General features: G+C 73.4%; 45 protein-coding genes and 1 pseudogene (2 of these 46 cut by a window edge). 27 read left to right on the top strand and 19 right to left on the bottom strand.

The window, feature by feature from the left end:
• The 7 genes in view from ACIBF7_RS33905 to ACIBF7_RS33875 are tightly spaced (at most 13 nt apart) and all read left to right on the top strand, a layout consistent with a single transcriptional unit that may run on beyond the window.
• On the top strand, window positions 1-822 hold the 3' end of the coding sequence (locus ACIBF7_RS33905) for an amino acid adenylation domain-containing protein (protein WP_397198968.1). It extends 5,079 nt beyond the left edge of the window; only the last 822 of its 5,901 coding nucleotides appear in the window; the start codon falls outside the window, past its left edge; the stop codon is at window positions 820-822.
• Window positions 819-6,302 carry an SDR family NAD(P)-dependent oxidoreductase gene (locus ACIBF7_RS33900; RefSeq protein ID WP_397198967.1) on the top strand — a complete coding sequence of 1,828 codons (5,484 nt, stop codon included), beginning with the start codon at window positions 819-821 and terminating at the stop codon, window positions 6,300-6,302. The genes ACIBF7_RS33905 and ACIBF7_RS33900 overlap by 4 nt, the downstream gene beginning before the upstream one ends.
• 1 nt (window position 6,303) lies before the next feature.
• Complete coding sequence (locus ACIBF7_RS33895) at window positions 6,304-6,498, top strand: MbtH family NRPS accessory protein (protein WP_271280471.1); 195 nt, start codon at window positions 6,304-6,306, stop codon at window positions 6,496-6,498.
• 13 nt (window positions 6,499-6,511) lie between these two features.
• Window positions 6,512-9,604, top strand: a complete 3,093-nt coding sequence (locus tag ACIBF7_RS33890) for an amino acid adenylation domain-containing protein (RefSeq protein WP_397198965.1) — start codon at window positions 6,512-6,514, stop codon at window positions 9,602-9,604.
• A complete protein-coding gene (locus tag ACIBF7_RS33885; RefSeq protein ID WP_397198964.1) occupies window positions 9,601-15,942 on the top strand; it encodes an amino acid adenylation domain-containing protein in 6,342 nt (2,113 codons plus the stop codon). Before ACIBF7_RS33890 ends, ACIBF7_RS33885 begins: the two co-directional genes overlap by 4 nt.
• A complete protein-coding gene (locus ACIBF7_RS33880) occupies window positions 15,939-19,844 on the top strand; it encodes an amino acid adenylation domain-containing protein (protein ID WP_397198963.1) in 3,906 nt (1,301 codons plus the stop codon). Before ACIBF7_RS33885 ends, ACIBF7_RS33880 begins: the two co-directional genes overlap by 4 nt.
• Window positions 19,825-21,093 (top strand): MFS transporter, encoded by a 1,269-nt coding sequence (locus tag ACIBF7_RS33875; protein ID WP_397198962.1) that lies wholly within the window; start codon window positions 19,825-19,827, stop codon window positions 21,091-21,093. Before ACIBF7_RS33880 ends, ACIBF7_RS33875 begins: the two co-directional genes overlap by 20 nt.
• Window positions 21,094-21,096: 3 nt before the next feature.
• Here the strand turns inward: ACIBF7_RS33875 and ACIBF7_RS33870 are convergent, their stop codons facing one another.
• On the bottom strand, window positions 21,097-22,134 hold the full coding sequence (locus ACIBF7_RS33870; protein WP_148031539.1) for an LLM class flavin-dependent oxidoreductase: 1,038 nt from the start codon (window positions 22,132-22,134) through the stop codon (window positions 21,097-21,099).
• Between the two features lie 228 nt (window positions 22,135-22,362).
• Between ACIBF7_RS33870 and ACIBF7_RS33865 the strand changes: the two genes are divergently transcribed.
• Genes ACIBF7_RS33865 through ACIBF7_RS33855 form a run of 3 tightly spaced genes read left to right on the top strand, consistent with a single transcriptional unit; the run spans window position 22,363 to window position 25,527 of the window.
• The gene (locus ACIBF7_RS33865) at window positions 22,363-23,760 is read left to right on the top strand and encodes an FAD-dependent oxidoreductase (protein WP_397198961.1); all 1,398 of its coding nucleotides are present in this window, start codon (window positions 22,363-22,365) and stop codon (window positions 23,758-23,760) included.
• Between the two features lie 34 nt (window positions 23,761-23,794).
• Window positions 23,795-25,111, top strand: coding sequence for an MFS transporter (locus tag ACIBF7_RS33860; RefSeq protein WP_397198959.1), 1,317 nt, complete (start codon window positions 23,795-23,797; stop codon window positions 25,109-25,111).
• Window positions 25,108-25,527 (top strand): metalloregulator ArsR/SmtB family transcription factor, encoded by a 420-nt coding sequence (locus ACIBF7_RS33855; protein ID WP_397198958.1) that lies wholly within the window; start codon window positions 25,108-25,110, stop codon window positions 25,525-25,527. Before ACIBF7_RS33860 ends, ACIBF7_RS33855 begins: the two co-directional genes overlap by 4 nt.
• Window positions 25,528-25,584: 57 nt before the next feature.
• Here the strand turns inward: ACIBF7_RS33855 and ACIBF7_RS33850 are convergent, their stop codons facing one another.
• The 4 genes from ACIBF7_RS33850 to ACIBF7_RS33835 all read right to left on the bottom strand — a co-directional run bounded on the left by ACIBF7_RS33850 (window position 25,585) and on the right by ACIBF7_RS33835 (window position 27,873).
• Complete coding sequence (locus ACIBF7_RS33850) at window positions 25,585-26,331, bottom strand: MBL fold metallo-hydrolase (protein WP_397198957.1); 747 nt, start codon at window positions 26,329-26,331, stop codon at window positions 25,585-25,587.
• Between the two features lie 253 nt (window positions 26,332-26,584).
• Window positions 26,585-26,740, bottom strand: a complete 156-nt coding sequence (locus tag ACIBF7_RS33845; RefSeq protein ID WP_397198956.1) for a hypothetical protein — start codon at window positions 26,738-26,740, stop codon at window positions 26,585-26,587.
• Window positions 26,737-27,063 carry a dihydrofolate reductase family protein gene (locus tag ACIBF7_RS33840; RefSeq protein ID WP_397199127.1) on the bottom strand — a complete coding sequence of 109 codons (327 nt, stop codon included), beginning with the start codon at window positions 27,061-27,063 and terminating at the stop codon, window positions 26,737-26,739. The genes ACIBF7_RS33845 and ACIBF7_RS33840 overlap by 4 nt, the downstream gene beginning before the upstream one ends.
• Before the next feature lie 48 nt (window positions 27,064-27,111).
• The gene (locus ACIBF7_RS33835) at window positions 27,112-27,873 is read right to left on the bottom strand and encodes an SDR family NAD(P)-dependent oxidoreductase (RefSeq protein ID WP_148031543.1); all 762 of its coding nucleotides are present in this window, start codon (window positions 27,871-27,873) and stop codon (window positions 27,112-27,114) included.
• Window positions 27,874-28,009: 136 nt separating this feature from the next.
• Here ACIBF7_RS33835 and ACIBF7_RS33830 point away from each other — a divergent pair, with 136 nt between their 5' ends.
• Window positions 28,010-30,280: a HelD family protein gene (locus tag ACIBF7_RS33830; protein ID WP_397198955.1), complete on the top strand. Its 2,271-nt coding sequence runs from the start codon at window positions 28,010-28,012 to the stop codon at window positions 30,278-30,280.
• A gap of 58 nt (window positions 30,281-30,338) precedes the next feature.
• On the opposite strand, the gene ACIBF7_RS33825 is transcribed toward ACIBF7_RS33830, so the two are convergent.
• The gene (locus ACIBF7_RS33825; protein ID WP_261808544.1) at window positions 30,339-30,788 is read right to left on the bottom strand and encodes a MarR family winged helix-turn-helix transcriptional regulator; all 450 of its coding nucleotides are present in this window, start codon (window positions 30,786-30,788) and stop codon (window positions 30,339-30,341) included.
• Between the two features lie 110 nt (window positions 30,789-30,898).
• Between ACIBF7_RS33825 and ACIBF7_RS33820 the strand changes: the two genes are divergently transcribed.
• Entirely contained in the window at window positions 30,899-34,117 is a 3,219-nt protein-coding gene (locus tag ACIBF7_RS33820) for an efflux RND transporter permease subunit (RefSeq protein ID WP_397198954.1), read from the top strand.
• A 49-nt stretch (window positions 34,118-34,166) separates the two neighbouring features.
• On the opposite strand, the gene ACIBF7_RS33815 is transcribed toward ACIBF7_RS33820, so the two are convergent.
• Both ACIBF7_RS33815 and ACIBF7_RS33810 read right to left on the bottom strand, forming a co-directional pair.
• A complete protein-coding gene (locus tag ACIBF7_RS33815) occupies window positions 34,167-34,856 on the bottom strand; it encodes a TetR/AcrR family transcriptional regulator (protein WP_397198953.1) in 690 nt (229 codons plus the stop codon).
• 46 nt (window positions 34,857-34,902) lie between these two features.
• Complete coding sequence (locus ACIBF7_RS33810) at window positions 34,903-35,898, bottom strand: aldo/keto reductase (RefSeq protein WP_397198952.1); 996 nt, start codon at window positions 35,896-35,898, stop codon at window positions 34,903-34,905.
• Between the two features lie 140 nt (window positions 35,899-36,038).
• Between ACIBF7_RS33810 and purB the strand changes: the two genes are divergently transcribed.
• Complete coding sequence (gene purB, locus ACIBF7_RS33805) at window positions 36,039-37,469, top strand: adenylosuccinate lyase (protein ID WP_271279817.1); 1,431 nt, start codon at window positions 36,039-36,041, stop codon at window positions 37,467-37,469.
• A complete protein-coding gene (locus ACIBF7_RS33800; RefSeq protein WP_397198951.1) occupies window positions 37,466-38,230 on the top strand; it encodes a GNAT family N-acetyltransferase in 765 nt (254 codons plus the stop codon). Before purB ends, ACIBF7_RS33800 begins: the two co-directional genes overlap by 4 nt.
• Window positions 38,231-38,285: 55 nt before the next feature.
• Here the strand turns inward: ACIBF7_RS33800 and ACIBF7_RS33795 are convergent, their stop codons facing one another.
• On the bottom strand, window positions 38,286-39,761 hold the full coding sequence (locus ACIBF7_RS33795) for an aldehyde dehydrogenase family protein (RefSeq protein ID WP_271279815.1): 1,476 nt from the start codon (window positions 39,759-39,761) through the stop codon (window positions 38,286-38,288).
• 113 nt (window positions 39,762-39,874) lie between these two features.
• Between ACIBF7_RS33795 and ACIBF7_RS33790 the strand changes: the two genes are divergently transcribed.
• From ACIBF7_RS33790 to ACIBF7_RS33745, 10 genes are all read left to right on the top strand, one after another.
• Complete coding sequence (locus ACIBF7_RS33790) at window positions 39,875-40,702, top strand: IclR family transcriptional regulator (RefSeq protein ID WP_261808545.1); 828 nt, start codon at window positions 39,875-39,877, stop codon at window positions 40,700-40,702.
• Between the two features lie 173 nt (window positions 40,703-40,875).
• Window positions 40,876-42,213 (top strand): ABC transporter substrate-binding protein, encoded by a 1,338-nt coding sequence (locus ACIBF7_RS33785; protein ID WP_364230892.1) that lies wholly within the window; start codon window positions 40,876-40,878, stop codon window positions 42,211-42,213.
• Window positions 42,213-42,962 (top strand): ABC transporter ATP-binding protein, encoded by a 750-nt coding sequence (locus ACIBF7_RS33780; protein ID WP_148031553.1) that lies wholly within the window; start codon window positions 42,213-42,215, stop codon window positions 42,960-42,962. The genes ACIBF7_RS33785 and ACIBF7_RS33780 overlap by 1 nt, the downstream gene beginning before the upstream one ends.
• Entirely contained in the window at window positions 42,959-43,690 is a 732-nt protein-coding gene (locus ACIBF7_RS33775; protein WP_397198950.1) for an ABC transporter ATP-binding protein, read from the top strand. Before ACIBF7_RS33780 ends, ACIBF7_RS33775 begins: the two co-directional genes overlap by 4 nt.
• On the top strand, window positions 43,690-44,556 hold the full coding sequence (locus tag ACIBF7_RS33770; RefSeq protein ID WP_148031555.1) for a branched-chain amino acid ABC transporter permease: 867 nt from the start codon (window positions 43,690-43,692) through the stop codon (window positions 44,554-44,556). The genes ACIBF7_RS33775 and ACIBF7_RS33770 overlap by 1 nt, the downstream gene beginning before the upstream one ends.
• Window positions 44,553-45,575 carry a branched-chain amino acid ABC transporter permease gene (locus ACIBF7_RS33765; RefSeq protein WP_397198949.1) on the top strand — a complete coding sequence of 341 codons (1,023 nt, stop codon included), beginning with the start codon at window positions 44,553-44,555 and terminating at the stop codon, window positions 45,573-45,575. The genes ACIBF7_RS33770 and ACIBF7_RS33765 overlap by 4 nt, the downstream gene beginning before the upstream one ends.
• On the top strand, window positions 45,562-46,893 hold the full coding sequence (locus ACIBF7_RS33760) for an amidase (protein WP_397198948.1): 1,332 nt from the start codon (window positions 45,562-45,564) through the stop codon (window positions 46,891-46,893). The genes ACIBF7_RS33765 and ACIBF7_RS33760 overlap by 14 nt, the downstream gene beginning before the upstream one ends.
• Window positions 46,890-48,011, top strand: coding sequence for an NAD(P)-dependent alcohol dehydrogenase (locus ACIBF7_RS33755; protein ID WP_364230903.1), 1,122 nt, complete (start codon window positions 46,890-46,892; stop codon window positions 48,009-48,011). The genes ACIBF7_RS33760 and ACIBF7_RS33755 overlap by 4 nt, the downstream gene beginning before the upstream one ends.
• A 41-nt stretch (window positions 48,012-48,052) precedes the next feature.
• Entirely contained in the window at window positions 48,053-49,516 is a 1,464-nt protein-coding gene (locus ACIBF7_RS33750) for an aldehyde dehydrogenase family protein (protein WP_397199126.1), read from the top strand.
• A gap of 111 nt (window positions 49,517-49,627) precedes the next feature.
• The gene (locus ACIBF7_RS33745) at window positions 49,628-50,731 is read left to right on the top strand and encodes a DUF4037 domain-containing protein (RefSeq protein WP_364230950.1); all 1,104 of its coding nucleotides are present in this window, start codon (window positions 49,628-49,630) and stop codon (window positions 50,729-50,731) included.
• A 9-nt stretch (window positions 50,732-50,740) separates the two neighbouring features.
• Here ACIBF7_RS33745 and ACIBF7_RS33740 read toward each other — a convergent pair whose 3' ends face one another.
• Window positions 50,741-51,187 (bottom strand): MarR family winged helix-turn-helix transcriptional regulator, encoded by a 447-nt coding sequence (locus tag ACIBF7_RS33740; protein WP_271277570.1) that lies wholly within the window; start codon window positions 51,185-51,187, stop codon window positions 50,741-50,743.
• Between the two features lie 100 nt (window positions 51,188-51,287).
• Here ACIBF7_RS33740 and ACIBF7_RS33735 point away from each other — a divergent pair, with 100 nt between their 5' ends.
• Entirely contained in the window at window positions 51,288-51,464 is a 177-nt protein-coding gene (locus tag ACIBF7_RS33735) for a hypothetical protein (protein WP_187281158.1), read from the top strand.
• Window positions 51,465-51,472: 8 nt separating this feature from the next.
• On the opposite strand, the gene ACIBF7_RS33730 is transcribed toward ACIBF7_RS33735, so the two are convergent.
• The 3 genes from ACIBF7_RS33730 to ACIBF7_RS33720 form a co-directional block, all read right to left on the bottom strand.
• On the bottom strand, window positions 51,473-52,258 hold the full coding sequence (locus ACIBF7_RS33730; protein WP_397198947.1) for an SRPBCC family protein: 786 nt from the start codon (window positions 52,256-52,258) through the stop codon (window positions 51,473-51,475).
• Entirely contained in the window at window positions 52,255-52,599 is a 345-nt protein-coding gene (locus tag ACIBF7_RS33725; protein WP_271277541.1) for a helix-turn-helix transcriptional regulator, read from the bottom strand. The genes ACIBF7_RS33730 and ACIBF7_RS33725 overlap by 4 nt, the downstream gene beginning before the upstream one ends.
• 95 nt (window positions 52,600-52,694) lie before the next feature.
• Window positions 52,695-53,456 carry a MerR family transcriptional regulator gene (locus ACIBF7_RS33720; protein ID WP_271277542.1) on the bottom strand — a complete coding sequence of 254 codons (762 nt, stop codon included), beginning with the start codon at window positions 53,454-53,456 and terminating at the stop codon, window positions 52,695-52,697.
• An 80-nt stretch (window positions 53,457-53,536) separates the two neighbouring features.
• On the opposite strand from ACIBF7_RS33720, the gene ACIBF7_RS33715 reads away from it, so the two are divergent.
• Window positions 53,537-54,328 carry a MerR family transcriptional regulator gene (locus ACIBF7_RS33715; RefSeq protein WP_397198946.1) on the top strand — a complete coding sequence of 264 codons (792 nt, stop codon included), beginning with the start codon at window positions 53,537-53,539 and terminating at the stop codon, window positions 54,326-54,328.
• Between the two features lie 284 nt (window positions 54,329-54,612).
• On the opposite strand, the gene map is transcribed toward ACIBF7_RS33715, so the two are convergent.
• Complete coding sequence (map, locus tag ACIBF7_RS33710) at window positions 54,613-55,377, bottom strand: type I methionyl aminopeptidase (protein WP_397198945.1); 765 nt, start codon at window positions 55,375-55,377, stop codon at window positions 54,613-54,615.
• Window positions 55,378-55,423: 46 nt separating this feature from the next.
• Here map and ACIBF7_RS33705 point away from each other — a divergent pair, with 46 nt between their 5' ends.
• Window positions 55,424-55,678 carry a helix-turn-helix domain-containing protein gene (locus ACIBF7_RS33705; protein WP_148031563.1) on the top strand — a complete coding sequence of 85 codons (255 nt, stop codon included), beginning with the start codon at window positions 55,424-55,426 and terminating at the stop codon, window positions 55,676-55,678.
• A gap of 164 nt (window positions 55,679-55,842) precedes the next feature.
• Here ACIBF7_RS33705 and ACIBF7_RS33700 read toward each other — a convergent pair whose 3' ends face one another.
• The 5 genes and pseudogenes from ACIBF7_RS33700 to ACIBF7_RS33680 form a co-directional block, all read right to left on the bottom strand.
• Window positions 55,843-56,070 carry a hypothetical protein gene (locus ACIBF7_RS33700; RefSeq protein WP_397198944.1) on the bottom strand — a complete coding sequence of 76 codons (228 nt, stop codon included), beginning with the start codon at window positions 56,068-56,070 and terminating at the stop codon, window positions 55,843-55,845.
• 4 nt (window positions 56,071-56,074) lie between these two features.
• Window positions 56,075-56,251 (bottom strand): annotated as a pseudogene (locus ACIBF7_RS33695) (ABC transporter ATP-binding protein); the annotation flags it as partial.
• A gap of 153 nt (window positions 56,252-56,404) precedes the next feature.
• Window positions 56,405-56,887 carry a hypothetical protein gene (locus ACIBF7_RS33690; protein WP_148031564.1) on the bottom strand — a complete coding sequence of 161 codons (483 nt, stop codon included), beginning with the start codon at window positions 56,885-56,887 and terminating at the stop codon, window positions 56,405-56,407.
• Window positions 56,884-57,408: an RNA polymerase sigma factor gene (locus ACIBF7_RS33685; protein WP_271277547.1), complete on the bottom strand. Its 525-nt coding sequence runs from the start codon at window positions 57,406-57,408 to the stop codon at window positions 56,884-56,886. The genes ACIBF7_RS33690 and ACIBF7_RS33685 overlap by 4 nt, the downstream gene beginning before the upstream one ends.
• A 205-nt stretch (window positions 57,409-57,613) precedes the next feature.
• Window positions 57,614-57,671, bottom strand: the end of a protein-coding gene (locus ACIBF7_RS33680) for a polysaccharide lyase family 1 protein (RefSeq protein ID WP_397198943.1). 755 nt of this gene lie beyond the right edge of the window; the window shows 58 of its 813 coding nt (coding positions 756-813); the start codon falls outside the window, past its right edge; its stop codon occupies window positions 57,614-57,616.

The raw sequence follows: 57,671 nt of genomic DNA, 5'->3' as shown, positions 1-57,671 counted from the left end.
GAGCTGGGCGAGGTCGTGGTCAGGAGCCGCCGCCTGGCGGAGTCGTACCTGGACGAGACCCTCACCCGGGAGCGGTTCGCCCGCGAGCGGGACGGCGAGACGGCCCGCTACCGCACCGGCGACCTCGGCCGCTACGACCCGGACGGCCGCGTCGTGCTCGCCGGCCGGGCCGACGGGCAGGTGAAGATCCGCGGCTACCGGGTGGAGCTCGGCGAGGTCGAGGCCGCGCTCCTGGCCCACCCCGGCGTGCGGGCCGCCGCGGCCACGGTCGCCGAGCGGCCGGGCGGCAGGGTGCCGCTCGCGTACGCGGTCACCGACGGGCCCGCCGTCGGCCAGGCCGAGCTGCGCCGCCACCTGGCCGCGAGCCTGCCCGGCTACGCGCTGCCGGCCGAGCTCGTCCTGCTGCCCGCGCTCCCGCTCACCCCCAACGGCAAGGTGGACCGCGCCCGGCTGCCCGCCCCGCCGCCCCGCCCCGCGCCGGCGAGCGGCCAGGAGCCCGCCACCGGCACCGAACGCCTGGTCGCCGGCGTCTGGCGCGAGGTGCTCGGCCTGCCCAGCATCTCCGCCGGCGCGAACTTCTTCGAGATCGGCGGGCACTCGCTGGCCACCGCGCAGGTCCAGGCCCGCCTGGCCGCCTCGCTCGGCCGCGAGGTGCCGATCGTCGACCTCTTCCGCTTCCCGACCGTACGAGATCTGGCCGCGCACCTCGACGGCGAACGCCGTCCGGCCGGCTGGGACCGAGCCGCCCGGCGGGTCGCCGCGCGGCGGGCACGATCCTCACCCCACCGGCCACAGCAGCCCAGACAGGAGAGCAACGAATGAACCACGAAGAAGGCAACGGGGTCGAGCCGATCGCGGTCGTCGGGCTGGCCTGCCGCCTGCCGGGCGCCGAGGACGTGCCCGCGTTCTGGCGCAACCTGGTGGACGGGGTGGAGTCCGTGAAGTTCCACACCCGGGCCGAGCAGGAGGCGATGGGCGTGCCCGCCCACCTGCTCGACGATCCGATGTTCGTTCCGGCGGCCTCCGTCGCCGACGACTACGGCGCGCTGGACGCCGCCTTCTTCGGCATGTCGCCGCGCGAGGCGGAGCTGCGCGACCCGCAGCAGCGCATGTTCCTGGAGCTGGCCAACACCGCGCTGGAGGACGCCGGCTACGACCCGGCGCGCTACCCCGGCGAGATCGGCGTGTACGGGGCGATCGGCTCCGACGAGTACCAGTGGCTGTACGTGCGGCCCAACACCGAGGTGTTCGCCTCCGTGGGCAACCTGGCCGTCTACACCGGCAACCACCCCGACTACCTGGCCACGCTCGTGTCGTACAAGCTCGACCTGCGCGGCCCGTCGCTCACCCTGCACACGGCCTGCTCGTCCTCGCTGGTGGCGCTGCACGTCGCCTGCGAGGCGCTGCGCGCCGGCGAGTGCGACATGGCGCTGACCGGCGGCGCGTCGCTGGAGCTGCCCGCCGAGTGGGGCTACCTGTACCACCAGGACGGCATCTACTCCCCGGACGGGCACTGCCGGGCCTTCGACGCGTCCGCGCAGGGCACGATCTGGGGCGGTGGCGGCGGCATGGCCGTGCTCAAGCGGCTGTCCGACGCGATCGCCGACGGCGACCACGTGCGCGCCGTCGTCATCGGCAACGCGATCAACAACGACGGCGCCACGAAGGTCGGCTTCTCCGCGCCCAGCGCCGAGGGCCAGGCCGCGGCGGTCTCGCAGGCGCTCGGCGTCGCCCAGATCGACCCGCGCACCGTCACCTACGTCGAGGCGCACGGCACCGGGACCTCGCTCGGCGACCCGATCGAGGTCGCCGCCCTGGCCGGCGTGCTCGGCGCGGCCTCGGAGGAGACCGGCTGGTGCGGCATCGGCTCGGTCAAGACCAACATCGGCCACCTCGGACCGGCCGCGGGCATCGCCGGTTTCATCAAGACCGTGCTCGCGCTGGAGCACGGCATGATCCCGCCCAGCCTCAACTACGAGCGGCCCAACCCGCGCATCGACTTCGAGTCCGGGCCGTTCCGGGTCAACGCCACCCTGACCAAGTGGGAGACGAACGGCCACCCGCGCCGCGCCGGCGTCAGCTCCTTCGGCATCGGCGGCACCAACGCGCACGTCGTCGTCGAGCAGGCGCCGCCCGCCCCGCTGCCGACCGCCCGGCCGCGCCCCGCCCATCTGCTGCAGCTGTCGGCCCGCACCCCGGCCGCGCTCGACGCCGCCGTGCGGCGGCTGGCCGGCCACCTGGAGGACCGGGAGGTCTCCCTCGCCGACGTGGCGCACACGCTGCGCACCGGGCGCAAGCAGCACAAGCACCGGGCGGCCGTGGTCGCCGCCGACCCCGCCGACGCGGTCGCCGCCCTGCGCGACTCACGCCGGGTGACCAAGGCCAAGGCGGGCACGCCCCGGGTGGCGTGGCTGTTCTCCGGCCAGGGCGCCCAGTACGCCGGCATGGGCGCCGGGCTCTACCGCACCGAGCCGGTGTTCGCCGCCGCCGTGGACGAGTGCGCCGCGCTGCTCCGCGACGAGCTCGGCCTGGACCTGCGGACGCTGCTGTTCCCCGGCGACGACGAGCGGGAGGCCGCCGACGAGCGGCTGCGCCAGACGGAGCTGGCCCAGCCCGCGCTGTTCACCGTCGAGTGGGCGCTGGCCCGGCTGTGGTCGTCGTGGGGGATCGAACCGGCCGCCATGATCGGCCACAGCATCGGCGAGTACGTGGCCGCCGCCGTCGCCGGCGTCTTCCCGCTGCCGGACGCGCTGCGCCTGGTCGCCACCCGCGGCCGCCTCATGCAGTCGATGCCGCCCGGCTCGATGCTGGCCGTGCGCCAGGACCACGAGGAGGTCCGCCGCACCCTGCCGGACGGGCTGTCCGTCGCCACCGTGAACGGCCCCGGCACCTGCGTCGTCGCCGGCCCGGCCGAGCTGGTCGAGCGGTACGCGGCCACACTCGACGAGGCCGAGGTCCAGCACACCGCGCTGCGCACGTCGCACGCCTTCCACTCGGCGATGATGGACCCGATCCTGGGCGACTTCCACGCCGCCGTCGCCGCCGCCACCCGCGACGCGCCCAGGATCCCGTTCCTGTCGAACGTCACCGGCGCCTGGATCACGCCCGAGGAAGCCACCGACCCCGGCTACTGGACCCGCCACCTGCGCGAGGCGGTCCGGTTCGGCGACTGCGTGGCCGCGCTCGCCGCGGAGGGCGAGTGGCGGATGCTCGAATGCGGTCCGGGACGCCAGCTCGCCGGCCTGGCCAGGACGCAGCTGCCGCGCACCGCCCCTGCCCCGCTGCCCAGCCTGCCAGGACCCGCCGACACCAAGTCCGACCTCGAGGTCCTGTACGCGGCCGCGGGCACGCTGTGGGCCGCGGGCGCGCCGCTCGACGTCACCGCGATCACCGAGCCCGCGCGGCGCGTCCCGCTGCCCGCCTACCCGTACGAGCGGACCCGCCACTGGGTGCCGACCGCGGTCGACCCCGAGCTGATCTACCCGAGAGCCGCGCGGACCGGGGCGCTGCCGCAGGAGGAGCGCTTCTCGGTGCCCGCCTGGCGGCAGGCCCCCGTCACCCCCGTCCCGGCGGATTCCCTCGCCGGCGCCCGCTGCCTGGTCTTCGCCGGGCCCGGCGGGGTGCCGCTCCTCGACGCCCTGCGCGCCGCCGGCGCCGACGCGGTCCAGGTCGTCCCCGGCACCGCGTACGGGGTCGCCCCCGACGGCACGGTCACCGTCAGGCCCGCCGAGCGCGAGGACTACGAGGCGCTGATCGCGCAGACCGGCGTCCCCGCCAGGATCGTGCACGCCTGGCCGCTCGACGGCACCCCCGCCGAGGGCATCGCCGCCACCGACGCCGCCCAGGACCTGGGATTCTTCAGCCTGCTCGCCCTCGTCCAGGCGCTCGCCCAGGCCGACCGGGACGGCGGCGTCCATCTCGACATCGTCACCAGGGGCACCCAGGGAGTCGTCGGCGGGGACGTCACCAGGCCCGAGCACGCCACCGTCGCCGGCTTCACCGCCGTCGTCCCGCTGGAAGCCCGCTGGCTGACGGCCCGCCACGTCGACCTGGAGGAGGGCCCGTACGACCCGGCCGCCGTGCTCGCCGAGCTGGCCGCCGAGCCCGGCGAGCCGCCCGAGGGCGAGCCGCCGTCGCCGGTCGCGCTGCGCGCCGGCCGCCGCTGGCTGCGCGGGCACACCCGGGTGCCGCTGCCGCCGCAGGCCGACCCGCTGCGCCGGCACGGCGTGTACGTCATCACCGGCGGGCTCGGCGGCATCGGGCTCACCCTCGCCGAGGACCTGGCCGGTCGGGCGCAGGCCCGGCTCGTCCTGCTCGGCCGGTCGGGGCTGCCGCCCCGGGAGGAGTGGGACACCCTCGACGGCGCCCCCGACCGGGTCCGCCGCGCCGTCGCCGCCGTGCGCCGCATGGAGCGGGCCGGGGCCGAGGTGGTCGTGCTGGCCGCCGACGCCGCGGACCCCGGGGCGCTGCGCCGCGCCAGGACCGAGGCGCTCGACCGGTTCGGCCGCATCGACGGCGTGGTGCACGCGGCCGGGGTTCCCGGCGGCGGCATGGCCGAGGTCAAGGAGCGGGCGGCGGCCGAGGCCGTGCTCGCCCCGAAGCTCGCCGGCACGCTGGCGGTGCGCGAGGTCTTCGGCGACCTGCCGCTCGACTTCGTCATGCTGTGCTCGTCGGTCACCGCCGTGGCCGGCGGCTTCGGCCAGGTCGACTACTGCGGCGCCAACGCCTTCATGGACGCCTGCGCGCACGCCTGGCCCGGCCGGGCGGTCTCGGTCAACTGGGGCGCCTGGCTGGAGGTCGGCATGGCGGCCGAGGTCGCGGCCCCGGCCGCGTTCCGGGCGCTGCAGCGCGGCGACCGGGTCACCAGGATCGACCACCCGGTGCTCGGCCACCGCCACGAGAGCGCCGGCCGCCGGCCCTGGTACGCGGCCACGCTCTCCCCGTCCACGCACTGGCTGCTCGACGAGCACCGGGTGGCGGGCGTGCCCGTCATGCCGGGCACCGGCTACCTGGAGACGGCGCGGGCCGCGTTCGAGGCCGCCGTGCCGAGCCCGGGCCCCGGCCACGCGATCGAGCTGCGCGACGTCGCGTTCGTCGCCCCGCTGCCCGTCGCCGACGGCGCCGCCGCCGAGCTGCGGGTGCTGCTCACCCCGGCGGGCGACGGCATGGAATTCGAGGTGGTCAGCGTGACCGGCGGCGAGGCCACGCAGCACGCCCGCGGCTCGGCCGCCTGGGTTGCCGGGGAGCCGCCGCCGTCGGACCTGGCGGGCGCCCGGCAGCGATGCGTGTACGGCGGCGAGGACGGGCCGAGCCCGTTCGCCTCCGCCTCCGGCCTGGTCACCTTCGGCCCCCGCTGGAACAGCCTGCGCTCGGTGAGCCAGGGCGGGGACGAGCGGCTCGCCCGCCTGGAGGCGGGCCCCGACGTGGCCGCCGACCTGGACCGGCTGCCGCTCCACCCCGCGCTGCTGGACGAGGCGACCGCGTTCATCTCCGTCTCAGGCGGCCACAGCTACCTGCCGCTCGGCTACGGCCGCGTCACCGTGCACGCGCCGCTCCCGGCCCGCCTGTGGAGCCACGCCCGCCACCGCGACACCGGCGGCGGCGAGGTGCTCGCCGCGGACCTCACCCTGTACGACGACGCCGGCGAACCGGTGGTCACCATCGCCGACTTCGTGCTGCGCCGCATCGACAAGGACGCCGTCACGCGGACCGTCGGCGAGGGCGCCCGCCGGCAGGCCGAGGACACCGCCGTCGACGAGGAGTCGGCCGCCGCCGGCCAAGCGCTCGACGTGGACGGCGCCAAGCGCGGCATCAGCCCGGCAGAAGGCGCCGAGGCGTTCCGCCGGCTGCTCGCCGCGAACCTCGGCCCGCAGGTCGTGGTCAACGCCACCGACCTGGCCGAGTACGTCGCCGGCGTGCGCGAGCTGACCCAGGACACGGTCGCCGGCGAACTGGACGCGGCCGCCGCGGCGGGTGGCGCCGACGAGCTCCCCGACGACCACGTCGCGCCGCGCAACGAGCTGGAGAGCACGCTCGCCGGCCTGTGGGGCGAGGTGCTCGGCGCCCGCCGGGTCAGCGTCGAGCAGGACTTCTTCGACCTGGGCGGCAACTCGCTCGTCGCCGTCCAGCTCATCGCCCTCATCAGGAAGAAGGTCGGGGTCCGGCTGCCGATGCGCAGCCTCTTCCAGGTGCCGACCGTGGCCGGCATGGCCGCGCTCGTGGAGGAGCTGCGCGGCAAGCAGCAGGCCCCCGCCACCGGCACCACCACCATCAGCAGGCTCCCCCGGACGGAAAGGCGCTGACATGCGGGACGGCCAGTACAAGGTCGTGGTCAACGACGAGGAGCAGTACTCGATCTGGTTCGCCGAACGCCCCGTCCCCGACGGCTGGCGGGAGACCGGGTTCGAGGGCGCCAAGCAGAGCTGCCTCGACCACATCGAGCAGGTCTGGACCGACATGCGCCCGCGCAGCCTGCGCGAGGCCATGGACCAACACTAGGAGGACACCGGCCGTGACCGGCACCTACGTCTTGCCTGCCTCGTACGCCCAGGAACGCCTGTGGTTCCTCGCCCGGCTCGACCCGGACGCGCCCGCGCACCACGTCAACGCGGTGATCGAGCTGCCCGGCCGCAGCGACCCGGAGCGGTGCCTGGACGCGCTGCGCCAGGTCGTCCGGCGGCACGAGACGCTGCGCACGTCGCTGGCGACCGAGGACGGCGACCTGGTCCAGGTCGTCCAGGTGGACCTGCCGGTCACGCTGCCCTGCACCGACCTGCGCGGCCTGCCGCCCGAGCGGGCCGAACGCGAGTTCCGCGCCCTGGCCCTGGCCGAGGCGCGCAGGCCGTTCGCCCTGGACCGGCCGCCGCTGTGGCGGGCGCGGCTGGTCCGCATGAGCGACGAGCTGCAGCGGATCGTGCTGGTCGTGCACCACGCGGTGTTCGACGCCCGCTCCGGCGTCGTCTTCACCAGTGAGCTGAAGGAGATCCACGACGCGCTCGGCCGGGGCCGCGAGCCGGACCTGCCCGAACTGCCCATCCAGTACGCCGACTACGCCGCCTGGCAGCGCGAGCACCTCGCCGGGGGCGTGCTCGCCGGCCAGCTCGGCTACTGGCGCGAACGCCTGGCCGGACTGCCCGGCGACACCGGCCTGCCCACCGACAGGCCGCGCCCGGCCACCCGCGGCCACGCCGGCGACGAGTACGCCCGCACCCTGCCCGGGGACCTCGTCGACGCGCTGGAGGAGCTGGCCAGGCGGCGCGGCGCCACCCTGTTCATGGTGCTGCTGGCCGGGTTCAAGGCGCTGCTCGCCCGCTACGGCGGCCAGGACGACGTCGTGGTCGGCTCGCCGGTCGCCGGCCGGGACCTGCCCGAGTTCGAGCCGGTCATCGGCATGTTCGTCAACACGCTGGTGCTGCGCACGGACCTGTCCGGCGACCCGTCCTTCGACGAGCTGCTGGACCGGGTGCGGGGCACCGTCCTGGAAGCGCTGGACCACGCCGACGTGCCGTTCGACCGGCTGGTGGAGGCGCTGCGGCCGGCCCGCGACCCCAGCCGCACCCCGCTGTACCAGGTGGGCTTCAACCTGCTGCCGATGGACGCGCGCGGCCAGTTCCCCAACGGCACCGCCCAGCACGACCTAGGCCTCGACGTGGTCAGGACCCGTTCCGGCGCGGGCCTCTACTTCGAGTACAGCACCGAGCTGTACGACGCGGACACGGTGGCGCGGATGGCCGAGGCGTACCGGCTCGTCCTGGAGGCCGCCGTCGCCGACCCGGGAATCCGGGTGTCGCGGCTGCCGCTGATGACGCCGGAACGGGAACGGCGGCTGCTCACCGGCTGGAACGCCACCGCCGCCCCGTACCCCGCAGGAACCCTGCACGAGCTGGTCGCCGAGCAGGCCGCGCGCACGCCGGACGCGGTCGCGCTCCGCGACCTCGCCGGCGGCACGCTCACCTACGCCGAGCTGGACGAGCGCGTCCGCGCGCTGGCCGGGCGGCTGGCGGCGGCCGGCGTGGGCGCCGAGACCTGCGTGGCGCTGTGCCTGCCCCGCGACGCCGACCTGGTGGTGGCGCTGCTGGCGGTCCTGCGGGCGGGCGGCCACTACCTGCCGCTGGACCCGGCGTACCCGGCGGAACGGCTGTCGTACATCCTGGCCGACTCCGGCGCGCGCCTGCTGATCACCACCTCGCGCCTGGCCGGCGACCTGCCCGCCGACCGGCCGCCGGTGTTCCTGCTGGACCGGCCGCCGGAAGGGCCGCCCGCGACGCCGGTACGGGTGGGTCCGGACAACCTGGCCTACCTGATCTACACCTCCGGCTCGACCGGGCGGCCCAAGGGCGTCGAGGTGCCGCACCGGGGGGTCGTCAACCTGGTCACCGACGTGATCCGCCGGGTCGGCGGCGGCAGCGCGCTGCTCATGACGTCGCTGTCCTTCGACATCGCCGCCCTGGAGATCTTCACGCCGCTGCTGTCCGGCGGCACCCTCGTCGTCGCCCCCGACGACACCTCCCGCGTGCCCCGCCAGGCCGGTCGCGCGGCCGAAGGGGTGGACCTGGTGCAGCTCACCCCCTCGGTGGCCGGCCTGGTCGCCGGGCACCTGCCGCCCGGACTGCCGCGCGTCATCCTCGGCGGCGAGCCCCTGCCGCCCGACCTGGCGGCGCGGCTGCTGAAGGTGGCCGGGGAACTGTGGAACTTCTACGGCCCGACGGAGACCACCATCTGGTCCACCGCCTACCGGGTGCCGCGTGACGCCACCACGATCCTCATCGGCACGCCGGTGGCGAATACGTCGGTGTATGTGGTGGATGGGGGGTTGTGTCCGGTTCCGGTGGGGGTGCCGGGTGAGTTGCTGCTGGGTGGGGTGGGGGTTTCTCGGGGTTATCACGGTCGTGCGGGGTTGACGGGGGAGCGGTTTGTGCCGGATCCGTTCGGTGGTGGTGGGGGGCGGTTGTATCGGACGGGGGATTTGGTGCGGTGGTGTGCGTCGGGGGAGTTGGAGTATCTGGGGCGTGTTGATGATCAGGTGAAGGTGCGGGGGGTGCGGGTCGAGCCGGATGAGGTTGCGGCGGTGCTGGGGGAGTGTCCGGGGGTGGGTCGCGCGGTCGTAGTGGTGCGTGACGATGCTCCGGGTGGTCGTGGTCTGGTGGCGTATGTCCAGCCTGGTGCGGGTTCGGGGGTTGATCCTGGTTCGTTGAGGGGGTTTCTGCGGGCGCGGTTGCCGGAGGCGATGATCCCGGCGGCGTTCGTGACGGTGGACGGTTTCCCGGTGCTGCTGAGCGGCAAGCTCGACCGCAACGCGCTCCCACCGCCGCACCCCGGCACCGCCCCCGCCTTCGTGCCCCCGCGCACCCCCGCGGAGGAGACGCTGGCCGCCATCTGGTCCGACCTGCTCGGACGGGACCGCGTCGGAGCGCGCGACGACTTCTTCGAACTGGGCGGCCACTCCCTGCTCGTGGTCCGCCTCATCGCCCGGATCTCCGACGAACTGGGCGTGGAACTGCCGCTGCGCCGCTGCTTCGACGCCACCACCGTCGAGGAGCAGGCGCTGGCCGTACTCGAGCACGCGCTCGGGACCGATCTGGAGCTTCTTGAGGAGGAGCGGTGAGCGACGCCGAAGGGATCCGCGAGCGCCTGGCCGCGCTCAGCCCGGACCAGCGGGCCGCACTCGAGGCCCGCCTCCTCGGCCGCCGCCGGCCGAGCCCGCCCACTCCGGCGATCCCGCACGCCGACCCCCGGCTGGGCGCCCCGCTGACCGAGGCGCAGCGCCGGCTCTGGGTCGTCGACCAGCTCGACCCCGGCAACCCCGCCTACACCCTGTCCTGGGCGTACCGGATCGACGGCCCGCTGGACGCCGCCGCGCTGGCGGCGGCGTTCGACGCGCTCGTGGACCGCCACCCCGTACTCGGGTACGTGGTCACGCTCAAGGACGGCGAGCCCTGGCAGGCGCCCGGCCCCGTCAGGCCCGCGCTCACCGTCGAACACGTCACCCCCGCCGAGGCGGACGCGGCGGCCCTCGGCGAGGCCGGGCACCGGTTCGCCCTGGACACGGGCCCCCTCACCAGGGCCCGCCTGCTCCGGGTCGCCGAGCGGGAACACCGCCTGATCCTGACCCTGCACCACATCCTGGCCGACCGCTGGTCCGTGGCGATCCTGCTGCGCGACCTGCTGGCGCTGCACGCCGGCGACCCGCTCCCTGCGGCGCCGACCGGCTACGCCGCCTACGCCACCTGGCAGCGGTCGCGCCCCGCCGGCGGGGACGGCGACCTCGCCCACTGGCGCGAGACCCTCGCCGGGCTGCCCGACGTGCTCGACCTGCCCGCCGACCGGCCCCGCCCGCCCGTACGCCACAACGCGGGCCGCAGGCTGCCGTTCGACCTGGACCGGCCGACCGCCGACGGGGTGCGCGCGCTGGCGGCCGGACACCGGGCCACCCCGTTCATGGTGCTGGCCGCCGCCGTGCAGACGCTGCTGGCCCGCTACACCGGCCAGACCGACATCCCGATCGGCACGCCCGTCTCGGCCCGCCCCGACCCGTCGCTCGACGACACCGTCGGCCTGTTCCTCAACACCGTGGTGCTGCGCGGCGACCTGTCCGGCGACCCGAGCTTCACGGAGCTGGTGGAGCGCACCCGGGAGCGGGCGCTGGGCGCGTTCGAACACGCGGCGCTGCCGTTCGAGACCCTGGTGGAGGAGCTGTCGGCGGGCCGCGACCTGTCCAGGAACCCGCTGTTCCAGGTGATGCTCGCCTACCAGAACACCCCGCCGCTGCCCGGCGGCGCGCGCGGCCTGCGCCTGGAACGGCTGGACGTGCGGCCCGGCACCGCCATGTTCGACCTGGACCTCATCGTCGAGGAACGCCCCGACGGCCGGCTGCTGTGCGTGCTCGACTACCCCACCGACCTGTTCGACGACGACCGGATGGCCCGCCTGGCCGGCCACCTGCGCACCCTGCTCGCGGCCGCAGTCGCCGATCCCGGCCTGCGCCTGTCGGAGCTGCCGCTCATGCCCGCCGACGAACAGGAGCGCACCCTGCGGGCAGGCGACGGCCCGGCTCTCCCGTACCCGGAACGCGGCGTGCACGAGCTGGTCGCCGAGCAGGCCGCCCGCACCCCGGACGCGCCCGCCGTGGCCGACGCGCACGGCCGCGTCCTGACGTACGCGGAGCTGGAGGCGAAGGCGGCCCGCCTGGCCGCGCGGCTGCGGCGGCTCGGCGTCGGCCCCGAGACCCGGGTGGGCGTGTGCCTGCCCCGCACCCCGGACCTGGTCGCCGCCCTGCTCGGGGTGCTCAAGGCCGGCGGCTGCTACGTCCCCCTGGACCCCGGCTACCCGCCGGAGCGGCTCGCCGGGATCCTCGCCGACTCGGGGGCCGCGCTCGCCGTCACCACCGCCGCACTCCAGGCCCGCCTCCCCGACCGGCCCGGCCGCCTGCTGCTCGAAGACCTCCCCGCGGACGGGGAGGAGTTCGGTACGGGCGCGCACCCGGACCAGGCCGCCTACCTGATCTACACCTCCGGCTCGACCGGCCGGGCCAAGGGCGTCGTGGTGCCGCACCGCGGCCTGGTCAGCCTGCTGGGACACGTCCGCGAGGCGCCCGGCCCGGCGGCGGGGGAGCGGTACCTGTTCCTGACGTCGGTGTCGTTCGACATCGCGATGATCGAGATCTTCGGCCCGCTGGTCACCGGCGGGACCGTCGTGGTGGCCTCCTCCGCCGAGATCGAGCGGGTGCACCGGCTCGTCGGGGACGTGCACACCGTCCAGGCCACCCCGTCCATGCTGGAGGGCCTGCTGCCCGCGCTCGCCGCCCGCGTCCCCCGGATCATCTCCACGGGCGAGGCGCTGCCGGCCGGGCTCGCCGCCCGGCTCCTGAAGGTGACGGACGAGCTGTGGGACCTGTACGGGCCGACCGAGACGACCGTGTGGTCCACCGGGCACCGGGTCACGGGCGACGCAGGCGGCTCCATCGGCACGCCGGTGGCGAATACGTCGGTGTATGTGGTGGATGGGGGGTTGTGTCCGGTTCCGGTGGGGGTGCCGGGTGAGTTGCTGCTGGGTGGGGTGGGGGTTTCTCGGGGTTATCACGGTCGTGCGGGGTTGACGGGGGAGCGGTTTGTGCCGGATCCGTTCGGTGGTGGTGGGGGGCGGTTGTATCGGACGGGTGATCTGGTGCGGTGGTGTGCGTCGGGGGAGTTGGAGTATCTGGGGCGTGTTGATGATCAGGTGAAGGTGCGGGGGGTGCGGGTCGAGCCGGATGAGGTTGCGGCGGTGCTGGGGGAGTGTCCGGGGGTGGGTCGTGCGGTGGTGGTGGTGCGTGATGACGCTCCGGGTGGTCGTGGTCTGGTGGCGTATGTCCAGCCTGGTGCGGGTTCGGGGGTTGATCCTGGTTCGTTGAGGGGGTTTCTGCGGGCGCGGTTGCCGGAGGCGATGATCCCGGCCGCGTTCGTGACGGTGGACGGTTTCCCGGTGCTGCCCAGCGGCAAGCTCGACCGCAAGGCCCTCCCGCCGCCCCCGCCGGAAGAGGCCCGCGAGCAGCGGCCGCCGCGCACGCCGGAGGAGCACACCTTGCACGCCGTCTGGACCGGCCTGCTCGGCAGGGACCGGATCGGCGTGGACGACGACTTCTTCACCCTCGGCGGCCACTCCCTGCTGGCGATGCGGCTCGTGGTCAGGATGCGGGAGGAGTTCGGCGCGCGGGTGACGCTGCGCCGCTGCTTCGAGACGCCGACCATCGCCGGGCTGGCCCCCCTGCTGACCTCGGCGCACGCCGCCTCCATCCCCGCCGCCGAAGGGCCGGTGGAGCCGTCGCACGCCCAGGCCCGCCTGTGGTTCCTGGACCAGCTCGATCCCGGCAACCCCGCCTACAACGTGGCCTGGGCCGAACGCCTGACCGGGCCGCTCGACGTCGAGGCGCTGGCCGCCGCCTTCGACGACCTGGTGGACCGGCACGACGCCCTCCGCCTCGTCATCACCGGCGCCGACGGCGAACCGCACCTCCAGGAGGGCACCCGCAGACCCCGCCTGGCCGTCCGCCCCCTCCCCGCTCCCGGCGGGACGGACGAGGACGAGATCGGGCGCCGGGAGGCCCGCCACCGGTTCGACCTCGCCACCGGCCCGCTCGCCAGAGCCGTCCTCGTCAGGCGGGGCCGGGAGGAGCACGACCTGTTCCTGACCCTGCACCACGTGAGCGCCGACCGGTGGAGCCTGTCGATCCTGCTGCGCGACCTCATGGAGCTCTACCGGGCCCGCGTCACCGGCACCCCGCCGGACCTGCCCGCCCTGCCCGCCGGCTATCGCGACTTCGCCGCCTGGCACCGCCGCCGGGCCGGCGAACGTACGGACGATCTCGCGTACTGGAAGGACATCCTCGCCGGCCTGCCCGCCACCCTGGACCTGCCCGCGGACCGGCAGCGGCACGGGCCGGCGGGCATGGCGGGCCGCAGGCTGACGTTCGGCATCGACGCGGACACCGTCGCCGCGGTGCGGGAGTTCGCGGCGGAGCGGCAGGCGACGCCGTTCATGGTGCTGCTGGCGGCGCTGCAGGCGGTGCTGGCCCGCTACACCGGACGCGACGACATCCCGATCGGCACGCCGGTGTCCGGCCGGGCGCACCCGGACGTCGAGGAGCTGGCCGGACTGTTCCTCAACACGCTGGTGCTGCGCGGCGACCTGTCCGGCGACCCCGGCTTCGGCGAGCTGGTCCGGCGCACCAGGGAACGGGTGCTCGACGCGCACGACCACGCCGAGCTGCCGTTCGAGATGCTGGTGCGGGAGCTGGCCGAGGAGCGCGACCTGGCCCGCAACCCGCTGTTCCAGGTGATGCTCGCCTACCAGAACGTGCCGCCCGCCCCGCCGGAGGCGGCCGGGGTGTCGCTGCGCACCCTGGACATCGACCCCGGCGTCACCCAGGCGGACCTGCACCTGGTGATCGAGGAGGCCGGTGACGGGCTGACGGGGGTGCTGCACTACGCCACCGACGTGTTCGACCACGACCGGATGGAGCGGTTCGCGGACCACTTCCGCGCCTTCCTCACCCGGGCGGTGGCCGCGCCCGGGCGTCCCGTGAGCGAGGTGCCGCTGCTCACGCCCGGAGAGCTGGAGACGGTCCTGCGGGCCAACGACACCGCCACCCCGTACGAGAGCGCGACGCTCGCCGGCCTGCTGGCGGACCAGGCGGCGCGCACCCCGCACGCCCCCGCCGTGCGCCACGGGGAGGAGTGGCTCACCTACGAGCAGTTCACCGCCCGGGTCGACCGGCTGGCCCGCACGCTGCGCGCGCTCGGCGCCGGACCCGACCGGGTCGTCGGCGTGTGCCTGGAACGCGGGCCGGACCTGGTGGTCGCCGTGCACGCGGTGATCGCCGCCGGCGCCGCCTACCTGCCGCTGGAGCCGGACCACCCGCCGGCCCGGCTCGCCGCCATGCTGTCCGACTCCGGCGCCCGTCTCGCGATCACGAACACCACCCACCACGCCCTCCTGCCCTCCGGCATCACCCCCGTCCTCCTCGACGCGACCCCCCTCACGGAGCCCGCCCCCGACACGACGCCGGAGGTCGCCGTCCATCCGGACGCGCTCGCGTACGTGATCTTCACGTCGGGGTCGACGGGACGTCCGAAGGGTGTGGGAGTGTCGCACCGGGCGATCGTCAACCGGCTGCGGTGGATGCAGGACGCCTTCCCGCTGACCGGCGAGGACCGGGTGGCGTTCAAGACGCCGTTCTCGTTCGACGTGTCGGTGTGGGAGCTGTTCTGGCCGCTCATCACCGGCGCCGGAATGGTGGTCGCCGATCCCGGCGGGCACGCCGACCCCGGCTACCTGACCCGCCTGTTCGGCGCCGGGGACGTCAGCACCGTCCACTTCGTGCCGTCCATGCTCGACGCCTACCTCGACGAACCCGGCCTGCCGCCGCTGCGGCGCGTCATCTGCTCCGGCGAGGCGCTGCCCCCGGAGCTGGCCGCCCGCTTCCACGAGCGGATGCCCGGCACGGAGCTGCACAACCTGTACGGCCCCACGGAGGCGGCCGTGGACGTCACCCGGCACGCCTGCGAGCCGGGGGAGACCGTGATCCCCATCGGCGGGCCGGTCGCCAACACCCGCCTGGAGATCCTCGACGAGCGCATGAACCGGGTGCCCGTCGGCGTCCCCGGCACACTGTGGATCGGCGGCGTCCAGCTCGCCCGCGGCTACGTCAACCGGCCCGCCCTGACCGCCGAACGGTTCGCGCCCGACCCGCACGGCCCGCCCGGCGGCAGGCTGTACGACACCGGCGACCTGGCCAGATGGCGGCCCGACGGCGAGATCGAGTACCTGGGCCGCGCCGACCACCAGGTCAAGATCCGCGGCATGCGGGTCGAACTGGGCGAGATCGACGCCGCGCTGTCGGCGCTGCCCGGCGTGCGCGCCGCCGCCGCGCGGGCCGTCGCCGACGGGGCCGGCCTGCGACTGGCCGGATACGTGGTGCCGGACCCCGGCGAGCACGACCCCGCGCGGTGGCACGCCCTGCTGCGCGAGCGGCTGCCCGGCCACCTGGTCCCCGCCACGCTGACGATCCTGGACGCGCTGCCGCTCAACCGCAGCGGCAAGCTCGACCGCGACGCGCTGCCCGACCCGTCCGCCCCCGACCCGGCCGCCCACGCCGACCCGGAGGGCGAGGCCGAACGCGCCGTCGCCGCCGCCTGGCAGGGCGTGCTCGGCCTCGCGCGGGTGTCGGCGCACGACAACTTCTTCGCCGTCGGCGGCGACTCCATCCGCAGCCTCAAGGTGGTCTCCCGGCTGCGCGAGGCGGGCTACGCCGTACGGCTGGAACAGCTGTTCCTGCACCAGACGGTCAGAGAGCTGGCCGCCCGGCTGGAACCGGCCACGCCGGCCGCCGAACCGCGGGCCGCGGCGCCGTTCGGCCTGCTCGACCCCGAGGACCTGGCACGGATGCTGGAAGGCGAGGCGCGATGACTGTCACGACCGGGGCCCGGGGCCTGGAGGACGCCTACCCCCTGGCCGCTCTCCAGGCGGGCATGCTCTACCACAGCGCCTACGAGCCGGACGCGGCCACCTACCACGACCTGACCACGATCACGCTGCGCGGCCGGTTCGACCGGGAAGCGTTCGAGGCCGCCCTGGCCGAGGTGACCGCCCGGCACCCGGTGCTGCGCACCTCGATCGACATGACAGGCTTCAGCGAGCCGCTGCAGTTCGTGCACCGCTCGGCCACACTGCCGTTCGCCGTGACCGACCTGTCGGGCGTCCCGGACGCGGACGAACGGGTGGCGCGCTGGGCGGAGGAGGAGAAACGGCGCCCGTTCGACTGGTCGCGGCCGCCGCTGGCCCGCGCGCACGCGCACCTGCTGCCCGGCGAGCTGTTCGCGTTCAGCCTGAGCTTCCACCACGCCATCCTCGACGGGTGGAGCGTGGCCACGCTCGTCACCGAGCTGTTCCGCCGCTACCACGCCCGCCTGGCCGGGGAGCCGCTGCCGGTGACCCCGCCCGCCGCGGCCTTCCGCGACCTGGTGGCCCGCGAGCGCGCCGTCGTCGCCTGCGCCCAGACCCGTGACTTCTGGCAGGCCCGGGTGGACGACGCGCCGGACACGCGGCTGCCGCGGCTGCCCGAGCACCGGGACGGCGACGGCGTCGAGGTGCTGCGCCTGCCGCTGGAACCCGCCCTGCTCGCCCGCGTGACCGAGGTGGCCCGCGAGCTCGCCGTCCCGGTGCGCACCGTCATGCTGGCCGCCCACCTGCGGGTGCTGGCGCTGGTCACCGGCGAGGACGAGGTGATGACCGGCCTGGTCACGCACAGCCGGCCGGAGAGCGAGGCGGGCGAGGAGGTGCTCGGCCTGTTCCTCAACACGGTGCCGCTGCGCCTCGACACGGCCGCGCCCACCTGGGGCGAGCTGGTGCGCCGGGTGTTCGACGCCGAGGTGGCGCTGCTGCCGCACCGGCAGTTCCCGCTCTTCGAGATCCAGCGGCTGTCCGGGCGCTCGCCGATGCTGGACGCGCTCTTCGACTACCGCGACTTCCACGTCTACCGCGGCATGCCCGGCGCCGAGATCGTCGGCCAGGAGTTCTTCGAACAGACCGACCTGCCGTTCACCGCCGCGTTCACCCGCTCGCGCGAGCACGGCGGGTTCGACCTGGTCATCACCTACGACCGGGCCCAGTTCGGCGCCGCGCAGATCGCCCGCGTCGGCGGCCATTACCTGACGGCCCTGCGCCTGGCCACCACGAGCGCCGCCGATCCGCGCCGGGCGGACCCGTTCCTGACGGCGGACGCCGGGGAGATCGGCCGGTGGAACGCCACCGCGCGGCCGTACCCGGAGGCGACCCTCCCGGAGCTGTTCGCCGCGCAGGCCGCCCGCACCCCCACCGCGCCGGCCGTCTGCTACGACGGCACCTGGATCACCTACCGTGAGCTGGCCGCCCGCGCCCGCGCCGTCACCGCCCGGCTGGCCGCCGCCGGCGCCCGTCCCGGGGACGTGGTCGGCCTCCACCTGGACCGCGGCCCCGGCCTCCTGCCCGCGCTGCTCGGCGTCCTCGGCGCCGGCGCCGCCTACCTCCCGCTGGAGCCCGGCCTGCCACCGGAACGGCTGGCCCACATGATCGAGGACGCCGGCGCCCGCATCGTCCTCACCGACGGCGACCCGCCGTCGTCCGACGCCGGTCTGCCCGCCGGGGTGGTGGTGCTGCCTCTCGACGGTCCCGCCCCCGACACGACGCCGGAGGTCGCCGTCCATCCGGACGCGCTCGCGTACGTGATCTTCACGTCGGGGTCGACGGGACGTCCGAAGGGGGTGGGGGTGTCGCATCGGGCGATCGTCAACCGGCTGCGGTGGATGCAGGAGACCTTCCCGCTCACCGGCGAGGACCGGGTCCTGCACAAGACGCCGCTGTCGTTCGACGTGTCGGTGTGGGAGCTGTTCTGGCCGCTCATCACCGGCGCCGGGATGGTCGTCGCCGAGCCCGGCGCCCACCGCGACAGCGCCCGCCTGGCCGCCCTCGCCGCCGGGCACCGCGCCGGTGTGGCGCATTTCGTGCCGTCGATGCTGGAGGTGTTCCTGGACGAGCCCGAGCTGCCGCCGCTGCGGCGGGTCATCTGCTCGGGCGAGGCGCTCTCCCCGGAGCTGGCCGCGCGCTTCCACGAGCGGATGCCCGGCACGGAGCTGCACAACCTGTACGGCCCGACAGAGGCGGCCGTGGACGTGACCTGGCACGCCTGCCAGCCGGGCGAGACCGTGATCCCCATCGGCGGGCCGGTCGCCAACACCCGCCTGGAGGTGCTCGACGCCGAGGGCCGCCGGGTGCCGGTCGGCACGCCGGGCGAACTGTGCCTGGGCGGCGTCCAGCTCGCCCGCGGCTACGTCAACCGGCCCGCGCTGACCGCCGAACGCTTCGTACCCGACCCGTACGGCCCGCCCGGCACGCGCCTGTACCGCACCGGGGACGTGGCCCGCTGGCTGCCCACCGGCGAGATCCAGTACCTGGGCCGCACCGACTTCCAGGTGAAGATCCGCGGCCAGCGGGTCGAACTGGGCGAGATCGAGTCCCTGCTGACCGCCCACCCGTCCGTACGCGCCGCCGCCGTCGTCCTGCGCGGCGAACGCCTCGTCGGCTACGTCGTCCCCTACACCCCCGCCGACCCCGCGCAGCCCGAGGATCCCGGTGCCGAGCTGGCTGCCGCGTTACGGCGGCACCTGCCCGATCACATGATCCCGTCGGCGTGGGTACGGCTGGCCGAGCTGCCCGTCACCACCAGCGGCAAGCTCGACCGGGCCGCGCTGCCCGAACCCGGCGAGGCCGGGCGGCCCCCGTACCTGCCGCCGCGCGACCCGTTCGAGGCCCGGCTGGCCACCGCCTGGGAGGAGACGCTCGGCGTGGACTCCGTCGGCGTGCACGACGACTTCTTCGCCCTCGGCGGACACTCGCTCCTGGCGCTGCGGCTGACCATGCGGCTGCGCAAGGAGCTGGGCCGCGAGGTGCCGCTGCAGGCCGTGCTCACCGCCCCCACCGTGGCCCTGCTGGCCGCCGAGCTGCGCCGCCCGCACGACAACGACGGCGTCCCCGAGCGGATCGTGCCGCTGCGCCCCACCGGCGACCGGATCCCGATCTTCCTGTTCCACGCGCTGGGCGGCCAGGTGTTCCGCTACCTGCCGCTCGCCCGCCACCTCGGCGCCGACCAGCCCGTGCTCGCCGTCCAGGCCGCCGGGCTCGCCCCCGGCGAGGAGCCGCACAAGACGCTGGAGGAGATGGTCGACGACTACACCGAGCACCTGCTGCGGGTCCGCCCTCAGGGCCCGTACGTGCTCGGCGGCTACTGCATCGGCGGCAACATCGCGCTGGAGACCGCCCGCCGGCTGCGCGAGCGCGGCGAGCGGGTGCCGCTGGTGGTGCTGTTCTACTCCGACGCCGCCGAGCCGGTGCTGCGCGCCTCGCTGGAGGACGACGCCGTGCTGCTCACCCACGCCCTGGCGGGCGGCAGGGTCCAGGTCGACCTGGACGAGCTGCACCGGCTGGACCCCGACGAGCGGCTGCTGGCCGTCATCGACGCCGCCGCCCGCGCCGACACCCTCCAGCCCGACGCGGCCGACCTGCGCCAGGCGCGCCGCTTCGTCTCCGTCTTCCGCGCCAACGCGCACGCCGTCGGCTACTACCGGCACGCCCCCTACGACGGTGACGTGCTGCTGTTCTCGCCCGCCGCCGAGGGCGTGCCGCCCGACGACATGGGCTGGCGCGACGTCGTGACCGGGCGGCTGCGCATCTCGCCCATCCACGGCGAGCGCTTCACCGTCATGTACGAGCCGCGGGTCGCGCGGGCGGCCGCCGAGGTAAGGAGCAGCATCGACAATGGCCTCACCGACGACTGACCGCGCCGGCACCCTGTGGCGCAATCCGGACTTCCTGAAGTTATGGGCGGGTGAGAGCCTGTCCCTGGTCGGCTCTCAGGTGACGGTGCTGGCCATGCCCATCGTCGCCTACCTCCTGCTGAACGCCTCCGTCGCCGAGATGGGCGTGCTCGGCGCGCTGGCCCGCCTGCCGATGGTGCTGTTCTTCGTCGTCGGCGTCTGGGTGGACCGGATGCGGCGCCGGCCCGTGCTGATCTGGAGCGACGTGATCCGCGCCGCCATGCTCTGCACCGTGCCGCTGCTGTTCGTGATGGACATGCTCACGCTCTGGTGGCTGTACGTGGTCGTCCTGGTGATGGGCGTGTTCGGCGTGCTGTTCGAGATCGCCTACCGGTCGTACCTGCCGCTGCTGGTGGCGCCCGAGCATCTGGGCGACGGCAACAGCAAGCTGCAGCTGAGCGACTCGGTGTCCAAGGCGGTCGGGCCCAGCCTGGCCGGGGTGCTGCTGGCGGCCCGCTCCGCGCCGCTGATCATCCTGGTCGACGTCATCAGCTACGTCGCCTCGGCGCTGTGCCTGATCTTCATCCGCAAGAAGGAGGACCCGCCCCCGCCGGACAGCGGCGGCAGCATGATCTCGGCGATCCGGGCCGGGTTCGGTTTCGTGATGAGCCAGCCGATCATCCGGCCGCTGGCGATCGCGAGTGCCGTCTACTCCTTCTTCGACATCGGCATCCTGCAGACCCTCTATATCCCGTACGTGCTCGGTGTCGTGGACCTGCCGGCGGCGGTGGTCGGCGGGGTGCTCGCGGTCGGCGGGATCGGCGCGGTGGCGGGGGCGTGGCTGTCGGTGCGGCTGATGAAGGGGTTCGGGCCGGGGCCGACCATGTTCTGGTCCACGGTGATCGGCAACAGCGCGCTCATCCTGGTGCCGCTGGCCGGCGGGCCGCTGTGGCTGGCGCTCGGCACGCTGGGCCTGTCGCAGCTGCTGGTGGGGCTCTGCACGCAGATCTTCGTGGTCAACAACATCACGGTGCTGCAGTCGGCCGCGCCGCGCGAGCTGGTCGGCCGGGTGATCGCCACCATCTGGGCGATGGGGCTGGTGCCGGCGCCGGTGGGCGCGCTGGTGGCCGGGCTGCTCGGGGAGGCGTTCGGGATGCGGCCGGTGGTGCTGGTGGCGGCGGTGATCGGGGCGCTGGTGCCGATGGTGGTGCTGTGGCGGTCGCCGATCCCGAAGATGCGCGAGCTGCCCTCGGCTCCCACCGGGAGCTGAGGGTCACGCGGCGAGTTCCGCCAGCCAGGCGAGCTGCTCGGCGCGGTCCTCCAGGGTGGGCGCGTTCAGGCCGACGATCAGCCTGGTCGCGCCCGCCTTGCGGTAGGCGGTCAGCCGCTCGCGCACCCGCTCAGGGGTGCCGCACAGGGTGAGGGCGTCGACCAGGTCGTCCGGCAGCTCCTCCACGGCCGCGCCCAGGTCGCCGTCGAAGTAGGCGTCCTGGACCCGCCCGGCGGCCGGCCCGAAGCCGAGCCGGTGCGCCAGCCGGTTGTAGAAGTTCACCCCGCGCGTGCCCATCCCGCCCAGGTACAGCGCCAGCATGGGCCGCACCATGTCGCGGGCGTAGTCGGCGTCGTCGTCGACCATGGCCATCACCATGGGCGAGACCTCGACGCGGGAGGCGTCGCGCCCGGCGCGGGCCGCCCCGGCACGGACGTGCTCCAGGGTCTCGGCCACGTGCTCCGGCGGGAAGTGGATGGGCAGCCAGCCGTCGGCGATCTCGCCCGCCAGCCCGGCCGCCTTGGGGCCCATGGCGGCCAGGTGGATCGGCAGCGGCCGCTGCACCGGCGCCGCCTGCATGGTCAGCTCCTTGCCGCGGCTGCCGGGCAGCGGCAGCGTGATCTCCGGCCCGTCGTGCCGTACGGGGCGGCCGTCGAGCGCGGTGCGGACCACGGCGACGTAGTCGCGCAGGTGGGCCAGCGGGCGCCGGTAGGGGTGGCCGTGCCAGCCCTCGGCCACCTGCGGTCCCGAGGCGCCGAGCCCGAGCAGGAACCGGCCGTCCGACAGGCGGTCGACGGTGGCCGCGGCCATGGCGGCGGCGATGGCGGTGCGGCCGGTCGCCTGGAGCACCCCGGTGCCCAGGCGGATCCGCTCGGTCCCGGCCGCGAGCCAGGCCAGCGTGGTGGCCGGGTCCACCCCGTACCCCTCCGACGCCCACACCGAGTCGTAGCCGAGCCGCTCGGCCTCCCTGACGAGCGAGAGCTGGGCCTCGTGGGTGGCCGCGACGGGCCCGAGGGTGCCGATGCTGAATCCGAGTCGCACAGTCGCCTCCTCCAAGAATGCCGATCTTGCCCCACTTTCTCCCATCCAGGCGGGTGACGCCAGCGCTGCCGGGCGCGTGAACGGACCGCTTCCGGGTATGTACTGATTAGATGTGCCTCTAATTTGACATGTCTCTAAGTTGTCGGCCATCCTGTCGGAGAAGCTACTTCGACAACTGTCAAAACAGCGCGGACCGTCGCGGCCCGCGGAACCATGAGGAGAAGCACCATGAGCGGATGCTGCGGTCCCACCGCTGTCGAACTCCAGCCGAGTGCGCAGGCCGTGCGGTCCGACGACCTGCCCGTCGCGGTCGTCGGCGCGGGCCCGGTCGGGCTGGCCGCGGCGGCCCACCTGGCCGAACGGGGCCTCGATTTCGTGGTGCTGGAGGCCGGTGAGCAGGCGGGCGCCTCGGTGGCCCAGTGGGGACACGTGCGGGTGTTCAGCCCGTGGAAGTACGACATCGACCCAGCCGCCCGCCGCCTGCTGGAGGCCGATGGCTGGAGCGCCCCCGACCCCGAGTGGCTGCCCACCGGGACCGAGCTGATCGACGACTATCTCGCGCCGCTGGCCAAGCTCTTCGGCGACCGGATCCGTACGGGCGCGAAGGTGAGCGCGATCAGCAGACTCGGCTACGACCGGGTCCGCACGGCGGGCCGCGAGCGGGCGCCGTTCCTGATCCGGCTGGCCGGCGGCGGCGAGCTGCACGCCCGCGCGGTCGTCGACGCCTCCGGCACCTACGCCACCCCGAACGTGCTCGGCGCGTCCGGCCTGCCCGCCCACGGCGAGGCCGACGCGGCGGACCTGGTCGACCACGCGCTGCCTGACGTGCTCGGCGCCGATCGCGACCGGTACGCCGGCAAGCATGTCCTGGTGGTCGGCGCCGGGCACTCGGCCGCCACCACGCTGCTCGCGCTCGCCCAGCTCGACGACACCCCGATCACCTGGGCCATCCGCGCAGGCGACGCCGGCCGTACCTACGGCGGCGGCGAGGCGGACGCGCTGCCCGCCCGCGGCGCGCTCGGCACCCGCCTGCACGCCCACGTCACCTCCGGCCGCATCCGCCTGCTGACCGGCTTCTTCACGCACGCCGTCGAACGCGACGGCGCGCGGGCGCGGGTGATCAGCCGCGATCCGTCCGGCGCCGAGCAGGCCGTCACCGCCGACCGGATCGTGGCCGCCACCGGCTACCGCCCCGACCACGCCATCGCGAGCGAGCTGCGCCTGGACCTGGACGCGGTCCTCGGCTCCACCCGGGCGCTGGCGCCGCTGATCGACCCGAACGCGCACTCCTGCGGCACCGTGCCGCCGCACGGCGCCGACGAGCTCGCGCACCCGGAGGACGGCTACTACGCGGTGGGGGTCAAGAGCTACGGCCGCGCCCCCACTTTCCTGCTGGCCACCGGCTACGAGCAGGCCCGCTCGGTCGTCGCCGCGCTGGCCGGCGACTGGGAGGCCGCCCGGGACGTGCGTCTCGACCTGCCCGAGACCGGCGTGTGCTCCTCCAGCCTGGCCGAGGCCCAGGAGCAGCGCCTCGGCCTGGCCACCGGGATCAGCGGCGGCCTGCTGGGCAGCCCGCTGCCGCTGGCGACCGCCGGAGCCTCGCAGGGCGGCGGCTGCTGCGGCTGATCCCCGACGACCGCCTCTTTTCCAAGGAGCGCTTATGCCGGCCGTCGATCCTCTCTCCGCCGCCTCGGCCGGCGGAGAGAGCGGTGCCCGCCCCGCGCCCGGCCGCGGCCTGGGCAGGGGGTGGCCCCTGGTGGCGGCGCTGGCCCTCACCCAGACCCTCGGGTTCGGCGTGCTGTACTACAGCTTCTCGGTGCTGCTCACGCCGATGAGCCGCGACCTGGCCGCCGACCCCTCGCGGATCTCGCTCGCGCTGACGGTCTCGGTGCTCATCGCGGCGCTGGGCGCGCCGGTGGCGGGCCGCTGGCTGGACGCGCGCGGCGGCCGCGCCCTGATGACGGCGGGCTCGGTGCTGGGCGCCGTCTCGCTGCTGGCCTGGTCGCAGGTGCGGACCGTGGCCCAGTTGTACGCGGTGTTCGTCCTCATCGGCGTCGCCGCGGCCATGGTGCTGTACGAGGCGGCCTTCGCCGTGATCGTCGCCCGCTTCGCCGCCCCGGCCCGCGCCATGGCGCTGCTCGCGGTCACCGTGGTGGCCGGGTTCGCCTCCTCCATCTTCATGCCGGTGACCGGCGCGCTGGTCCAGGCGTACGGCTGGCGCCAGGCCCTGATCATCCTCGGCGTCGTCTACGGCGCGGCGGCCATTCCGCTGCATCTCCTGGCCGTGGGCCGTCCCCGGACGGGGAAGCCTTCGGCGTCGGACACGAGTGACTCGGCCCAGTCCGGGGCCGGCGAGCGGGCGGCGCTGGTGCGCGCCGCCACCCGCCAGGCGGCCTTCTCGTTGCTGGCCGCCGCCTTCACCCTGCACAGCGCCGGCACGGCCACCATCTCGGTCCTGCTCATCACCTACCTGATCCACCTCGGCCACCCGCCGCTGCTGGCCGCCGGCGTGGCCGGGCTGCTCGGCGTGCTGTCGGTCACCGGACGGCTGATCACCACCGGGCTGCAGCGCCGCCTGCCCGCCGCGCTGATCGCCGCCGCCATCTTCGCCCTGCAAGCCGTGGGCGCCGCCGCGCTGCCGCTGATCGGCGCCACCACCGCGGGCGCCGTCGCCGCGGTGCTGATGTTCGGGCTCGGCTTCGGCGTGGCCACCATCACCAAGCCGCACCTGCTGACCGAACGCTACGGCACCACCGCCTACGCCAGCCTGTCCGGCCGCCTGGCCCTGCCCGCCACCCTGGCCAAGGCCGTGAGCCCGGCCGCAGCCCTGGCGCTGGCCCAGGCCGCCGGCTACGGATGGGTCATGGCCGGCGTCGCCTTCACCTGCCTGACCGCCGCCGCGGCGCTGACCCTCTACCACCGCCTATCATTTAGACGAACATCGAAGCACCAGTCAGGCCCGGAGGCTTCCGCATGACCGCCACCACCCTGCCCCTCGCCCGAAGCAGCCAGGACGCTCAGGCCGGGACGTGCTGCGCGCCGATCGCCCGCCGGCCGCTCAGCGAAGGCGACGCCGCCGAGCTGGCCGTCCTGCTCAAGGCGGCCGCCGATCCGGTCCGGCTGCGCCTGCTGTCCATGATCGGCTCCCACGCCGGCGGCGAAGCCTGCGTGTGCGACCTGACCGACGCCTTCGACCTGACCGCGCCCACCATCAGCCACCACCTGAAGGTGCTGCGCACCGCCGGCCTGATCGGCAGCGAGCGGCGCGGCACCTGGGTCTACTACTGGATCATCCCCGAGACGGTGAACAAACTGGGCGCCCTGTTCGCCCCGCTGACCGAGCCCGGCTCCCGCCCCGATCGTCCGGCGGACTCCGCGGTCACTCCGGCCTGAGCCCTGCGGACGGGCGTCTTCGGTTGAAAACACCGGACGCCGGCCCTCGCTCGTTGATCAGTTCCACCCGAGTGGGACAGTGAGTCCTTCCTCGGCCGCCAACACCTCACCGCCGAACTCCTCGCGGGCGGCGGCCACGGAGGCGGCCCGGTCGTTGCCCGGCCAGAAGTGGGTGAGCATCAACCGGCGTGCGCGTGCGCGTCGGGCCCAGTGACCGGCCTCTGTGGAGGCGAGCAGATTGCGGGTGGGGCGGTCGGTCTCGCCGTCGCGGTCGGTGGCCTCGACGATGAACAGGTCGACGTCGCGCCCGAGTTCGGCGAGCGCGGGAGTCGGACCGGTGTCGCCGGTGTAGGCCAGGACGACCCCGTCGGCCTCCAGGCGGACGCCGGCGTTGGGCACATAGTGCGGCAGCGACAATCCCGTGAGGGCGAACGGCCCCACCCGGTGACCGCCCGGCAGCGGACGCACATCGAAGACCGCGTGGAGGTCGGCGTCGGGCTCCAGCCCGCCGATCCGGTCGAGCACGCCCGGCGGGCAGTACAACGGCAGCCGTGGGCCACCGGGGTCGCCATAGAAACGCATCCGGAACAACCCGTGAAGGTCGACGCAGTGGTCGGGGTGCTCGTGGGTGACGACGACCGCGTCCACCGCGCCGTCCGGCCAGTGCGCGAGCAACCGCGGCAGGGTGGCGTAGCCCAGGTCGAGCAGCAGCCGGTAACCGTCCCAGTCCACCGCGAACCCGCTGCAGGCACGGCCCGGCTCGGGAAACGCACCACAACTGCCGAGGACGGTCACCTGTCGCATCCGTACAGGATGCCAGTCCCCTGTGACGGTCGTGGAACGGCGAAGGCCCCCGCCGGGTCGGCGGGGGCCTTCAGCCATACGTGTGCGTACCGGTGTGCGTGTCGCCTCTCGGCGAAAGGCTCAACGCGGCTCCAGCCGTACGGTAGTCCGCGAAGGCGATAGGTGAGGCCCGGGGACACTGGGCACACCGGCCACGAGTCATGTAACCACGGGGAGGCCGCGGATGTTCCCCGCGCGGCCGGCCGGTGAAGGGTCACCGGGCGACGGCGTAGGTCGACTGGACGACGCCCGCGCCGAGCACCCGCGTGGACCGGTGGGTCAGCGCGACGTCCTCCTCCAGCGGGCCGGACAGCGGCACGCCCGTGCCGATCAGCACCGGCACGGTGGTGATGGTGAGGTTGTCGATCATCCGGCCCGCATGAACGTCCTGATGACCTGGCCGCCGTCGGCGTAGACGCTCTTCGTGCCGTGGGCGGCCAGGCCGCGCACGAGGGAGCCGAGGTCGCGGTAGACGGTGACGCGCGGGTCGGCGTCCTGCTCCAGGGTGGTGCTGAGGACGGCGACGCGCATGCCCTCGTACGGCCAGGGGTCGAAGCCCAGCCTGGTCTCGTACGTGCCGCGGCCCATGACGACGGTGTCGACGCCGTCGATGAACTCCTGGTAGCCGAGGTCGCCGCCGGCGGCCTCGTCCCTGCTGACGAGCCAGTCGAGGTCGCCGTCGGGCCGGGCGATGAACCCGTCGAGGCTGAGTCAAGTGATCTACTTTGTAAAGGCGCCGGGTCAGTGGACCGAGAAGCCGCCGTCGACGTACAGCAGGTGGCCGGTGACGAACGCGGCGGCGTCGCTCGCCAGGAACACCGCGGCGCCCGCGAAGTCCTGGGGGACGCCGTTGCGGCCGGCCATGTGACGGGCGGCCATCTGCTCGACGCGGCCGGGGATGGCCTGGGCGGGCTCGGTCAGCGGGGTGAGGACGAATCCGGGGATGATCGTGTTGACCGACACTCCCTGGGCGGACCATGCCTCGGCCTGGGAGCGGGTGAGGCCGGCGAGCGCGGCCTTGGCGGCGCCGTAGACGCCGCTGTCGCCGAAGGCGCGGACGCTCTGCTGGGAGCCGATGTTGATGACGCGGCCCCAGCCGCGTGCGGCCATGAGCGGCCCGTAGTGCTGCCCGAGCAGGTAGGGGGCGGTCAGGTTGACCGCGATGGTCTGCGCGTAGTCGTCCTCGGTCAGCTCGGCCATGGGCTTGCGGATGTTGTTGGCCGCGTCGTTGACCAGCACGTCGATGTGGCCGGCCTGCTCGCACACGCGGCGCACGGCCTCGCGGTCGCCGAGGTCGGCCACGATCGTGGCGGCGGTGACGCCGTGTCCGCGCAGCCGTTCGGCGGCGCGGTCGAGCCCGGCCTTGCCGCGGGCGACGATCACCACTTCGGCGCCGGCGCGGCCGAGCGCCTCGGCGATGGCGTAGCCGATGCCGGAGCTGCCGCCGGTGACCAGCGCGCGCCGCCCGGCGAGGGAGAACAGGCTCTGCAGGTAGTCAGGCATGATCGGCAAGCTAGCACGCGGCCCGGCGGAGGCGGTCGGCAGGGAGGCGTTGCCGCGCACGCCGACGGGAGGTAAGCTCGACTGCTTGACATCTAAGGCAGTCTTCACACGTCTCCCGTAAGGAGTATACCACTTGATGGATAATCGTCAAGATGCTCTCGCCGTGGCCCTTGACACCGAACAGCGGGTCGTGTCGGGCCTCTACGGCAGGCTCGACTCCGCCAGGGAGCGGGCGGAGTCGGCGCTGCGCGCCGTGCACGCCCGGGGCGGCGGCACCCGCCAGGCCATGGTCGAGCGCGAGGCGCTGGCCACGTCGCAGGCCCGCCGCCTGGCGCAGCTGAACGGGGTGGAGCGCGGGCTGTGCTTCGGCCGGGTCGACGACCGCGACGGCCGGAGCGTCTACGTCGGCAGGATCGGCCTGCGCGACGAGGAGGGCTCGGCGGTGCTGATCGACTGGCGGGCTCCGGCCGCGCGCGCGTTCTACCTGGCCACCGCCACCGACCCCGGCTCGCTGGTGCGCCGCCGCCACCTGCACCTGCGGGGCCGCACGGTCACGGGGCTGGACGACGAGGTGTTCGACCTGGAGGGGATGAGCGACGGCGAGCGCCGCACGCTGGTGGGGGAGGCGGCGCTGCTGGCGGCGCTGCGCCGGGGCCGCACCGGCCGCATGGGCGACGTGGTGGCCACCATCCAGACCGAGCAGGACCGGGTGATCCGCGCCTCGCTGCAGGGCGCGCTGGTGGTGCAGGGCGGGCCGGGCACCGGCAAGACGGTGGCGGCGCTGCACCGCGCCGCCTACCTGCTCTACACCCACCGCGACACGCTGGAGCGGCGCGGCGTGCTGGTGGTCGGCCCGAACGCGATGTTCCTGCGCTACATCGGCCAGGTGCTGCCGTCGCTGGGGGAGACGCAGGTGGTGATGGCGACGCTCGGCGAGCTGTTCCCGGGGGTGCGCGCGACGGCCGCCGACCCGCCGGCGGCCGCGGTCGTCAAGGGCGACATCCGGATGGCCGGGGTGGTGGCCGCGGCGGTGCGCGATCGCCAGCGGGTGCCGGACGGCGAGCTGGTGGTGGAGCTCGACGGGTTGCGGCTGCGGGTCCCGCACGAGACCTGCGCCCGGCACCGGGCGCGGGCGCGCGCGGTGCGGCTGACGCACAACATGGCACGCAAGTTGTACGTGACGGAGATGCTCAAGGAGCTGGCCAGGGCCGAGGCGCGGGCGCTGGAGGAGGGGCTGCGCCTGGCGGAGATGGAGCTGGAGGACCCGGAGCTGGCCGGGCCGCTGGACCTGGAGTCCGACCTGGACGAGATCGACCTGGCGGTGGCGTCGGAGCGGCTGTGGGCGCAGCCGGAGGTGCGGGAGGCGCTCGACGCGCTGTGGCCGGAGCTGACGCCGTCGCGGCTGATCGGCGAGCTGCTGTCCTCGCCGGAGACGCTGGAGGCGCTGTGCCCGCCGGACCTGGACTGGCGGGCGCTGGTGCGGCCCGCCGGCGCCGCCTGGACGGCCGGTGACGTGCCGCTGCTCGACGAGGCGGCCGAGCTGCTGGGCCAGGACGACTCGGCGGCGCGGGCGGCGGGCCGCCGCGCGGAGGAGGACCTGCGCGAGCGTCACCTGTTCGCCCGGGAGGTGCTGCAGACCACCGGCGTGCTGGAGGAGGGCATCTTCGAACGGGCCGACGTGCTGGCCGAGCGGCACGCCGACGACGGGTCCGAGCTGACGACGGCCGACCGGGCGGCGCGGGACCGCACCTGGGCGTACGGGCACGTGATCGTGGACGAGGCGCAGGAGCTGTCGGCGATGGCCTGGCGGCTGGTGATGCGCCGGGTGCCGGCCAAGTCGCTCACGGTGGTCGGCGACCTCGCGCAGACGGGTTCGGCGGCGGGGGCCCGCTCGTGGGGCGAGGTGCTGGATCCGTACCTGGAGGGCCGCTGGCGGGAGGAGCGGCTGGAGGTGAACTACCGCACCCCGGCCGAGATCATGGAAGTGGCGGCGGACGTGCTGGCGGCGATCGACCCGTCGCTGACGCCGCCGCGCTCGGTGCGCGACGGCGGCGCGCCTCCCCGATCGGTGCGGGCGGGGCTCGCGGACCTGCCGGAGCTGGCCCGCGAGGAGCTGGCGGCGATCGGCGAGGGCCGGGTGGGCGTGGTGGTCCCGGACGCGCTGTACGGGCGGGCGGCGGCGCTGTTCCCCGGGCAGGACCTGGACGCGCCGGTGACGGTGCTGACGGTGACGAGGGCCAAGGGGCTGGAGTTCGACGCGGTGATCGTGGCGGATCCCGCCGCGATCCTGGCCCAGTCGCCGAACGGGGCGCAGGACCTGTACGTGGCGATCACGCGGGCGACGCGCCGGCTGACGGTGGCCTGCGAGGGTGAGCTGCCGCCGTCGCTGTCCCGCCTGACCAGCTGATCTACATTGTAAAGGCGCCGGGCGGGGGTCGTGATCTCTCGTACGGAGGGAACCCCCGCTACGACGCCCGATGCAGCTCGGCGGCGGCTTCGTGGAGGCGGACGGTCACGTGGTGGAGGCAGCGGAGCGTCTCGGTGTCGAGGTGGTTCATGATCCGGCGGTACTGCTTGAGGCCGGCGTCGTTGATCTCCTCGATGAGGGTGCGGCCGGCGGGGGTGAGCTCGACCCGGCGCACGCGCCGGTCGTGGGGGTCCTCGTGGCGGCTGACCAGGCCGTGGGCGACCAGGCGGTCGACGAGGCCGGTGACGGTGCCGAGGGTGACGCCGAGGTTGTGGGAGAGGTCCTGGCCGGTGGCCGAGCCGTTGGCGGCGACGAGCATGATGACCTTGAGCTGGCGCATCGTGAGGTTGGAGGAGAACAGCGGCGACTGGTGGCGGGCGAGGGCCCGGCCGAGGTCGCGCTGGATCTCCATGATCTGGTGGATCAGATCGTCGCGTTCGTCGTTCACGTACACCTCTCGATTTCCTGAGAAGGTTATCAGGAACGTCGTGCGACGTTAAATATTCGTCCAAGGCGAAGTGTTAGTCTGGGGCCGAAATCTTGAAGGGAACCGACTCCATGACCGCACTCGCCCGGTTGAGCCTTGCCAACCGCAGTCTAGTGATCTTGATCGCGGTCGTGCTCAGCGCCTTCGGCCTGTTCACGATCCCGCAGCTGAAGCAGCAGTTGCTGCCGTCGCTGAGCTTTCCCGGCGCCTTCGTGGTGGCGGCTTATCCGGGCGCGTCGCCGGACATCGTGGAAGAACAGGTCACCGAGCCCCTGGAGGACTCCTTCCAGGGGCTCGACGGCATGGAGTCGATGACCTCGACGTCGAAGGAAGGGCTGGCGCAGATCCAGGTCGCCTTCGAGTACGGCACCGACGTCGACGCGGCGATCAGCCGGATGCAGCAGGCGGTCAACCGGATCGGCGGTCAGCTCCCGGCGAACGTGGAGCCGCAGGTCGTGGCGGGCAGCACCGACGACATCCCGGTGCTGGTGCTGGCGGTGGGCGACGGCGGCGACCCGCGGGAGATGGCCGACAAGCTGCGCGGCATCGTGCTGCCGGAGCTGCGGGCCGTCGACGGCGTGCGCGAGGCGCAGGTGACCGGCACCCGCGACGAGGTCGTGACGATCACGCCGGATCTGGGGAAGATGGCGCTGGCCGGGGTGTCGGCGGCGCAGATCCCCGAGGCGCTGCGCGCCAACGGCACGCCGGTCCCGGCCGGTTCGCTGGTGGAGGACGGCACGTCGCTGACCGTCCAGGTCGGCACGCGCGTCGAGTCGGTCGAGGACATCCGCGACCTCTACCTCACGCCGGCCCAGCCGCAGCCCCAGGCCCAGCCGCAGCAGCAGCAGGCTCAGAACGCGCAGCAGGCGCGGCAGGCGCAGCCGCAGGCGCCGCAGCAGGCCGTGCAGCAGCGCGCGCCGAAGCCGGTCAAGCTCGGTGACGTGGCGACCGTGGAGCGCGGCCTGTCCGACGCCACCACGATCACCCGCACCGACGGCCACACGAGCCTGGGCGTGTCGGTCACCATGGTGCCCGACGGCAACGCGGTGGCGATCTCCCACGAGGTGCGCGAGAAGCTGCCCGAGCTGACCCGCGCGCTCGGCGACGGCTCCGACACCGCGATCGAGGTGGTCTTCGACCAGGCCCCGTACGTGGAGGAGTCGATCGAGAACCTCACCACCGAGGGCATTCTCGGCCTGGTGTTCGCGGTGCTGGTCATCCTGGTGTTCCTGCTGTCGGTGCGCTCCACGCTGGTGACGGCGGTGTCGATCCCGCTGTCGGTGGTGATCGCGCTGTTGGTGCTGTGGCTGGGCGACTACTCGCTCAACATGCTGACGCTGGGCGCGCTGACGATCGCGATCGGCCGGGTGGTGGACGACTCGATCGTGGTGCTGGAGAACATCAAGCGGCATCTCAGCTACGGCGAGGCCAGGCGGTCGGCGATCCTGACGGGCGTGCGCGAGGTGGCGGGCGCGGTGACGGCGTCGACGCTGACCACGGTGGCGGTGTTCGCGCCGATCGCGATCGTCGGCGGCATGGTGGGCGAGCTGTTCGCGCCGTTCGCGATCACGGTGACGGTGGCGCTGCTGGCCTCGCTGGTGGTGTCGCTGACGGTGGTGCCGGTGCTGGCCTACTGGTTCCTCGGGACGCGCGGGCTGACGCCGGAGGAGGCCAGGGCGCAGCGGGAGAAGGCGGAGGCCAAGGAGCTGCGCTCGCCGCTGCAGCGCGCCTACCTGCCGGTGCTGCGTTTCGCCACCCGCTTCAAGGTCGTGACGCTGCTGATCGGCGTGGTGGTGTTCGCCGGCACGATGGGGCTGGCGGGCAGCCTGCAGACGAACTTCCTGGACTCCTCGGGCCAGGACACGATCTCGATGAGCCAGCGGATGCCGGTGGGCACCGACCTGAAGACCACCGACAAGGCGGCGGCCAAGGTCGAGGAGGTGCTGGAACAGGTCGACTCGGTCGAGTCCTACCAGGTGAACGTCGGCGGCGGCAACGCCATGATGGGCGGGACCGGGGGCGGCGCCGACCGTGCCTCCTACTCGATCACGATCAAGGACGGCAGCGACACTCCGGCGGTGGAGCAGGAGCTGCGTGACCGGCTGGCCGAGGTGTCGGGCATCGGCGAGGTGACGGTGGGCGGCGCGTCGGCCGCGGGGTTCTCCTCCGACAGCGTCCAGGTGATCGTGCGCGCTCCCGACATCGGCGCGCTGCGCTCGGCCGCCGACGCGGTGACGGGCGCCATGGGCCAGGTGGAGGGGCTGCGGGACGTGTCCTCGAACCTGGAGACGAGCGCCCCGCGGATCGAGGTGCGGGTGGACCGGGAGAAGGCCGCCGCGCGCGGCCTGACCGAGGCGCAGATCGGGCAGACGGTGGCGCAGGCGTTCCGCGGCGCCCCGCTGGGCCAGCTCACGCTGGACGGCCGGGCGAGCGACCTGGTGCTGCGCGTCGGCGACGCGCCCGACGACGTCAAGGCGGTGCGCGACCTGCGGCTGCCGACGGCGTCCGGGCTGGTGAAGCTGTCGTCGGTGGCCGAGGTGGAGAAGGTGGACGGTCCCACCCAGATCACCCGGATCGACGGTGAGCGTTCGGCCACCGTCTCGGCCAAGGCCACGGCCGCCGACCTGGGCAGCGTCACCGCCGAGCTGACGCGCGAGCTGGACGGGCTGGGCCTGTCGGCCGGCGCCGCGTACGAGATCGGCGGCGCTTCGGCGGACCAGGAGGAGGCGTTCGCGGACCTGGGGATGGCGATGCTGGCGGCGATCGCCATCGTCTTCATGATCATGGTGGCGACGTTCCGCAGCTTCGTGCAGCCGCTGATCCTGCTGGTGTCGATCCCGTTCGCGGCGACCGGCGCGGTGGGGCTGCTGGTGGCCACGGACACGGCGATGGGCGTGCCGGCGCTGATCGGCATGCTGATGCTCATCGGCATCGTGGTGACGAACGCGATCGTGCTGATCGACCTGATCAACCAGTACCGCGCCCAGGGCATGGGGATCGTGGAGGCGGTCGTGGAGGGCGGCCGGCGGCGGTTGCGGCCGATCCTCATGACGGCGGTGGCGACGATCTGCGCGCTGGTGCCGATGGCGCTCGGCGTGACGGGTCACGGCGGGTTCATCTCGCAGCCGCTGGCGATCGTGGTGATCGGCGGTCTGATCAGCTCGACGTTGCTGACGCTGGTGCTGGTGCCGACGCTGTACACGATGGTGGAGCGGGGCAAGGAGCGGATGCGGCGCACCCCGCCGGAGGCGAAGCCGGAGCCGAAGGTGCTGGAGACGGCGGCGCCCTGACGGGCGTGTCCGCCCGTGCGGCCCGGTGCCGTGCGGGCAGACGCCCCCGCTAGCCGCTCGTGGCGATGCGGTCGAGCCAGTCGGCCAGCAGGGCGCGTTCCGGCGCGTTGAGCGCGGTGGTGCGGGGCAGCACCGCGCGCAGCGCGACGGCGGCTGCGACCGGCCCGCCGTCCGGCGTCGCGCCGGGCGGCGGGCCGGTGGTGATGGTGGCGATGACCGAGTCGCGGGCGGTGGCCGACAGGGCCGGGTCGCGCTGCTCCTCGGGCATGGAGATGAGGGTGAGGGTGATTCCGCGGCCGGCGGCGTGCACGAGGAGGGCGGCGCGTTCCTCGGTCATGGCGAGCCGGCCGGCCTCGGCGATGCGGTGGATCATGTCGGAGAGGATCTCCGACGCCTGGCGGGCGGCGGGTGACTCGCCGGGGCGCGGGTCGCCGTAGATGAGGCTGTAGAGGGCGGGGTGCGCCAGGCCGAATCCGACGTGCAGGTCCCAGCCGCGGCGCAGGTCGGCGACCGGGTCGTCGGTGACGGGGTTGTCCTTCTTGCTGCGCAGGTAGGTCTGGAAGCCGTGGCCGGCCACGGCGTCGAGCAGGCCCTGTTTGTCGCCGAAGACGCGGTAGATCGCCGGGGCCTGCACCCCGGCGGCGGCGCTCACGGCGCGGGTCGAGACCGCGTCGCGCCCGCCCTCGGTGAGCAGGGCCGAGGCGGCTTCGATGATGCGGTCCCGGTGCGTCTTCGCCATGTTTCCGATGGTAACAGGATGATGTTATCGATTTGGCCCGTGCCGGTCATCGTTCGCTGTCCAGGTGGGCCATCGCCGGCGCGGCGTAGCGCGCGCCGGAGGCGGCGCCGGCGGGCACCGCGCGCTCGATGTCCGCGAGGTCCTGCTCGGTGAGGTGGACGCCGGTCGCGGCGAGGGATTCGGCCAGCCGGGCCCGGGTGCGGGCGCCGACGAGCGGGACGATGTCCTGGCCCTGCCGGCTCACCCAGGCGATCGCGGCCTGGGCGGCGGTCACGCCCTTGCGTTCGGCGACGCCGCGCAGGGCCTCCGCCAGTGCCAAGTTGTGCTCCAGGTTGCCGCCCTGGAAGCGCGGGCTGGCGGTGCGGAAGTCGCCGGCGGCGAGGTTTCTGTCCGGGGTCCAGTGGCCGCTCAGCAGGCCGCGCGACAGCACGCCGTAGGCCGTGACGCCGATGCCGAGCTCCCGCGCGGTGGGCAGGATCTCGGTCTCGATGCCGCGTGACAGCAGTGAGTACTCGATCTGCAGGTCGCTGATCGGGTGCACGGCGGCGGCCCTGCGCAGGGTGTCGGCGCCGACCTCGGACAGGCCGATGTGGCGGATGTATCCGGCCTGGACCAGCTCGGCGAGCGTGCCGACGGTCTCCTCGATGGGCACTTCGGGGTCGAGCCGGGCGGGCCGGTAGACGTCGATGTGGTCGGTGCCGAGCCGCCGCAGGCTGTAGGCGAGGAAGGTCTTGGTCGCGGCCGGGCTGGTGTCGTAGCCGAGCCAGCCGCCGTCGGGGCCGCGCAGCGCGCCGAACTTGACGCTGATCACGACGCGGTCGCGGTCGCCGCCGCGCAGGGCGTCGCGCAGCAGCAGCTCGTTGTGGCCCATGCCGTAGAAGTCGCCGGTGTCCAGCAGTGTGACGCCCGCTTCGAGGGCGGCGTGGATGGTGGCCAGCGACTCCTTCTCGTCGGCGGGGCCGTAGAGGTCGGACATGCCCATCAGGCCGAGCCCGAGCTCGGACACGACCGGCCCGGTGACGCCGAGGGTGCGCGTGTTCATGAGGTGTCTCCCCGAGATGTTTTCACTGTTAACAGAATTGATGGTATCACCGATAAGTTATCGGTGCTACCGTAAGAATGTGATCGCTGATACCGGCCTGTGCGGTACGGGCCGCGCACCTGCCCATACACTTGTCCAACGTGACTTCCAAGCCTCGCATCCCTGACGTCCTGGCAGCCCGTTACGCCTCGCCGGAGCTGGCCCGCCTGTGGTCTCCCGAGCACAAGGTGATCGCCGAGCGGCGGCTGTGGCTGGCGGTGCTGCGCGCGCAGGCCGAGCTCGGCGTGGCGGTGCCGGAGGGTGCGATCGCCGACTATGAGAAGGTCGTCGACAGGGTCGACCTGGAGTCGATCGCGGCGCGCGAGCGGGTGAGCCGTCATGACGTCAAGGCGCGCATCGAGGAGTTCAACGCGCTGGCCGGGCACGAGCAGGTCCACAAGGGCATGACCTCCCGCGACCTGACGGAGAACGTCGAGCAGCTGCAGGTCCGCGACAGTCTCCTGCTGGTGCGGGGCCGCGTGGTGGCGCTGCTGGCCCGCCTGGCCGAGCTCGCCGCCCGTCACGAGGCGACCGTGCTGGCCGGCCGGTCCCACAACGTCGCCGCCCAGGCCACCACCCTCGGCAAGCGTTTCGCGGGCGCCGCCGACGAGCTGATGGTGGCCTACCGGCGGCTGGAGGAGCTGATCGCCCGCTACCCGCTGCGCGGCATCAAGGGTCCGGTCGGCACCGCCCAGGACATGCTCGACCTGCTCGGCGGCGACCACGCCAAGCTGGCGGAGCTGGAGGAGCGCGTCTCGGCCCACCTGGGCTTCGAGCGCCGGCTGACCAGCGTCGGCCAGGTCTACCCGCGCTCGCTGGACTTCGAGGTCGTCACCGCGCTCGTCCAGCTGGCCGCCGCGCCGTCCTCGCTGGCCAGGACGATCCGGCTGATGGCCGGTCACGAGCTGGTCACCGAGGGTTTCAAGGAGGGCCAGGTCGGCTCGTCGGCGATGCCGCACAAGATGAACACCCGTTCGTGCGAGCGGGTCAACGGCCTGGCCGTGGTGCTGCGGGGTTACGCCTCCATGGTGGGGGAGCTGGCGGGCGACCAGTGGAACGAGGGCGACGTGTCCTGCTCGGTGGTGCGCCGGGTGGCGCTGCCGGACGCGTTCTTCGCCTTCGACGGCCTGGTGGAGACGATGCTGACGGTGCTGGAGGAGTTCGGCGCCTTCCCGGCCGTGATCTCCGCCGAGCTCGACCGCTACCTGCCGTTCCTGGCGACGACCAAGATGCTCATGGCGGCGGTCCGGGCCGGGATGGGGCGCGAGCGGGCGCACGAGCTGATCAAGGAGCACGCGGTGGCGTCCGCGCTGGCGATGCGCCGTAGCGGCGGCGCCAACGAGCTGCTCGACCGGCTGGCCGCGGACGAGCGGTTCCCGCTGGACCGGGCGGCGCTGGATGCGCTGCTGGCCGACCGGGTGTCGTTCACCGGCGCCGCCGCCGGCCAGGTGCGGGAGGTCGTCGAGCAGGTGGGCCGCGTGGTGGCCGAGCACCCGGAGGCGGCCGCGTACCGTCCGGGCGCCATCCTGTGATCCACGAGCTGGCCTCGCTCGCCGGGTTGCGGGCCGCGTGCGGTGACGACGACCTGGTGGTGTGGAACGCGCAGGACCTCGGCGGCGGCGGGCCGGCGCGGGCGTGGGCGTCGGGCGGCGCGGTGGTGTCCGCCGCGCCCGGGGTGTCGCGCCACGACCGGCTGGCGGTGTGGGGGGAGGCCGCCGACGCGGTGGAGCTGGTCCGGCACGCGCTGGCCGAGCTGGGGCCCTCCTACCGGCCGTGGGGTGAGCGGGGGCTGCTGGCGCAGGTGGTGGCGAAGCTGGACGGGCTGGAGGTGGGCGGCGCGTTCTCCTGGATGAGCCTGGCCGACCGGCCTGGGCCGGGTTTTCCGTCCGGTCCGGCCTTCGCGACGGAGGTGGGCTGGTTGCCGGCAGAGGCCGAGGGGGAGGTGGCCGCGCTGCTGGCGGTGGACGCGCCGGACTCCTACGCGGCTCCCGGGATGCCGGGGGTGCGCCGGTGGGCGGGGGTGCGGGTGGACGGGGTGCTGGCGTCGGTGGCGGCCGACGCCTGGCCGGCTCCGTCGGTGGGCGTGCTGGCGGGGGTGGCGACGGCGGCCGCGTTCCGGGGGCGCGGGCTGGCCGAGCGGGTGTGCGGGTGGGTGTCGGGGGAGCTGGTGGCGTCGTACGGGCGGGCGGCGCTGATGGTGGACGACGACAACGCCACGGCCATCGCCGTGTACGAGCGGCTCGGGTATCGGATCAGGCCGGTGCTGTCCTCGTACATGAAATCTACAATGTAAAGGGCGCGGGTGGGTACGGAAACCACACGCCACCAACCCTTCAACCCTGCGACGGTCAGAAGGGGTAGGTGCGGGGGTCGTCCCGTACGGTGACCCACTGGGTCTCGCAGAACTCCTCGGCGGCGAAGCCGAGGCCGAACCGTCCCCAGCCGCTGTCCTTGACGCCGCCGAAGGGCATCTGCGGTTCGTCGTTGACGGGCTGGTCGTTGACGTGGACGATGCCGGCTTCCAGGGTGGCGGCCAGGCGTAGTCCGCGCCGGCTGTCGCCGGTGATGATGGAGGCGGCGAGGCCGAGGTCGGTGTGGTTGGCGCGGGCGACGGCCTCTTCGGCGGAGTCGACGGTCTCCACGACGACGACGGCGCCGAAGGTCTCGCTCTGGGCGATCTCGGCTTCGTCGGGGACGTCGGTGAGGACGGTGGCGGGGTAGCAGGGGGGTGCGGGTTCGCCGCCTGCCAGGACGCGGGCGCCGAGTCCGACGGCTTCTTTGACGCGCCGGTCGAGCAGGGCGAGGGCCCATTCGTTGATGACGGGGCCGATGACGGTGGCGGGGTCGGCGGGGTCGCCGGTGGGGAGTCGGGCGGCGCGGGCGGCGAAGCGTTCGGTGAAGGCGTCGGCGAGGGGGCGTTCGACGTAGATGCGGCGGGCGCACATGCAGACCTGGCCTTGGTGGATGAAGGCGCCGTAGACGGCGGCGTCGACGGCGTGGGTGAGGTCGGCGTCGGCGGCGACGATGAGGGGGTTCTGGCCGCTGAGTTGCAGGACGACGCGTTTGAGGTGGCGGCCGGCTTTTTCGGCGAGGCGTCTGCCGGTGGGGGTGGAGCCGGTGAAGTTGAGGCGTTTGACGAGGGGGCTGGCGAGGAGGGTGTCGCCGACGGCGCCGGCTTCGCCGGGTGCGTGGGTGATGACGTTGAGTGCTCCGGCGGGGAGTCCGGCTTGGTGGAGGATTTCGGCCCAGAGGGTGCCGCCGGTGTAGGGGGCTTCTTCGGAGGGTTTGAGTACGACGGTGTTGCCGAGGGCGAGGGGGCCGGTGATGGCGCGGCCGGAGAGGGTGAGTGAGGCGTTCCAGGGGGCGATGGCGGCGACGACGCCGACGGGTTTGCGTACGGCCATGGCTTGGGTGCCGTCGGTGTCGGAGGGGAGGAGTTCGCCTGCGGGGCGGTAGGCGAGGTTGGCGGCTTGGCGGAGGAGTTTGACGGCGAAGTCGAGTTGTACGGTGCCGAAGTGGTGGCCGCAGCCGGTTTCTGCGGCGAGGGCGGCGAGGACGTGGGTGGCGCGTTGTTCGAGGAGGTCGGCGGCGTTGAGGAAGACGCGCTGGCGTTCGGCGGGGCGGGTGCGGCTCCAGGTGGGGAAGGCGTGGTGGGCGGCGGTGATGGCGCGTTCGGTGTCTTCGGCGTCTCCGGCTGCGGCGTGGCCGAGGATGTGGCCTGACCAGGGGGATCGGTTGGGGTAGGTGCGGCCGGTGGTGGCGGGTGTCCAGGTGCCGGCGATGAAGTGTGTGGTGTTTGCGGTCCAGGGTTGTGCCGCGGCCATCGAGTCCCCGATCTTCTTGCTCGTTGTTGCCGGCCGTTAGCTTTCCGGTGGTGGGGGCGGGCTGTCCACAACGGTTCGGATGGTTAGAACGTTGGGGTCGTATTCTGGCACGCGTGGCTGATGATGGTTCTTCTCGTGGTCGTGCGGCGGCTGGTTCTTCGGCGTTCTCGGTGTCTTTGGAGCGGGGGCTGAGTGTGCTGTCGGCGTTCGGTGGTGATCGTTCGGTGCTGGGGATCGCGGATCTGGCGCGGGCGGTGGGGTTGAACAAGAGCACGACGTATCGGTATGTGGCGACGCTGGTGAAGCTGGAGTATCTGCGGCAGGACCCGGAGACGAAGAAGTATTTCCTGGGGCCGCGGGTGGTGGATCTGGGTTTCGCGGCGATCGATTCGATGGAGTTGACGAAGGTGGCGGGGCCGGTGTTGCAGGCGCTGGCCGATGAGACGGGGTTCACGGCGAGTATGGGGCTGTGTGACGGGCCGGACGTGGTGTATGTGGATCGGCGGCGTAGTGCGCGGCGGAGTTCGCTGGCGATGGATCTGAATCTGCATGTGGGGTCGCGGTTGCCGGCGTACTGCACGTCGATGGGGAAGGTGTTGCTGGCTTTCCGGGATCCGGTGGCGTTGCGGCAGACGCTGGATCGGATCGACATGGCGCGGCGGGGTCCGAAGACGATCACGAACAGGGAGCAGTTGGTGGCTGCGCTGGCGAAGGTGCGGCAGAGCGGGTGGGCGGTGAACGACGAGGAGCTGGCGCCGGGGTTGCGGTCGTTCGCGGCGCCGGTGCGTGATCGTTCGGGTGAGGTGGTGGCGGCGGTGAACGTGGCGGTGCATCTGACGATGGCGCCGGCGGCGGTGGAGTCGCTGGCGGGGCGGTTGGAGGGGCCGTTGCGGCGTACGGCGGCGGAGATTTCGCGGCGGTTGGGTTACCGGCCGGAGTAGGGGCGTTCGGGGGAGGCAAATCGCGTTCGGGTGGTTCGAACGCTGTGTTGCTCTGGTGTGGGCGGGACCGTACGGTCGGCTCAACTTCCGCCACCGGAGGTCCGTGCCGTTCCCCGGCCAGCTGGTGGCCGGGTGAGACATCCCCCAGAGCAACTGCGGCGTGTCCAGGTTCAGTGCTGCCTGCGCGCCGTCGAAACGAGGAGTTTGGCGTGAGTGACATCCCCACACGCGGCCTGGATCGGCGTTCTTTCCTGAAGGCGGCGGCGGCTCTCGGCGGTACGTCCTTGGTGGGCGCCTGCGGAGGGCTGAAGGGCGCCGGTAGTTCGTCGTCGGATGTGCTGAAGATCGGTTATGTGAGTCCGCAGACGGGTCCGCTGGCGGGGTTCGCCGCCGCGGACAATTTCGTGGTGCAGCAGATCCAGGACGCGTTGCGTAACGGTTTCACCGCCGGTGGGCAGAAGCGCCGGATCGAGATCGTCGTCAAGGACACGCAGTCGAATCCGAACCGGGCGACCGAGGTCACGCGTCAGCTGATCAACAGTGACAAGGTGGATCTGATCGTCGGTTCCTCCACTCCGGACACCACGAATCCGGTCGCCGACCAGTGTGAGGCGAACGGGATCCCGAACGTGACCACGATCGCTCCGTGGGAGGCGTGGTTCAACGGCCGGGGCGGCAAGGATGGTGAGGGGTTCACGTACACGACGCTGTTCTTCTTCGGCATGCGGGAGTTCGCCGACTGTTTCATCCCGATGTGGGAGCGGGTGGATCCGTCGAACAAGAACGTGGCGGCGTTGTGGCCGAACGACACCGATGCGAACGCCTTCCGGCAGGGGCTCGGGGCGATGATGAAGGAGTCCGGTTACACGCCGGTCGACGGTGGCGCCTATCAGAACGGGGCGGCGGACTTCACGGCGCAGATCGCCACGTTCAAGGAGTCGCGGGCGGAGCTGTTCACCTGCACGCCGATCCCGCCGGACTTCCAGACGTTCTGGAAGCAGGCGCGGCAGCAGGGTTTCCGGCCGAAGCTGGCCACGGTGGCCAAGGTGATGTTGTTCCCGTCGGAGGCGGAGGCGCTGGGGCAGCTGGCGGCCAACATCGCCACGGACTTCTGGTGGAGTCCGGCGCATCCGTACACCTCGACGCTGGACGGCAGGAGCGCCAAGCAGCTGGCGGACGACTTCGCGGCGTCGACGGGCAAGCAGTGGACGCAGGCGCTGGGGTCGGTGTATTCGCTGTTCGAGATCGCGGTGCAGGCGTTCAAGGAGGCGAGCGATCCGAAGGATCGTGACGAGGTGGCGTCGAAGCTGCGCGGGATGAAGATCGAGTGCATGAGCGGGAAGCTCGACTTCACGGCGGGGCCGCAGCCGGGCATCGCGATCCAGCATCCGGTGGGCGGGCAGTGGCGCAAGGGTGAGAAGTTCCCGTGGGATGTGGTGATCGTCGACAACACGCCGAACAAGGATGTGCCGGTCGGCGGCGACCTGCTGCCCACGAACCAGGGCGACTGATGGCGGCGCCGCTGCTGCGTCTGGACGGCGTCGCCAAGAGTTTCGGTCAGGTGGTCGTCGCCCGTGACCTGAGTTTGTCGGTGGAGCCGGGTGAGGCGCTGGGGATCGTGGGCCCGAACGGGGCCGGCAAGTCGAGCCTGTTCGCCATGATCTCGGGGGATCTGCGCCCGGACGGCGGCACGGTGTGGCTGGACGGGCGGGATGTCACGGGTGCGGCGCCGCATGCGCGCACGCGTGCCGGGATCGGCCGTACGTTTCAGGTGCCGCGGCCGTTCGAGCATTTGACGGTGTTCGAGAACGTGCTGGTGTGCGCGCATCAGGGGGCGGGGCTGCGGGGCAGGCAGGCGCAGGCGCACGCGATGGGCGTGCTGGAGCGCGTCGGCCTGGCCGAGCTGGCGAACACTCCGGCGGGGCGGCTGGCGTTGTTGCAGCGTAAGCGGCTGGAGGTGGCGCGGGCGGTGGGCACCGGGCCGCGGCTGCTGCTGCTGGACGAGGTCGCGGGCGGGCTGACCGAGCCCGAGGTGGCCGAGCTGGTGGCGGTCGTCAGGGAGTTGCACGCCGGCGGGCTCGGTGTCGTGTGGATCGAGCATGTGGTGCACGCGCTGGTCAAGACGGTCGGGCGGATGATCTGCCTGGCCGGGGGTGACGTGGTGGCCGACGGTGAGCCGTTGCGGGTCCTGGCCGACCAGCGGGTGCGTGAGCTCTACCTGGGCGCCGGTCCCGAGGCCGGTGCGGAGGAGGGGTCGTGACGCTGTTGTCGGTCCGGGATCTGACCGTCCATCACGGGCAGCTGCGCGCCGTGGACGGTGTGAGTCTGTCCGTGGACGAGGGTGAGGTGCTGGCGATCATCGGCGCCAACGGCGCGGGCAAGTCGACGTTGCTGCGCGCGCTGGCCGGGCTGAACGCGCCGTCGTCGGGGACGGTGGAGCTGGCGGGGCGTGACATCACCCGGATGCCCGCGCACAGGCGGGTGGTGGCGGGCGTCGCGCTGGTGCCGGAGGGCAGGCGGCTGTTCCGCTCGTTGACGGTGGAGGAGAACCTGCTGGCGGGCGCGTACCGGGGGCGGCCGGGGCCGTGGACGATGGCGGCGGTTCTGGAGCTGTTCCCGTGGATGGCCGAGCGGCGCGGGCAGAACGCCGCGCAGTTGTCGGGCGGGGAGCAGCAGGCGGTGGCGATCGGCCGGGCGCTGCTGTCCAATCCTGACCTGCTGCTCATCGACGAGTTGTCGCTGGGGCTGGCGCCGGTGGTGGTGCGCCGCATCTACGAGGTGCTGCCGGGCATCGTCGGCGCGGGCACGACGGCGCTGATCGTCGAGCAGGACGTCTCGCAGGCGATGCGGGTCGCCGATCGGGTGCACTGTCTGCTCGAAGGCCGTTCGGTGCTGCAGGGCCGGCCGGCGGAGCTGACCGGGGAGCAGGTCGAGCACGCGTACTTCGGGATCGGGGCGGCGGAGCCCGCACAGGAGGGACGTCACTGATGGGCTGGGTCAACGCCGTCGTGCAGGGTTTGCTGCTCGGTGGCCTGTATGCGCTGTTCGCCACTGGGTTGTCGTTGATGTTCGGGGTGATGCGGATCGTCAACCTGGCGCACGGCGATCTGGCGGTCGTGGCGTCGTTCCTGGCGCTGGCTCTGGTCAGCGGGACGGGGCTGCCGTTGTGGGTGGTGATCGTGGTGACGGTGCCGTTGTTCGCCGCGCTCGGTTATCTGACGCAGCGGGTGCTGCTGCAGCGGAGCCTGTCGTCGGGGCCGCTGGCCACGCTGCTGGTCACGTTCGGGTTGTCGATCGTGCTGCAGAACGTGCTGCTGGAGGTGTTCTCGGCGGACACGCGCACGCTCGACGCCGGGGCGTTCGCGACCGGGTCGTTCGAGGTGAGCGGCGCGGTCTCGGTCGGTTATCTGTCGCTGACCACGTTCCTGCTGGCGTGCGCGGCGCTGGCAGGCATCCAGCTGTTCCTGTCGCGTACGGGGCTGGGCAGGATGCTGCGCGCCTCCTCCGACGATCCGGAGACGGCGAACCTGATGGGCGCCGACAGCCGGCACGTGTACGGGATCGCGACGGTGATCGCGTTCGCGACGGTGGCGCTGGCCGGGCTGATGTTCGCGATCCGTTCGTCGTTCGACCCGGCGATCGGCCCGTCGCGGCTGATCTTCGCGTTCGAGGCGGTCGTCATCGGCGGGCTGGGCTCGCTGTGGGGGACGCTGCTGGGCGGCATGGTGCTCGGGGTGACGCAGTCGGTGAGCGCGCAGGTCGATCCGGCGCTGACGCTGCTCGCCGGACATCTGATCTTCCTCGCCGTGCTGGCCTTCCGGCCGCAGGGCCTGCTCGCTGGACGGACCGCATGACGATCTCCCATCTTCTGAGCGCGCGGGCGGCGCAGAACGTGCACGTGGTGCGCGCCACCCGTTCGGCCAAGCTGTCGGCCGTGGTGCTGGCGGCCGCCGCGGCGGTGCTGGCGGCGCTGCCGTTCCTGGCGTTCAGCACGGTCACCGACACGCTGATCAACCTGTTCGTGCTGATCGCGCTGGCGAGCATGTGGAACCTGCTCGCGGGTTTCGGCGGCCTGGTGTCGGTGGGGCAGCAGGCCTACATCGGGATCGGCGCCTACAGTCTCGTGGCGCTGGCCGACCTCGGGGTGCAGCCCTATCTGGCGGTGCCGCTGGCGGCGCTGACCTGCGCGGTGTTCGCGCTGCCGACGTCGTGGCTGGCGTTCCGGCTGCGCGGCGACTACTTCGCGGTCGGCACCTGGGTGATCGCCGAGGTGTACCGGCTGCTGGTGGTGCGGGTGGACAGTCTGGGCGGCGCCAGCGGCAAGAGCCTTTCGGGGTTGTCGGGGATCGACGCGACGCTGCGCGGCGCGCTGACGTACTGGATCGCGCTGGCGCTGGCGCTGGCCACGATCGCGGGCTGTTATCTGCTGCTGCGCGGCCGGCTGGGGTTGTCGCTGATGGCGGTGCGCGACGAGGAGACGGCGGCCGCCTCGGCGGGGATCGACGTGCGGCGGGCCAAGCTGCTGGTCTACCTGATCTCGGCGGCCGGGTGCGGCGCCGCGGGCGGGGTGATCACGCTGAGCTCGCTCAGCGTCAACCCGGACTCGATCTTCAGCGTGCAGTGGTCCGCGTACATGATCTTCATTGTGGTGATCGGCGGCATCGGCTTCATCGAGGGGCCGCTGATCGGCGCGCTGATCTTCTTCGCGCTGCAGCAGCTGCTCGCCGACTTCGGCTCCTGGTATCTGGTGCTGCTGGGCGTCGTCGGCATCGTGGCCGCGCTGCGGCTGCCGCGCGGGCTGTGCGGGCTGGTGCCCGGCCCGAGCCTGTTCCCGATCGGCTATCTCGTACGGAGGTCCGATGGCCCCGCGTGACCCGGTCGAGCTGACCGAACGGATGCTGGCCGCGATCGAGGCCACCGAGCCTCACCTGCACGCCTACGCCACGGTGACGGCCGGCCGGGCCCGGGAGCGGGCCGCGGCCCTGGCCAGGGAGCCGGCCCGCGGCCCGCTGCACGGCCTGCCGATCGGCGTCAAGGACCTGATCGACACCGCGGGCGTGGCCACCGGTTACGGGTCGCCGCGGTTCGCCGGGCACGTGCCGGCCCGGGACGCCGCCGCGGTCCGCGCCCTGCTGGACGCGGGCGCGGTGATCCTCGGCAAGCACACCACGCACGAGCTGGCCTGGGGCGGCCGCACCGACAGCCCGCTGCTCGGCCCCACCCGCAACCCCTACCGGCCGGGGCACATCCCGGGCGGCTCGTCCGGCGGGTCGGCGGCGTCCGTCGCGGCGGGCAGCTGCCTGGGCGCGGTCGGCTCCGACACCGCGGGCAGCGTGCGCATCCCGGCCGCGCTGAGCGGCTGCGTCGGTTTCAAGCCGACCCGCGGGCGGATCCCCCTGGACGGCGTCCTGCCGCTGGCGCCGTCCCTGGACCATCTCGGCGTCCTGGCGCCGACGGTGGACGGCGCGGCCGCCCTGACAGCGGCACTGACGGCGGCACTCACGACCGGCCCCGCCGCCGTCCCCGCGTTCGAGCCGGGGGAGCTGCGGGTGGGCTGGCTCGGCGGCTGGTTCGACGCCGTGCTCGCCCCGCCGGTGCGGGCGGCGCTGGCGGCCACCCGCGCCCGGCTGGAGGAGCACGGCGTACGGGTGGACGACGTGGTCATCCCTGACGAGCCGCTCATGCCCGGGGCGGTGCTGGCCAGGATCCACGCCGAGGCGAGCCGGTTCCACCGCGACGCCTTCGAACGTGACCCCGAGCTGTTCGGCCCCGACATCGCCGAGCTGATGCGCATGCCGGCCGCTACCGCCCAGCAGGCAGAACGTGACGAGGCCGCCATCGCCCGCATGACGGCCGCGCTGCGCCGGGCCCTGGCCGGCCACGACGTGCTGGCCGCCGCCACCGTGCCGATCACCGCACCGCCGATCGGCGACATGACCGTCACCGTCGCAGGCCGGAACTGGCCGATCGAGCTGGTCCTGACCAGGCACACCTCGGTCTTCAACGCCGCCGGGCTGCCCGCCGTGTCGGTACCGATGGCCCTGGACCAGGAGAGCGGGCTGCCCGTGGGCCTCCAGCTCGCCGGGGCCGCCATGAGCGACGACACCGTCCTGGGCGCGGCCCGCCTCGTCGAGGCCCTGACCCCGTCGCTGCCCCGTCCCGCCCCCACCCGCTGGAGGAACCCGGCATGAGAGTGACCGCGGCCGTCGTCGACCGGCTCGGCGGCCCCTTCCGTCTCGAGAAGCTGGAACTCGACGAACCCGGCCCCGGCGAGGCGCTGGTGAAGGTGACGGCGTCCGGCGTCTGCCACACCGACGAGATCACCCGCCACGGCGACCTGCCGATGCCGTTCCCGTGCGTGCTCGGCCACGAGGGCGCCGGCGTGGTCGCCGCCACCGGTGCGGGCGTGAGCGGCGTGCGGCCCGGCGACCACGTCGTCATCGGCTGGCCGTCCTGCGGCGCCTGCCGCAACTGCCTGGACGGCGAGCCCCGCTACTGCGCCCGCCTCGGCGAGGCGCTGTGCGGCGGCGGGCGGCTGCTCGGCCCCCTCGCCGGGCGAAGCGCGCTGCGCCGCGACGGCGGCTCGCCCGTGCACAGCCACTTCTTCGGCCAGTCGTCCTTCTCCACCTACGCGCTGACCTGGGCGGACGCGCTGGTCGTGGTGCCGCGCCAGGCGCCGCTGGACCTGCTGGGGCCGCTGGCCTGCGGCATCTCCACCGGCGCGGGCGCGGTGTTCCACACCCTCCAGCCGCGGCCGGGGTCGAGCCTGGTGGTGTACGGGGCCGGCGCCGTCGGGCTGGCGGCCGTCATGGCCGCCCGCCTGTCACCCGCCACCACCATCGTGGCCGTCGACCGGCACCCGTCCAGGCTGGCGCTGGCCACCGAGCTGGGCGCCACCCACACCGTCGACGCCGGCCGGGCGGGCGCCGACCCGGTGGCGGAGGTCCACCGGATCTGCGGCGGCCCGGCCGACTACGCCCTCGAATGCACCGGCGTGATCCCCGTGGTGCGGCAGGCCGCCGACAGCGTCGGCATGCTCGGCACCTGCGTGCTCGTCGGCGGCGCCCCGGCCGGGGCCGAGTTCGGGCTCGACCATCTGAGCACCCTGTGGGGCAAGCGCGTCGTCGGCGTCCTGGGCGGCGGCGGCCGCAGCCGCCCCCTCATCGGCGCCCTGGCCGAACTCCACCGGCAGGGCCGCTTCCCCTTCGACCGCCTGATCCGCTTCTACGACCTGGCCGACATCGACCGGGCACTGGACGACAGCCGGCGCGGGGAGGTGCTCAAACCCGTCCTGCGCATGAACCACTGACGACGATCGGAAGAGACGACATGGAGAAAGGCGAATCGGCCGTGGCACTGCTCGACACCATCGACTGGCAGGGCAAGATCTTCAAGAACGGCGTGTGGACGGCCGGGCACGGCGGCGACTACGCCGTCGTCGAACCGGCCACGGGCGCCGAACTCGGCCGGATGGGGCTGGCGACCCCCGCTGACGTGGCCGAGGCGGCCGCGAGCGCCGCGGCCGCGCAGCGGGAGTGGGCCGCGCTGCCGCACACCGCCCGCGCCGCCGTCCTGCGCCGGGCGGGCGACCTGTGGCAGCGGCACGCCGAGGAGATCAGCGGCTGGAACGTCCGTGAGGTCGGCGCGGTGCCCGGCATGGCCGGGTTCGCGCTGCACGTGGCGGCCGAGGAATGCTACGAGGCGGCCACGCTGCCCGGCCGCGCGATCGGCGAGGTGCTGCCGTCGGAGCAGCCGCGCCTGTCGATGGCGCGCCGCATGCCGGCCGGGGTGGTGGCGGTGATCTCGCCGTTCAACGTGCCGATCATCCTCGGCATCCGCTCCGTGGCGCCGGCGCTGGCGCTGGGCAACGCGGTCATCCTCAAGCCCGACCCGCGCACCGCCGTCACCGGCGGCACCCTGATGGCGCGCGTGCTGGAGGAGGCCGGGCTGCCGCCGGGCGTGCTGCAGATGCTGCCCGGCGGCGCGGACGTGGGCGAGGCGCTGATCGCCGACCCGCACGTGCGGGTGATCTCCTTCACCGGCTCCACCCCGGTGGGCCGGCGCATCGGCGAGCTGGCGGGCAGGCACCTCAAGCGCGCCCACCTGGAACTCGGCGGCAACTCGGCGCTGCTCGTGCTGGACGACGCCGACGTGGACGAGGCCGTGAACCTGGCCGCCTGGGGGTCGTTCTTCCACCAGGGGCAGATCTGCATGACCACCGGCCGCCACCTGGTCGCCGACCGGCTCTACGACGCGTTCGTGGAGGGCCTGGCCGCCAAGGCGGGCGCCCTGCCGGTCGGCGACCCGGCCGCCGGCGACGTCGCGCTCGGCCCGGTGATCGACGCCGGGCAGCGCGACAAGATCCACGGCCTGGTCACCGCCAGCGTGGAGCAGGGCGCGCAGCTGGCCTCCGGCGGCACCTACGAGCAGCTGTTCTACCGGCCGACCGTGCTGGCCGGGGTGCCGCTGACCGCGCCGGCCTTCGCCGAGGAGGTCTTCGGCCCGGTCGCGCCGGTGACCCGCGTCTCCTCTGCGGAGGAGGCCGCCGAGCTGGCCGCCGCCGGCGAGTACGGGCTGTCGCTCGGCATCGTCACCCGCGACGTGATGCGCGGCCTGGCCGTCGCCGAGCGGATCCCGACCGGGATCGTGCACATCAACGACCAGACCGTGAACGACGAGGCGAACGCGCCCTTCGGCGGGGTGCGCGCCTCCGGCACCGGCGCCCGGTTCGGCGGGGCCGCGGCCAACATCGAGGCCTTCACCGAGACCCGCTGGATCACGATGCGGGGTGAGCCGCCCCGCTACCCCTTCTGACGGCGCGCGGGCCCCGGCCGGGAGCGGGTTTCCGGCCGGGCGCCGGCCCTGCCGGGGGCGCGGATAATTCGGATGTGACCGGCGGCGGCGTCAGGCACAGTGGACGGCGTGATGTCCGATTTCATGCCCGGTATCGAGTTGTCCCGCGCCTTCTACGGTGAGGTCGTGGCGCCGCTCGTCGCCGGTGTTCCGCATAGTGCCGCGCTGATCGGTCCCGGGTCGGAGGTGCTGGCGTTCGACACCAGCCGCTCGACCGACCACGACTGGGGGCCGCGCGTGCTGGTCTTCGCGCCCGCGGGGGTGGTGACGGAGGTGGAGGCCCGGGTGGCCGCCGGGCTGCCGGAGCGGTTCCGCGGCCAGCCGACCGTGTTCGACTACCTGGGGGAGAGGCGGCCGGGCGTGGTGGTGACCGAGCTGGGGTCGTGGCTGAGCGGCCGGCTCGGGTTCGATCCGCGGCGGGGGGTGACGCTGCTGGACTGGCTGTCGGTGCCGTGGCAGCGGCTGGCGGAGGTGACGCAGGGGGAGGTGTTCCACGACGGGCTGCCGTCCCCGGCGGCGGAGGGCGTGCCGTGGCAGCGCGGCCCGCAGCCGGGTGGCCTGGAGGCGGTGCGCGGGCTGCTGCGCTGGTATCCGCAGGACGTGTGGCGCTACGTGCTGGCCTGCCAGTGGCGGCGGATCGCCGAGGAGGAGGCGTTCGTGGGCCGGTGCGGCGAGGTGGGCGACGAGCTCGGGTCGGCGGTGGAGGGCGCGCGGCTGGTGCGGGAGGTGATGCGGCTGGCGCTGCTGCTGCGGCGGCGCTACCCCCCGTACGCCAAATGGCTGGGCAGCGCGCTGGCGCGGATGCCGGGGTCGGCGGAGCTGGCGGAGGCGCTCGGCGCGGCCCTGGCCGCCCGGTCGTGGCGGCAGCGCCAGGAAGGGCTGTCGGCGGCCTACCGGCGGCTGGCCGCGCTGCAGAACCGGGTCGGCCTGGCGGGCCGGCTCGACGAAGGGGTGCGCGGATACCATGACCGGCCGTTCGAGGTGATCGGCGGGGAGCGCTTCGCGGCGGCGCTGCTGGGGGCGGTGTCGGATCCGGTGGTGCGGAGCCTGCCGGTGGCGGGCTGCGTCGACCAGCTGTCGGATTCGACCGATCTGCTGACGTCGCCGCCCCGGGCGCGCGCCGCGACCGCCGCCGCCCTGGGCCTGTCCGCGCCGCCTGACCGTCTCACCGCCTGACGGCTCGCGTCAGGGCTGGGCGTTGCGGGCGGCCGCGATGACGCGGGTGAGGACCTGGTGCAGGTCCTGCAGCTCGTCGAGGTCCATGCCGAGGCGGGCGACGATGGCCGGGGGGATCTTCTCGGCCTCGGCCCGCAGCCGGCGTCCTTCGGGGGTGAGGGTGACGCAGAGGGCGCGCTCGTCCAGGCTGCTGCGCTCGCGGTGGATGTAGCCGAGCGCCTGCAGCCGCTTGAGCAGCGGCGACAGGGTGCCGGCGTCGAGCTGCAGCAGCTCGCCGAGCTCCTTGACCGACAGGGGCTCGTGCTGCCAGAGGGCGAGCATGGCCAGATACTGGGGGTGGGTGAGGCCGAGAGGCCGCAGCAGCGGCCGGTAGAGGGCGATCACTCCGCGTGAGGCGACGCTGAGGGCGAAGCACACCTGCCGGTCGAGGGCGAGCAGGTCTGTCGCCTCTGTCACAGGCTTCACGCGTGCCCACCTCCGGTCGCCCCTGGTAGATTAGTTTGCGTACAAACTATTACTGTACAAAAAGTTGACACGCAAATCTTGGGGACGCCACGTGTTTCACCGCAAGTCGCTGGAGGAGCGCATCGCCGAGCGCCAGGCCAAGCTGCCTCCGCTGAAGGAGGGCAAGCACTTCGAGCACGGCCCGGCCAAGTTCGTGTTCGTCGCCCTGCTGGTCGCCGTGGCGCTCATGCACTTCGTCGGCCTGGCCGTGGTGATGCACTTCTACTGATGGGCGCCTCAGCCGGCGTCGAGCAGGGCCTCGGCCAGCTGCTCCACGCGGGCGCGCCAGGCCGCCAGGGTCGCGGCGTCGCCGGGGCCGGTGAGCGTGAGGCGGGCGCCGTGACCGGTGCCCTCGCCGAGCTCCCAGCGCACGGTGCCGCCGCCGGTCGCGTACTCCAGGATCTTTCCCGGTTCGGCGCGTGAGACCGGCCCGGCCGTCACCCCCGCGGCGGTGAACGGGGCCGGCGGCGGCGACCCGGGCTCGGCGCGCCCGCCCTCCAGGGCGTGCCAGACCTCGCCGGCGGGACGGGTGAGCTGGCGTTCGAGACGGACCGCGCCGCCGGAGAGTTCACCGGAGGTCAGGCCGAGGATGGCCACGTAGTCCTCGTGCAGCCGGCCCATGTCGCCGGGGCGGGGGAGCGGGCGGCCGTCGAGCAGGGCCGCGAGTGCGGCCATGCAGGTGTGCCAGCCGGAGGCGAAGCTGGCCGCGCCGAACCGGTCACCGAACACGTGGGTGAGGGTCAGCAGGCTGCCGTCGCCGTCGGGGCGGATCTCCCAGCGCAGCTCGTCGTCGCCCCAGCTGTGGGCGAACACCCGGGGCGGGTCCAGCTCCAGCACGCGGCCGTCGGGGCCGAACCCGTAGCGGACGCGGTCGCCGTCGATGACGAGCTCGGCGGGGAACCACTGCTTGAGATGGCCGGGCTCGGTGACGGCCCGCCACACCTTCTCGGGCGGGTGCGGCAGGCGGCGGCTCATGCGCAGCTCGGTGCGGCCGTCGGGACGGATCATCAGGTGGTCGTTCACCGGTCCTCCTCGCGGTGGTCGGGCATGGGATCGGGCGCTGGGTCGGGCATGGTGTCCAGGTGCCGCTCCAGCCGGTCGAAGCTGCCGCTCCACAGACTGCGGTACGGGGCGAGCCAGGCGTCGATCTCGGCCAGCGGCTGCGGGCGCAGCTCGTACCAGCGGCGCTGCGCTTCCTTGCGTACGGTGACGAGCCCGGCCTCGCGCAGCACCCGCAGGTGCTTGGAGGTGCCGGGCTGGGACAGGCCGAGCTCCGCGGTGAGCTCGGCGACCGGGCGGGGCCGCTCCAGCAGCAAATCGAGGATCCGCCGCCGGGCGGGCTCGGCGAGCACGTCGAAACGCATGCCAGCCAACATACCGCAATGGTTATATACCGGCAACGGCATTAAATCCGGACTTATTAATCTACAAAGTAAATTCGCCCGGTTCGTACAGAAATCTACGCACCAGACCGACAAGCGTTGGCCGCGATAGCCGAACGCAGGAAAGCGGCCAGGCCGGGCGCGAGCGTCTCGTAGGTGGCGGTGAACCGCGGATCCGACACGTACAGCTCGCCGAGCCCGCGGTGGATCTCGAACGTGCACGTGTAGAACCAGCGGCTGATGTGGCCGCGGTGCCGCTCGGCCAGGTCCATGGCGTGCTCGCCGTCCGGGGGCAGGCCGGCCTCGCAGGCGGCGGCGAGGCCCCGGCTGATCGCCTCGGCTTCGGCCTTGAGCTCCAGCCAGTCGGCCCTGGTGTAGGAGGCGACGCGGCGGCGGCTCTGCTCGTAGGCGGCGCTGCCGCCCCAGCGGCGTTCCACCTCGGCGTCGTGGTCCTCGGGGGTGAAGGCGCCGAAGAGTTCGAGGCGTTCTTGGGGGGTGAGGGCGATGCCGCGGGTGCGGGCTTCGATGGCGCGTTCGACGGCGGTGATGACCTCGCGCAGGCGTTCGGTCTTGCGGACGAGGAGTTCGTGCTGGCGGCGCAGCTGGGTGAGCTCGTCGGTGGCGGGGTCGTCGAGGATGACGGCGATCTCGTCGAGGGGGAAGCCGAGCTCGCGGTAGAGGAGGATCTGCTGCAGGCGGACGAGGTCGTCGTCGGTGTAGCGGCGGTAGCCGGCGTGGGTGCGCTCGCCGGGGGTGAGCAGGCCGATCTCGTCGTAGTGGTGCAGGGTGCGCACGGTGATGCCGGCCAGTCTGGCCACGTGTCCGACGGTGAGGCTCATGGGACCAGCCTGAAGCCTCACGCCGGGTGAGGCGCAACCCGCTGGGCTCGCCCCCTCTCGGGAGGGCCCATGCTGGGGGCGTGGACGGTGATCTGCTGCCGATCGGGCAGTTCGCGCGGCTGGGCCGGTTGAGCGTGAAGCAGTTGCGGCACTACGACGAGCTGGGGCTGCTGGTTCCGGCGTGGGTGGATCCGGTGACGGGCTACCGCTATTACCGGGCGTCGCAGGCGCGGGTGGCGTTGTCGATCGGGTTGCTGCGGTCGCTGGACGTGCCGCTGCCGGTGGTGGGGCGGGTGCTGGAGGGCGACGCGGGCGCGCTGGAGGACGTCAGGGCGGGGCTGGAGGCGGAGCTGGCGCGGCGGCGGCGGACGCTGGCGTCGCTGGAGCGGGTGATGGCCGGCGGCCTGCCTGCGCCGGAGGTGTCGGTGGCGCGGCTGCCGGCGCGGCGGGTGCTGGTGGCGCGCGAGGTGGCGGGCGGCCCGGAGGGGATCGGCCGGGCCACCTCGGCGGCGGTGGCGCGGGTGCTGGCCGTCTCGGCGGGGGAGGGGGAGGTGCGGCTGACGGGGGTGTTCCCGGTGGATCTGGACGGGGTGGTGGAGGTGCTGGTGGCGCGGGAGGTGCCGGGCGGGGCGTGGCGCGACAGCGCGGCGACGGAGGCGGGCGCGGGGGTGCTTGCGGGCGGGGTGTTCGCGGCTGCCCGGCATGTGGGCCCGTACGACCAGATCCCGCTGACGGCGAGTGCGGTGCTGGCGTGGTGCGGGGAGCGGCGGCTGGTGGCGCTGGAGGTGCGTGAGGTGTACGTGTCGGATCCGGCGGTGACGGCGCCGGATCGGCTGGTGACGGATGTGCTGGTCCGCTTCGAGGAGGAGTGAGGCCGGCGGCCGTGGGGGAGCGGTGGCGGGGCTGCGGCTGGCGGAGGTGACGCAGGGGGAGATGTTTCCCACGACGGGCTGCCGTCCCCTACGGCGGAGGGCAACCTGAGCGCCCCGCCGCGTGCCGTGGCAGCGCGGCCCGCAGCCGGGTGGCCTGGAGGCGGTGCGCGGGCTGCGGCTCGCCTCCGAAAGTTCGGCGTAGGACGGCCTGGGGTGATCAGGGTGGGGCCGCGGCGTTCGGCTCGCCTCCGGAGGACGGCGGGGGACGTGCCGGCCTGGGGTGGTCAGGGTTCGGTGAGGATGACGGGGCCGTCGTCGGTGATGGCGATGGTGTGCTCGGCGTGGGCGGCGCGGCTGCCGTCGGTGGTGCGCAGGGTCCAGCCGTCGGCGGCGACGCGGTAGTGGCCGCTGCCGGGGGCGAGCATGGGTTCGATGGCGAGGGTCATGCCGGCGCGCAGGGTCATGCCGCGGCCGGGGCGGCCTCGGTTGCTGACGTGGGGGTCCTCGTGCATGTGGCGGCCGATGCCATGGCCGCCGAAGTCGGCGGGGCCGGCGTAGCGGCCGCGGGCGGCGACGGTCTGGATGGCGTGACCGATGTCGCCGATGCGGTTGCCGGGCACGGCGGCGGCGATGCCGGCGGCGAGGGCCTGGCGGGTGGTGTCGATGAGGGCGCGGTCGGCGGGATGCGCGGTGCCGACGGTGAAGCTGATGGCGGCGTCGCCGGCCCAGCCGTCGAGGTAGGCGCCGCAGTCGACGCTGACCAGGTCGCCGTCGCGCAGGCGGTCTCGGCCGGGTATGCCGTGGACGATGGCGTCGTTGACGGAGACGCAGATGACGGCGGGGTAGGGGGTCGGGGCGAAGTGCGGCTGGTAGCCGAGGAAGGCGGAGGTGGCGGCGGCTTCGCGGATGGTGGTGGCGGCCAGGTCGTCGAGCTCGGCTATGGGGGTGCCGGGGGCGGCGTGGCGGGCGACGGCCTGGAGGGTGCGGGCGACGACGCGGCCGGCTTCACGCATGGCCTGGAGCTCGCCGGTGGTCTTGATCTCAACCATGGCGATAACTATACCGGTATTTCTATTGGGTTATAGACTTGCGGGCATGGTCCGTCCCCCGCTCACTCCCGAAGAACGCCTGCGCGGCGAGCGCCTCGGCACCCTCCTGCGCCAGGCCAGAGGCGAGCGCAGCATCACCGAGGTCGCCACCGCCGCCGGCATGTCCGCCGAAACCCTCCGCAAGATCGAGACCGGCCGCATCGCCACCCCCGCCTTCTTCACCATCGCCGCCCTGACCGACGTCCTCGGCATCTCCCTCGACGACCTCGCCCTCCACACCACCCCCGCCGTCCCCACCTGACCTGCTCCGGCAAGCAGCGGGGGAGTGCGGCCCCCGAACCCGTCACGGGTGTCGGCAAGAAACGTGTCATGAGCCCCGAACAGCGTTGATCTTGCTGTGACTTGCCTGGTCATCGCCGCGGGTTCTTCAGACCGTAACTGAGGCCGGCTCACCACGCAGGCGCTTCAGCCCAGCAGCGCGATCACACCAGCGAGGAGTATCGCGGCGACGAGCACGGCCACTACGACCAAGACCGTCGTGCCGAGCCGCCGGCGGATGAATTTCGGGTTGTGGGCCATCGTGATGTCCTTCATGGCTAGGCGTCGGATCGCCAGATAGGCGATACCGGTCAGGGCGACGCGTGCGCTGGCCGCCGGACAATCGGTCCACCCGCTCGCGCGGGCCGATGTCATGCCCGGACAGCAGTGACTGCCCAGCCGCACGATCCCAGCGGGGGTTGGCCGCGGAGCCGAAGCGCAGCAGGTCGGCGACGCTCCACCGGCGATACAGTGGCGTGTCCTGGGCGACGAACGCGACCGCGGCCGTCCCCAGCGGACGGCCGAAGACCTCCGCCCGTCCCGCGGTGGGCGTCAGCAGGCCGGAAACCAGATTCAGCAGCGTGGACTTGCCTGCCCCGTTCGGCCCCGACCAACGCGGCCCTGACCCCGGCGGGCACCGCGATGGTGGCCTCGCGCAGCGCCCACCGCTGCCGGTAACGCCTGCCCAGGCCGCTGGTCCGCAGCGCGTTCACCGCTCTTCCCCGCCGGTCAGCTCGTGCATGCGGCGCAGCAGCGCTGCGCGCCGGGCATGGGCGCGCAGCGCCAGTGCCAGGGCCACTGCGGCGAACAGGCCCCCGACCGCCAGGGCGAGCCCCGCCCCGGTGCCACGCTGCACGGCTACGACGGTCACGAGTGCCGTGGTGGCCAGCGAGGCGGCCAGGCCGATCCAGGCGGCGATCACCCGATCGGTGGCGAACAGCGGAACCCGGCGCGTCAGCAGCCACCCACCGTAGGCTGCCCAGGCCAGGCAGAGCACGGTGAACAACGCGAACGCCACATGCGTACGCCCGGGCAGCGGCCCTGGCTCCGACCACCACAACGTGCCCACGAACACCGCGCCGGCTGCACCGGCCAGCAGTGTCGTCACCGCCCGGATCCGGACTCTCAGCGACAGCACCGGAGCCAGGTGCTCGATCATGTCCTGCGCCGACAGGCGTGGTTCGTCCGTCATGGCCCGTATCCCTTCTCCTCCAGGTGTCCACGCAGCAGACGACGGGCGCGGTTGAGCCGGGACTTGACTGTTCCGGCCGGGATCTGGCAGATGTCGGCGCACTCCTCCACCGGCAGGTCCTCCAGGTAGAACAGGACGAGGATCTCCCGCTCCAGCACCGGCAGAGCTGACAGCACGCTCACGAGCGCGGCACGATCCACCATGGCCTCAGCCGGGTCTTCGACGACCATGTCGCCGAATCCGGACGTTTTCTCCTCCTGGGCGTACTCACCGCGCAGCCGGTCGGTGACCGACCGCCGGGCGATCGTGAACAGCCACGGCGCGAACCGGCCGGGTTCCCTGAGCCGGGGCAGGCCGCGGACGACGGCCAGCCAGATCTCCTGCGTAACGTCGTCGGCCCGGTCAGCATCCAGCATGCGGCGCACATAGATCCACACCGGTCTCCGCCACCGAGCCAGCAGTTCGGCCAGCGCCGCACGCTCTCCCAGCTGAGCGCGCACCACCAGCAGCTCATCGGTCATCTCGCCCTCCCGTCATCTTGCACAGTCGGGCGAGAAGCCAAGAAGGTTCACGGTTCCCGGATCACCTATGGAGTACGGTCACCGCAACCGGCAGGTCGACGTCGCGCTCACGGAGTTGCGCGGCCAGGTCGAGCAGATGCCGCAGGGATCGTGCGGCGCGTGACAGGCGAATGACGAAGATGTCGCTGGGCCGGAGGTACTCCAGTCACGCGCCGATGTTCGGCTGCGGGCCCGCGTACGCCTGGACCAGCGACGGTACCTGG

The sequence above is a fragment of the Nonomuraea sp. NPDC050478 genome, from assembly GCF_044458265.1.
GTDB lineage: Bacteria > Actinomycetota > Actinomycetes > Streptosporangiales > Streptosporangiaceae > Nonomuraea > Nonomuraea ferruginea.
This window is presented reverse-complemented; position numbering and strand designations above follow the sequence as displayed.

Coding starts and splice junctions, on each gene's coding strand:
- ACIBF7_RS33900 (WP_397198967.1), top strand. CDS start 819: ATGAACCACGAAGAAGGCAACGGGGTCGAGCCGATCGCGGTCGTCGGG.
- ACIBF7_RS33895 (WP_271280471.1), top strand. CDS start 6,304: ATGCGGGACGGCCAGTACAAGGTCGTGGTCAACGACGAGGAGCAGTAC.
- ACIBF7_RS33880 (WP_397198963.1), top strand. CDS start 15,939: ATGACTGTCACGACCGGGGCCCGGGGCCTGGAGGACGCCTACCCCCTG.
- ACIBF7_RS33875 (WP_397198962.1), top strand. CDS start 19,825: ATGGCCTCACCGACGACTGACCGCGCCGGCACCCTGTGGCGCAATCCG.
- ACIBF7_RS33865 (WP_397198961.1), top strand. CDS start 22,363: ATGAGCGGATGCTGCGGTCCCACCGCTGTCGAACTCCAGCCGAGTGCG.
- ACIBF7_RS33860 (WP_397198959.1), top strand. CDS start 23,795: ATGCCGGCCGTCGATCCTCTCTCCGCCGCCTCGGCCGGCGGAGAGAGC.
- ACIBF7_RS33855 (WP_397198958.1), top strand. CDS start 25,108: ATGACCGCCACCACCCTGCCCCTCGCCCGAAGCAGCCAGGACGCTCAG.
- ACIBF7_RS33850 (WP_397198957.1), bottom strand. CDS start 26,331: ATGCGACAGGTGACCGTCCTCGGCAGTTGTGGTGCGTTTCCCGAGCCG.
- ACIBF7_RS33845 (WP_397198956.1), bottom strand. CDS start 26,740: ATGATCGACAACCTCACCATCACCACCGTGCCGGTGCTGATCGGCACG.
- ACIBF7_RS33835 (WP_148031543.1), bottom strand. CDS start 27,873: ATGCCTGACTACCTGCAGAGCCTGTTCTCCCTCGCCGGGCGGCGCGCG.
- ACIBF7_RS33830 (WP_397198955.1), top strand. CDS start 28,010: ATGGATAATCGTCAAGATGCTCTCGCCGTGGCCCTTGACACCGAACAG.
- ACIBF7_RS33820 (WP_397198954.1), top strand. CDS start 30,899: ATGACCGCACTCGCCCGGTTGAGCCTTGCCAACCGCAGTCTAGTGATC.
- ACIBF7_RS33815 (WP_397198953.1), bottom strand. CDS start 34,856: ATGGCGAAGACGCACCGGGACCGCATCATCGAAGCCGCCTCGGCCCTG.
- ACIBF7_RS33810 (WP_397198952.1), bottom strand. CDS start 35,898: ATGAACACGCGCACCCTCGGCGTCACCGGGCCGGTCGTGTCCGAGCTC.
- ACIBF7_RS33795 (WP_271279815.1), bottom strand. CDS start 39,761: ATGGCCGCGGCACAACCCTGGACCGCAAACACCACACACTTCATCGCC.
- ACIBF7_RS33780 (WP_148031553.1), top strand. CDS start 42,213: ATGGCGGCGCCGCTGCTGCGTCTGGACGGCGTCGCCAAGAGTTTCGGT.
- ACIBF7_RS33770 (WP_148031555.1), top strand. CDS start 43,690: ATGGGCTGGGTCAACGCCGTCGTGCAGGGTTTGCTGCTCGGTGGCCTG.
- ACIBF7_RS33765 (WP_397198949.1), top strand. CDS start 44,553: ATGACGATCTCCCATCTTCTGAGCGCGCGGGCGGCGCAGAACGTGCAC.
- ACIBF7_RS33760 (WP_397198948.1), top strand. CDS start 45,562: ATGGCCCCGCGTGACCCGGTCGAGCTGACCGAACGGATGCTGGCCGCG.
- ACIBF7_RS33755 (WP_364230903.1), top strand. CDS start 46,890: ATGAGAGTGACCGCGGCCGTCGTCGACCGGCTCGGCGGCCCCTTCCGT.
- ACIBF7_RS33745 (WP_364230950.1), top strand. CDS start 49,628: ATGTCCGATTTCATGCCCGGTATCGAGTTGTCCCGCGCCTTCTACGGT.
- ACIBF7_RS33725 (WP_271277541.1), bottom strand. CDS start 52,599: ATGCGTTTCGACGTGCTCGCCGAGCCCGCCCGGCGGCGGATCCTCGAT.
- ACIBF7_RS33720 (WP_271277542.1), bottom strand. CDS start 53,456: ATGAGCCTCACCGTCGGACACGTGGCCAGACTGGCCGGCATCACCGTG.
- map (WP_397198945.1), bottom strand. CDS start 55,377: ATGGTTGAGATCAAGACCACCGGCGAGCTCCAGGCCATGCGTGAAGCC.
- ACIBF7_RS33705 (WP_148031563.1), top strand. CDS start 55,424: ATGGTCCGTCCCCCGCTCACTCCCGAAGAACGCCTGCGCGGCGAGCGC.
- ACIBF7_RS33700 (WP_397198944.1), bottom strand. CDS start 56,070: ATGACATCGGCCCGCGCGAGCGGGTGGACCGATTGTCCGGCGGCCAGC.
- ACIBF7_RS33690 (WP_148031564.1), bottom strand. CDS start 56,887: ATGACGGACGAACCACGCCTGTCGGCGCAGGACATGATCGAGCACCTG.
- ACIBF7_RS33685 (WP_271277547.1), bottom strand. CDS start 57,408: ATGACCGATGAGCTGCTGGTGGTGCGCGCTCAGCTGGGAGAGCGTGCG.